Annotated in this window: 45 protein-coding genes, 1 tRNA gene and 2 pseudogenes; 19 read left to right on the forward strand and 29 right to left on the reverse strand. The window is 67.6% G+C overall.

Annotation, left to right across the window (positions count from 1 at the left end):
• The first annotated feature begins 105 nt into the window (after window positions 1–105).
• The gene (gene rnr / locus AX690_RS05595; protein ID WP_066681925.1) at window positions 106–2,403 is read left to right on the forward strand and encodes a ribonuclease R; all 2,298 of its coding nucleotides are present in this window, start codon (window positions 106–108) and stop codon (window positions 2,401–2,403) included.
• 166 nt (window positions 2,404–2,569) lie between these two features.
• Here the strand turns inward: rnr and AX690_RS05600 are convergent, their stop codons facing one another.
• Window positions 2,570–3,565 (reverse strand): SGNH/GDSL hydrolase family protein, encoded by a 996-nt coding sequence (locus AX690_RS05600; RefSeq protein WP_066681927.1) that lies wholly within the window; start codon window positions 3,563–3,565, stop codon window positions 2,570–2,572.
• Window positions 3,566–3,719: 154 nt separating this feature from the next.
• Between AX690_RS05600 and AX690_RS05605 the strand changes: the two genes are divergently transcribed.
• On the forward strand, window positions 3,720–4,859 hold the full coding sequence (locus tag AX690_RS05605; RefSeq protein ID WP_066682026.1) for a pyridoxal phosphate-dependent aminotransferase: 1,140 nt from the start codon (window positions 3,720–3,722) through the stop codon (window positions 4,857–4,859).
• 168 nt (window positions 4,860–5,027) lie between these two features.
• On the opposite strand, the gene AX690_RS05610 is transcribed toward AX690_RS05605, so the two are convergent.
• Window positions 5,028–6,326, reverse strand: coding sequence for an amidohydrolase (locus AX690_RS05610; RefSeq protein WP_066681929.1), 1,299 nt, complete (start codon window positions 6,324–6,326; stop codon window positions 5,028–5,030).
• 295 nt (window positions 6,327–6,621) lie between these two features.
• Between AX690_RS05610 and AX690_RS05615 the strand changes: the two genes are divergently transcribed.
• The 3 genes from AX690_RS05615 to rpmG all read left to right on the forward strand — a co-directional run bounded on the left by AX690_RS05615 (window position 6,622) and on the right by rpmG (window position 8,102).
• Window positions 6,622–7,350: an NUDIX hydrolase gene (locus tag AX690_RS05615; protein ID WP_066681932.1), complete on the forward strand. Its 729-nt coding sequence runs from the start codon at window positions 6,622–6,624 to the stop codon at window positions 7,348–7,350.
• A gap of 20 nt (window positions 7,351–7,370) precedes the next feature.
• Window positions 7,371–7,853, forward strand: a complete 483-nt coding sequence (locus AX690_RS05620; RefSeq protein WP_231732126.1) for a DUF6265 family protein — start codon at window positions 7,371–7,373, stop codon at window positions 7,851–7,853.
• Window positions 7,854–7,934: 81 nt separating this feature from the next.
• Window positions 7,935–8,102, forward strand: a complete 168-nt coding sequence (rpmG, locus tag AX690_RS05625; RefSeq protein ID WP_004620056.1) for a 50S ribosomal protein L33 — start codon at window positions 7,935–7,937, stop codon at window positions 8,100–8,102.
• 88 nt (window positions 8,103–8,190) lie between these two features.
• Here the strand turns inward: rpmG and AX690_RS05630 are convergent, their stop codons facing one another.
• The 4 genes from AX690_RS05630 to divK form a co-directional block, all read right to left on the reverse strand.
• Window positions 8,191–8,433 carry a hypothetical protein gene (locus AX690_RS05630; protein ID WP_066681935.1) on the reverse strand — a complete coding sequence of 81 codons (243 nt, stop codon included), beginning with the start codon at window positions 8,431–8,433 and terminating at the stop codon, window positions 8,191–8,193.
• 80 nt (window positions 8,434–8,513) lie between these two features.
• Complete coding sequence (locus AX690_RS05635) at window positions 8,514–10,178, reverse strand: alkaline phosphatase family protein (protein WP_197426792.1); 1,665 nt, start codon at window positions 10,176–10,178, stop codon at window positions 8,514–8,516.
• Window positions 10,179–10,282: 104 nt separating this feature from the next.
• The gene (locus tag AX690_RS05640) at window positions 10,283–11,647 is read right to left on the reverse strand and encodes a PleD family two-component system response regulator (protein WP_066681939.1); all 1,365 of its coding nucleotides are present in this window, start codon (window positions 11,645–11,647) and stop codon (window positions 10,283–10,285) included.
• Window positions 11,644–12,021 carry a cell-cycle response regulator DivK gene (gene divK / locus AX690_RS05645; RefSeq protein ID WP_013079896.1) on the reverse strand — a complete coding sequence of 126 codons (378 nt, stop codon included), beginning with the start codon at window positions 12,019–12,021 and terminating at the stop codon, window positions 11,644–11,646. Before divK ends, AX690_RS05640 begins: the two co-directional genes overlap by 4 nt.
• Before the next feature lie 121 nt (window positions 12,022–12,142).
• Between divK and AX690_RS05650 the strand changes: the two genes are divergently transcribed.
• The 6 genes and pseudogenes from AX690_RS05650 (at window position 12,143) to clpA (ending at window position 17,843) form a co-directional block, all read left to right on the forward strand.
• Window positions 12,143–12,790: a hypothetical protein gene (locus AX690_RS05650; protein ID WP_066681940.1), complete on the forward strand. Its 648-nt coding sequence runs from the start codon at window positions 12,143–12,145 to the stop codon at window positions 12,788–12,790.
• Window positions 12,787–13,677: an ROK family protein gene (locus tag AX690_RS05655; RefSeq protein ID WP_066681942.1), complete on the forward strand. Its 891-nt coding sequence runs from the start codon at window positions 12,787–12,789 to the stop codon at window positions 13,675–13,677. Before AX690_RS05650 ends, AX690_RS05655 begins: the two co-directional genes overlap by 4 nt.
• A 10-nt stretch (window positions 13,678–13,687) precedes the next feature.
• Window positions 13,688–14,944 carry a DNA polymerase IV gene (locus AX690_RS05660; protein WP_066681943.1) on the forward strand — a complete coding sequence of 419 codons (1,257 nt, stop codon included), beginning with the start codon at window positions 13,688–13,690 and terminating at the stop codon, window positions 14,942–14,944.
• A 22-nt stretch (window positions 14,945–14,966) separates the two neighbouring features.
• Window positions 14,967–15,128, forward strand: a pseudogene (locus AX690_RS23585) (hypothetical protein); the annotation flags it as partial.
• A 42-nt stretch (window positions 15,129–15,170) separates the two neighbouring features.
• A complete protein-coding gene (gene clpS, locus AX690_RS05665; protein ID WP_013079900.1) occupies window positions 15,171–15,500 on the forward strand; it encodes an ATP-dependent Clp protease adapter ClpS in 330 nt (109 codons plus the stop codon).
• A 12-nt stretch (window positions 15,501–15,512) separates the two neighbouring features.
• Window positions 15,513–17,843, forward strand: coding sequence for an ATP-dependent Clp protease ATP-binding subunit ClpA (gene clpA / locus AX690_RS05670; protein WP_066681944.1), 2,331 nt, complete (start codon window positions 15,513–15,515; stop codon window positions 17,841–17,843).
• Between the two features lie 59 nt (window positions 17,844–17,902).
• On the opposite strand, the gene AX690_RS05675 is transcribed toward clpA, so the two are convergent.
• Window positions 17,903–18,337: an HIT family protein gene (locus tag AX690_RS05675; RefSeq protein ID WP_066681952.1), complete on the reverse strand. Its 435-nt coding sequence runs from the start codon at window positions 18,335–18,337 to the stop codon at window positions 17,903–17,905.
• 53 nt (window positions 18,338–18,390) lie between these two features.
• Here AX690_RS05675 and AX690_RS05680 point away from each other — a divergent pair, with 53 nt between their 5' ends.
• The gene (locus AX690_RS05680) at window positions 18,391–18,972 is read left to right on the forward strand and encodes a DUF4287 domain-containing protein (protein ID WP_066681954.1); all 582 of its coding nucleotides are present in this window, start codon (window positions 18,391–18,393) and stop codon (window positions 18,970–18,972) included.
• 70 nt (window positions 18,973–19,042) lie between these two features.
• On the forward strand, window positions 19,043–19,531 hold the full coding sequence (locus AX690_RS05685) for a pyridoxamine 5'-phosphate oxidase family protein (protein ID WP_066681956.1): 489 nt from the start codon (window positions 19,043–19,045) through the stop codon (window positions 19,529–19,531).
• Between the two features lie 22 nt (window positions 19,532–19,553).
• Here AX690_RS05685 and AX690_RS05690 read toward each other — a convergent pair whose 3' ends face one another.
• The 4 genes from AX690_RS05690 to AX690_RS05705 all read right to left on the reverse strand — a co-directional run bounded on the left by AX690_RS05690 (window position 19,554) and on the right by AX690_RS05705 (window position 22,519).
• A complete protein-coding gene (locus AX690_RS05690; RefSeq protein ID WP_066681959.1) occupies window positions 19,554–20,726 on the reverse strand; it encodes a GNAT family N-acetyltransferase in 1,173 nt (390 codons plus the stop codon).
• Window positions 20,723–21,496, reverse strand: coding sequence for a glycerophosphodiester phosphodiesterase (locus AX690_RS05695; RefSeq protein ID WP_066681962.1), 774 nt, complete (start codon window positions 21,494–21,496; stop codon window positions 20,723–20,725). The genes AX690_RS05690 and AX690_RS05695 overlap by 4 nt, the downstream gene beginning before the upstream one ends.
• A complete protein-coding gene (locus AX690_RS05700; protein ID WP_197426793.1) occupies window positions 21,496–21,963 on the reverse strand; it encodes a RidA family protein in 468 nt (155 codons plus the stop codon). The genes AX690_RS05695 and AX690_RS05700 overlap by 1 nt, the downstream gene beginning before the upstream one ends.
• Before the next feature lie 121 nt (window positions 21,964–22,084).
• Window positions 22,085–22,519: a phasin family protein gene (locus AX690_RS05705; protein WP_066681968.1), complete on the reverse strand. Its 435-nt coding sequence runs from the start codon at window positions 22,517–22,519 to the stop codon at window positions 22,085–22,087.
• A 312-nt stretch (window positions 22,520–22,831) separates the two neighbouring features.
• On the opposite strand from AX690_RS05705, the gene AX690_RS05710 reads away from it, so the two are divergent.
• Window positions 22,832–24,139 (forward strand): D-alanyl-D-alanine carboxypeptidase, encoded by a 1,308-nt coding sequence (locus tag AX690_RS05710; RefSeq protein WP_066681973.1) that lies wholly within the window; start codon window positions 22,832–22,834, stop codon window positions 24,137–24,139.
• A 173-nt stretch (window positions 24,140–24,312) separates the two neighbouring features.
• Here the strand turns inward: AX690_RS05710 and AX690_RS05715 are convergent, their stop codons facing one another.
• From AX690_RS05715 to AX690_RS05725, 4 genes are all read right to left on the reverse strand, one after another.
• A complete protein-coding gene (locus AX690_RS05715; protein ID WP_066681976.1) occupies window positions 24,313–25,533 on the reverse strand; it encodes a PLP-dependent aminotransferase family protein in 1,221 nt (406 codons plus the stop codon).
• A gap of 78 nt (window positions 25,534–25,611) precedes the next feature.
• A complete protein-coding gene (locus tag AX690_RS22730) occupies window positions 25,612–25,671 on the reverse strand; it encodes a hypothetical protein (protein ID WP_106907314.1) in 60 nt (19 codons plus the stop codon).
• A gap of 14 nt (window positions 25,672–25,685) precedes the next feature.
• Window positions 25,686–26,120, reverse strand: a complete 435-nt coding sequence (locus AX690_RS05720) for a DnaJ domain-containing protein (protein ID WP_066682032.1) — start codon at window positions 26,118–26,120, stop codon at window positions 25,686–25,688.
• 73 nt (window positions 26,121–26,193) lie between these two features.
• Complete coding sequence (locus AX690_RS05725) at window positions 26,194–27,030, reverse strand: division plane positioning ATPase MipZ (protein ID WP_066681978.1); 837 nt, start codon at window positions 27,028–27,030, stop codon at window positions 26,194–26,196.
• Between the two features lie 202 nt (window positions 27,031–27,232).
• Between AX690_RS05725 and panC the strand changes: the two genes are divergently transcribed.
• Window positions 27,233–28,096 (forward strand): pantoate--beta-alanine ligase, encoded by an 864-nt coding sequence (gene panC, locus AX690_RS05730; protein ID WP_066681987.1) that lies wholly within the window; start codon window positions 27,233–27,235, stop codon window positions 28,094–28,096.
• Between the two features lie 174 nt (window positions 28,097–28,270).
• Here the strand turns inward: panC and AX690_RS05735 are convergent, their stop codons facing one another.
• From AX690_RS05735 to AX690_RS05755, 5 genes are all read right to left on the reverse strand, one after another.
• Window positions 28,271–28,672: a DUF1489 family protein gene (locus AX690_RS05735; RefSeq protein ID WP_066681997.1), complete on the reverse strand. Its 402-nt coding sequence runs from the start codon at window positions 28,670–28,672 to the stop codon at window positions 28,271–28,273.
• 217 nt (window positions 28,673–28,889) lie between these two features.
• Window positions 28,890–30,851: an acetyl/propionyl/methylcrotonyl-CoA carboxylase subunit alpha gene (locus AX690_RS05740; protein ID WP_066681999.1), complete on the reverse strand. Its 1,962-nt coding sequence runs from the start codon at window positions 30,849–30,851 to the stop codon at window positions 28,890–28,892.
• Between the two features lie 7 nt (window positions 30,852–30,858).
• The gene (locus AX690_RS05745) at window positions 30,859–32,172 is read right to left on the reverse strand and encodes a DUF3667 domain-containing protein (protein ID WP_082769524.1); all 1,314 of its coding nucleotides are present in this window, start codon (window positions 32,170–32,172) and stop codon (window positions 30,859–30,861) included.
• A gap of 25 nt (window positions 32,173–32,197) precedes the next feature.
• Entirely contained in the window at window positions 32,198–33,037 is an 840-nt protein-coding gene (locus AX690_RS05750) for an enoyl-CoA hydratase-related protein (RefSeq protein WP_066682003.1), read from the reverse strand.
• A 20-nt stretch (window positions 33,038–33,057) separates the two neighbouring features.
• Complete coding sequence (locus tag AX690_RS05755) at window positions 33,058–34,650, reverse strand: carboxyl transferase domain-containing protein (protein WP_066682005.1); 1,593 nt, start codon at window positions 34,648–34,650, stop codon at window positions 33,058–33,060.
• A 200-nt stretch (window positions 34,651–34,850) separates the two neighbouring features.
• Between AX690_RS05755 and AX690_RS05760 the strand changes: the two genes are divergently transcribed.
• Window positions 34,851–36,614, forward strand: coding sequence for a patatin-like phospholipase family protein (locus AX690_RS05760; protein ID WP_082769525.1), 1,764 nt, complete (start codon window positions 34,851–34,853; stop codon window positions 36,612–36,614).
• Here the strand turns inward: AX690_RS05760 and AX690_RS05765 are convergent.
• The gene (locus AX690_RS05765; protein ID WP_066682013.1) at window positions 36,576–37,382 is read right to left on the reverse strand and encodes a methyltransferase domain-containing protein; all 807 of its coding nucleotides are present in this window, start codon (window positions 37,380–37,382) and stop codon (window positions 36,576–36,578) included. The two genes, AX690_RS05760 and AX690_RS05765, sit on opposite strands and share 39 nt — an antisense overlap.
• A 138-nt stretch (window positions 37,383–37,520) precedes the next feature.
• Here AX690_RS05765 and AX690_RS22735 point away from each other — a divergent pair, with 138 nt between their 5' ends.
• Window positions 37,521–37,670 (forward strand): hypothetical protein, encoded by a 150-nt coding sequence (locus AX690_RS22735; protein WP_156449579.1) that lies wholly within the window; start codon window positions 37,521–37,523, stop codon window positions 37,668–37,670.
• Between the two features lie 77 nt (window positions 37,671–37,747).
• A complete protein-coding gene (locus AX690_RS22740) occupies window positions 37,748–37,834 on the forward strand; it encodes a hypothetical protein (RefSeq protein ID WP_143324168.1) in 87 nt (28 codons plus the stop codon).
• A gap of 95 nt (window positions 37,835–37,929) precedes the next feature.
• Here the strand turns inward: AX690_RS22740 and AX690_RS05770 are convergent, their stop codons facing one another.
• From AX690_RS05770 to AX690_RS05790, 5 genes and pseudogenes are all read right to left on the reverse strand, one after another.
• Window positions 37,930–39,090: an isovaleryl-CoA dehydrogenase gene (locus AX690_RS05770; RefSeq protein WP_197426794.1), complete on the reverse strand. Its 1,161-nt coding sequence runs from the start codon at window positions 39,088–39,090 to the stop codon at window positions 37,930–37,932.
• An 82-nt stretch (window positions 39,091–39,172) separates the two neighbouring features.
• Window positions 39,173–40,414: a lysozyme-family localization factor SpmX gene (spmX, locus tag AX690_RS05775; protein ID WP_066682016.1), complete on the reverse strand. Its 1,242-nt coding sequence runs from the start codon at window positions 40,412–40,414 to the stop codon at window positions 39,173–39,175.
• Window positions 40,415–40,497: 83 nt separating this feature from the next.
• On the reverse strand, window positions 40,498–41,952 hold the full coding sequence (gene mgtE, locus AX690_RS05780) for a magnesium transporter (protein ID WP_066682018.1): 1,455 nt from the start codon (window positions 41,950–41,952) through the stop codon (window positions 40,498–40,500).
• 147 nt (window positions 41,953–42,099) lie between these two features.
• Window positions 42,100–42,184: transfer RNA gene (locus AX690_RS05785), tRNA-Leu, on the reverse strand.
• Between the two features lie 86 nt (window positions 42,185–42,270).
• Window positions 42,271–42,581: pseudogene (locus AX690_RS05790) on the reverse strand (FliM/FliN family flagellar motor switch protein).
• Window positions 42,582–42,593: 12 nt separating this feature from the next.
• Here AX690_RS05790 and lipB point away from each other — a divergent pair.
• Entirely contained in the window at window positions 42,594–43,319 is a 726-nt protein-coding gene (gene lipB / locus AX690_RS05795; RefSeq protein WP_066682020.1) for a lipoyl(octanoyl) transferase LipB, read from the forward strand.
• Here lipB and AX690_RS05800 read toward each other — a convergent pair.
• The 3 genes from AX690_RS05800 to AX690_RS24205 form a co-directional block, all read right to left on the reverse strand.
• Window positions 43,316–43,717 carry a DUF805 domain-containing protein gene (locus AX690_RS05800; protein WP_197426791.1) on the reverse strand — a complete coding sequence of 134 codons (402 nt, stop codon included), beginning with the start codon at window positions 43,715–43,717 and terminating at the stop codon, window positions 43,316–43,318. The genes lipB and AX690_RS05800 overlap by 4 nt on opposite strands.
• 40 nt (window positions 43,718–43,757) lie before the next feature.
• Window positions 43,758–44,162 (reverse strand): DUF805 domain-containing protein, encoded by a 405-nt coding sequence (locus AX690_RS05805; protein WP_066682025.1) that lies wholly within the window; start codon window positions 44,160–44,162, stop codon window positions 43,758–43,760.
• 53 nt (window positions 44,163–44,215) lie between these two features.
• Window positions 44,216–44,310 (reverse strand): hypothetical protein (locus AX690_RS24205; protein WP_369798175.1); only part of this gene is annotated, 95 nt, incomplete at its 5' end.

Genomic DNA, 44,310 nt, shown 5'->3' on the forward strand with positions numbered 1-44,310 from the left:
GCAAGCCCCCTCCACCGCCGTTCGGCGGTCCCCCTCCCCCGGCGGGGGAGGAAGGTTATCCAACCCCGCGTTTCCCTAAGTCCGCCGAACGCGTTAAGGCAGGGCATGGCAAAACTTCGCCCGCCCCAATCTTCCAAGGCAAAGACCTTCAAGCCCAAGCCCGCCGCCGGCCTGCCGGATCGCGAGACGCTGCTGGCGTTCCTGCGCGACGCCGGCGAGACGGGGAAAGCCGACATCGCTCGGCACTTCGGCCTGAAGGGCGCCGACCGCCGGGCCCTGCGCGAGATGATCCGTGAGCTGGAGGCGCAAGGCGCCCTGGCCAAGCGCGGCCGTAAGGGCTTCGCCGAGGCCGGCTCCCTCCCCCCCGTCGGCGTGGCCGACGTGGTCGAGCGCGACGGCGACGGCGAGCTCTATGTGAAGCTGACCAAGTCCGACGACGACGTGCCCAATGTCCGCCTCGCGCCCGGCAAAGGCGAGGCCGCGGCTGGCGCGCCGGGCCTGGGCGACCGCCTGCTGGTCCGCTTCGAACGCCTGGAGACCGGCGAGTTCGAGGCCAAGCTGATCAAGAAGCTGGGCCAGAGCGCCCACAAGATCCTGGGCGTGATCCGCAAGCATCGCCGCGAGGTCCGCGTCGAGCCGGTCGACCGCAAGTCCAAGGAGAGCCTGGTCCTCGATCCCAGCGTCGCCCAGGACTACAAGGACGGCGATCTGGTCGTCGCCCAGGTCGGCACGCATGGCGGTCGCTACGGCCCCAAGCCCGGCAAGGTGCTGGAGGTGGTCGGGACCGAGAACGACCCGCGCGCCGCCTCGCTGATCGCCATCCACAGCCACGGCATCCCGACCGGCTTCTCCGAAGAGGCCGAACGCGAGGCCAAGGCCGCCGTCGAGCCCACCCTGTCGGGCCGCGATGACCTGCGCGACCTGCCGTTCGTGACCATCGACCCCATGGACGCCCGCGACCACGACGACGCCGTCTACGCCCATCCCGATCCGGACGCGACCAACGTGGGCGGCTGGATCGTCTGGGTCGCCATCGCCGACGTCGCGGCCTATGTCCGCCCCGGCTCGGCCCTGGACCGCGACGCCCGCGAGAAGGGCAACAGCGTCTACTTCCCCGACCGCGTCGAGCCGATGCTGCCCGAGACCCTGTCGAACGGCCTGTGCTCGCTGCGCGAGGGCGAGAACCGCGCCACGCTGGCCGTGCGGATGGTGTTCGACAAGTCGGGCCGCAAGAAGGGCCACAAGTTCGTGCGCGGCCTGATGCGCTCGGCCGCCAAGCTCTCCTACGAGCAGGCCCAGGCGGCCATCGACGGCCAGCCCGACGACAAGACCGGACCGCTGCTGGACCCGATCCTGAGGCCCCTGTGGGCCGCCTATCACACGATGAAGATCGGCCGCGAGGCCCGTTCGCCGCTGGCCATCGAGAGCGACGAGCGCCGGATCATCATCCGCGAGGGCGAGATCGCCTCGATCACCAAGCGCGCCAGCCTCGAGGCCCACAAGCTGATCGAGGAGATGATGGTGCAGGCCAATGTCTGCGCCGCCGAGAGCCTGGAGGCCAAGCGCTCGCCCCTGATCTACCGGGTGCACGACACGCCGAGCCTGGAGAAGGTGCAGAACCTCGCCGACTTCCTGCAGACCCTGGAGATCCGCTGGAGCAAGGGTGAGGCCCCTCAGACCTCGCGGTTCAACAAGCTGCTGGACGAGACGCGCGAGAGCCCCAACGCGGCGATCATCAACGAGGTGGTCCTGCGCACCCAGATGCAGGCCCACTACAGCGCCGACAACATCGGCCACTTCGGCCTGAACCTGGCCAAGTACGCGCACTTCACCAGCCCGATCCGGCGCTACGCCGACCTGATCGTCCACCGGGGCCTAATCCGGGCCCTGGGCCTGGGGACCGACGGCCTGACCGACCAGGACATCGCCCAGATCAAGGACACGGCCGAGGTCATCACCCACGCCGAGCGCCGGGCCATGGCCGCCGAGCGCGACGCCACCGACCGCTACATCGCCGCCTTCCTGGCCGACCGCGTGGGCGCGACCTTCGAGGGCCGGATCACCGGCGTCACCCGCTTTGGCCTGTTCATCAAGCTGGCCGACACCGGCGCCGATGGCCTCGTGCCGGTCTCCAGCCTGGGCGCGGAGTTCTTCATTCACGACGACAAGATGCACGCCCTGGTCGGCGAGCGGACCGGCAAGCGCTGGCCGCTGGGCCTGGCCGTCGAGGTCAAGCTTGTCGAGGCCACGCCCGTCACCGGCGGCCTGCTGTTCGAGATGCTCAGCGACCCGCTGCCGCCGGATCCCAAGGCGCCCCGCCCCAGGCTCGGCGCGCGGCGGCAAGCGGCGGTGAAGCCGCGCGGCGGGTTGCCGAAGGGCGTTCGGCGCGGGAAGCGGCGTTAGGGCGGCGGATAGATGCTCCCCCGCGATGCGGGGGAGCTGTCGCCCCCGGGACCGACCAAAGGTCGGCCCGAGGATAAACTCCGCGACTGAGGGAGCAAACTGGGCAAACACCGCGTGAGCCCCCTCCGGCCCTCTGGGCCACCTCCCCCGCATCGCGGGGGAGGATCTAGTTCCCCCGGATCGCCGCCTCCAGCCGATCGGCCCTCATCCGCTGATCCGCCACGGACGGGTGCCCATGGCACGCCGTGCGCTCCATGCCCGTGATCCGCACCGCCGTCGCGCCCGCGCGGCCGGCGACCTCGGCGACGTCGTCGACGAAGGTGTCGCCCTGGATCAGGAAGAAACGCGCGCCGGGGCGGCTGGCCTTCAGCCCCTCGACGAAGGCGACGTAGCTGTCGCGGTAGTCCTTGCGCAGCGCCGCCTCGTCCGCCCAGGCCTCGCCGGCGTGCAGGGCGGTCGAGAAGTCGTTGGCGCCGAGGCCGATGACGACGATCTCTGGCTTCCACGGATCGTTCGCGGCGATGCGCGGCTCGGCCTGGCCCGGGATCAGGCGCGGGAACAGCGCCGGCAGCGGCTCGCCGGGCGCGAGGCCGTTGTAGTTGCGCACGACGCCGCGTCCCGAGAAGGCCTCGATGCGGTAGTCGGCGTCCAGGCGCGCGGCCAGGATCGGGGCGAAGGACAGACTGGTGTCGGTCAGGTCGTGAACCTGTTGCTCGGTGCAGTCCTGGGTCGTCGAGCGGACGCCGTAGGCGACGGTGTAGGAGTCGCCGATGAACTCGATGCGGCGCGAGCGGACGGGCGCCGGCAGCGCCCTGCCCGCCTTGCCGACGAAGAAGCCCTCGAACCGCGCCGAGCCGGTCTGGCTCTCGGTGAGCTTGTCCAGGCGCACGACGTGCTCGCCAGGGCCCAGGCGATCCAGCTTCAAGCGCGTTTCGCCGGACTTGATCAGCTCGGCCTTGCGCACGCCATCGACGCTGACGGCCAGGTGCTCGACGCCCGTATCGACCGCGATCTCGACGGAGGGCCCCGTGAAGCGCCCCTCGAAATAGACCCCGGGCCAGCCGAAGTCGTAGGCGCTGTTAGACGCGGGAGCGACGCGGCCGCCGATGTTCAGCGGCAGGGGCGTCTGGACGAGGACGGCGGCGAGGAGCAGGGACAGCATGAGCTCTGCTTCCCACGAAAGCCCCCTCCGCGCTACGCGCTCCTCCCCCAGAGGGGGAAGAAGGTGTTCCTTCCGCCCGCGTTTGGGGGCGGACGATCGCGAAGCGATCAGGTGGGGGCTGCGCGGCGGTTCAAAGCTGGCTATGCAGACCCTCATGCGCGCCGAGATCGAACCCTTCCACGCCATCGCCATCAGCCGCCTGGCCCATCAGCTGAAGATGGAGGGCCGCTCCATCATCCACATGGAGTTCGGCCAGCCCTCGACCGGCGCGCCCAGCAAGGCGATCGCCAAGGCCCACGAAATCCTCGACGCCGAGGCGATGGGCTATTGGGAGAGCCCGCACCTGCGCGAGCGGATCGCCCAGCGCTACCAGGACCTCTATGGCGTCACGGTCGAGCCCGAACGGATCGTCCTGACCTGCGGGGCCTCGCCGGCCCTGGTGCTGGCGCTGTCCAGCGTCTTCCAGCCCGGCGACCGCATCGCCATCGCCCGTCCCGGCTATGTCGCCTACCGCAACACCATCAAGGCGCTGCACCTTGAGCCCGTCGAGATCGCCTGCGGGCCGGAAGACCGCTTCCAGCTGACGGCCCAGCATCTGGCCGAACTGGACCCCGCGCCCGCCGGCGTCATCGTCGCCAGCCCCGCCAACCCGACCGGCACGATCATCGCGCCCGAGGAGCTGGAAGCGATCGCCAAGGTCTGCCGCGAGCGGAACATCCGCATCATCAGCGACGAGATCTATCACGGCCTCAGCTACACGGGCCGCACGCTCTCGATGCTGGAGTTCGCGCCCGACGCCCTGATCGTCAACAGCTTCAGCAAGTACTTCAGCATGGCCGGCTGGCGGCTGGGCTGGCTGCTAACGCCGGCAGGCGAGGACCTGGAGCGCGCCCGCGCCTATGTCGGCAACCTGTTCCTGACCGCCCCGTCCCTGGCCCAGCACGCGGGCCTGGCGGCCATGGACTGCCTCGATGAGCTGGAAGGCCACATCGACGTCTATCGCCGCAATCGCGAGCTGATGCTCGAGGCGCTCCCGGCGCTGGGCCTGCGCAAGATCGCCCCGCCCGACGGCGCCTTCTACATCTGGGCCGACATCGGCCACCTGACCGACGACTCGCTGAGCTTCTGCAAGGACCTGCTGCGCGACACCGGCGTCTGCACCGCGCCCGGCGTCGATTTCGATCCCGTCGAAGGCCACCGCTTCATCCGCTTCAGCTTCGCGGTCTCGACGCCCGAGGTCGAGGAGGCCCTGCGGCGGATCACGCCGTGGTTCGCGGAGCGGAGCGCTCGATAGATGCTCCCCCGCGATGCGGGGGAGCTGTCGCCCCCGGGCCCGACCAAAGGTCGGCCCGAGGATAAACTCCGCGACTGAGGGGGCGAACTGGATATTAGCCGCGTTAGCCCCCTCCGGCCCTCTGGGCCACCTCCCCCGCATCGCGGGGGAGGAACTTGGACAGCCCCCCTACTTCTTCGCCAGATAATCCAGCGCCATGAAGACCTCGGCCTTCACGCCGGTTTCGAACACCGCTTCGTCGACGTCGAAATAGGGCGAGTGGTTGGCCGGCGCCGTGGCGGCTGGCACGTCGGCCTTGCGGCCGCCCAGTTGGACGAACACGGCCGGGACCTTTTCGGCGTACATCGAGAAGTCCTCGGCGCCGGTCACCAGGGCGGCGTTGTCGTCGACCTTGCCCGGCGAGGCCTTTTCCAGGCTGGCCTTGACCCACTTCGACAGCGCCGGGTCGTTGTAGGTGACCGGATAGGGCTGGGTGAACACGGCCTCGGCCTTGGCGCCGTAGCGATCGCCGATCGCCGCCACCGTCTTCTGCATGCGGGCGATCAGGTCCTCGCGGCGGGCCTTGGAGAAGGTGCGCATGGTCCCCTCCATCTTCAGATCCTCGGGGATGATGTTCTGGCGCATCCCCATGTTGATCACCGCGATGGTCAACACCGAGGGCGAAGCACCCACGTCCACCTGACGGGCGGCGATCTGGTTGGTGGCCTGGACGATGTCGGCGGCCACGCTGGCCATGTCGACGCCGGCCCAGGGCCGCGCCCCGTGGGTCTGCTTGCCCTTCACCGTGATCGTGATGCGGTCGGACGAGGCGTAGAAGCCCTCGGGGCGATAGTTCAGCTGGTGCGGATCGCCCGGGCCGATATGGACGCCGAAGATCGCGTCGACCTTGGGATTGTCCAGCGCCCCGTCGCGGATCATCAGCTTGGCGCCGCCTTCCTCGCCGGCCTGGGGCCCTTCCTCGGCGGGCTGGAAGACGAAGACCACCACGCCCTGGATGTCCTTCTTCATGCCGGCCAGCACCGTGGCGGCCCCCAGCAGCATGGCGACGTGAGTGTCGTGGCCGCAGGCGTGCATGACCGGCACGGTCCTGCCTTCCCAGGTCGCGGTGGCCTTGGAGGCGAACGGCAGGCCGGTCTTTTCGGCGACCGGCAGGGCGTCCATGTCGGCGCGCAAAGCGACGACCTTGCCCGGCTTGCCGCCGCGCAGGACGCCGACCACGCCGGTCTTGCCGACGTTCTCGCGGACCTCCAGGCCCAGCGCCTTCAGCTCCTTGGCGATCAGGGCCGAGGTGCGGACCTCCTGATTGCCCAGCTCCGGATGCTCGTGGATGTCTCGGCGCCAAGCCACGACCTTGGGCTGGACCGCCTTGGCCGCCGCGGCGACCTGCGCCGCCGTCGGAGCGGCCATAGCGGGCGCGACAAAGGCCAGTCCGGCGGCCAGCGCCAGGGTCGAAATCCGTCCAATCATCGTAGAGCCCCTCACAAAAGCGTCGCGAGCTTGGGACGGGTCGCGACGACGGGTCAAGCTGAACACCTTCAACACGTCCAAAACTCCGCCTTCCCCGCCCTTGTGGCGAGGACCATGCATCAACCGGCTGGGCTTGAACGGAGTGCTTCGCTCGTGTCGGCGCGCACCAGCCAGCGCTTAGGCGACTGAACGCTGGGTCCTAGGCACAAGGCCTAGGAAGGCGAACTAAACGATAAGGTTGTGATTGACCCAACGTCCGCCTTTCCCACCGAGGCAAACCGTCTAACCTTCACCCATGAGCCTGCCGCCGATCGACGCGAAATTCGACACGATTAACGACGGCGCCGTGCGCGAGACCGGCGCGGCGCTGAAGCCCAAGCACGCGGCCACCCTGATCATCGTCCGCACCGATGGCCCCCGGCCGCGCTTGCTGATGGGGCGGCGCAACCACGGCCACGCCTTCATGCCGGACAAGTGGGTGTTCCCCGGCGGCCGGGTCGATCGGACCGACTACGACGCGCCCAGCGCCAGCGAGCTGGCGCCCGAAGTGGCCGTTAGGCTCGAGCAGGATCCACGCCATCCCAAACCCGCCCGGCTCGCGCGCGCCCTGGCCTTGGCGGCGGTGCGGGAGACGTTCGAGGAGACAGGCTTGCTGCTGGCCAAGGACGCCCCCGAGCGCCCCGGCGCGGGCCCTTGGCGACCTTTCCTGGCTCAAGGCGCCCTGCCCGACCTGGCGTCGCTGACCTTCGTGGCGCGGGCGATCACCCCGCCCTATCGCCCGCGCCGGTTCGACGCCCGATTCTTCATGGCCCCCGGCGAGGCGCTACTGTCGCTGGATCGCCGTCCGGATTGCGGCGAACTGGACGAGATCGCCTGGGTGGACTTCGGGGAGGCCATGGCGCTGGACCTGCCAAACATCACGCGCTTCGTCGTGCATGAGGTCGGGCAAAGGCTGGCCGAGGCTGGACGGCCAGCGCCGTTCATGCGTTTCCTGAACGGCAAGCGCCATCTGACGCACCTGTAGCGCTTGCCTGGAGGTCTTCGATGCGCGTCATGTCTCTGAGCGTCTGGGTTCTCGCCGCCCTGCCCGCCTGGCCGGCCGCCGCCGCCATCCCGCCCGCCGAGACGGTGATCGGTAGTCGACTGGCTGGCTGCTGGGAACAGGTCGTCCCCAACGGCCGCACCATCGAGCAATGGATGCCGGAGGAAGGCGGCCTGCTGCTGGGCATGAGTCGTTCGGTCCGAGACGGCAAGGTGCGTGAGTACGAGTTTCTTCGCATTGACCGCGACTCCACCGGAAAGCTGCGCTACGTGGCGCAGCCCTCCGGTCAGGCGGAGGCGACGTTCATGCTCAAGAGCCTGACCGAAGACACCGTGGTGTTCGAAAACCCGCGGCACGACTTTCCGCAGCGGATTCTCTACAAGCGTGTCGACAAGGATACCCTGGTGGCCCGGATAGAGGGCTCGGTCGAAGGCAGAGCGCGATCGGCGGACTTTCCTTATCGGCGTTGCGCCCCGGGCAATTGACTTTGAGTCTCCGATGAGTATGTTCCGCGCCTCTTATTTCCAGCGCGCGGGAACCTGCGCGACCACCGCAGGGATTCGACCATGGCCAAACCGGCTTCCATCAAGATCCGCCTGAACTCGACGGCGGACACCGGCTTCTTCTACGTGACCAAGAAGAACGCCCGCACCAAGACCGAGAAGATGGTGCTGAAGAAGTACGATCCGGTCGTCCGCAAGCACGTCGAATTCCGCGAAGGCAAGATCAAGTAAGATCGCCCTTCAGCGCTGAGACACGAAAACGCCCGGCTATCGCTAGCCGGGCGTTTTTATTGGTCGCTTGTCCGGAGCGGAGGGCCCCTCAGCCCGTCCACACCCAGCGCAGTAGCGTGAAGCTGCCCCACAGCAGCGTCAAAGCCAGCAAGATCGGGCCGACGCAGACGGCGACGAACGCGCCGATCATCGCCAGGTTGGACAGCCCGCTAGCGGGCTGGTCGAAGGTCGCCCCACCGACCAAAAAGAGAACCGAGCAAATCGCCAGACCAAGAAGCAACCAGCGACCGGTCGGCGCGCGCTTTCTGAAACTGATCTTCGACTTCATCATCCCCGCACTCCCATAGGATGTATCGGGGAGAATGCGCGACGAAGGTGTGCGAAAAGCTAAGAAAGCGCCCTAATCAATGCTTAGCAGGACTTTCCATAGACCAGCGGGCGGCAAACGCCGTCGATATCGGCCGGCGGCTTAACGCCTGTCGCCGCCGCCACGGTGGGGGCGATATCGACCGTGTCCAGCGGCAAGACGCGCTCGTGCGGGACCGCGCCCTTCCACCAGAACAGGATCGGCACGCGGCGATCATAGTCCCACGGGCTGCCGTGCGTCGAGACATAGGTGGCGCCGGCGGTCGCCGGAACACGATCTGGCTTGAAGGCGATCAGAATGTCGCCCACGCGTCCCGGATAGGCGCTGCGGCGCACGCGCTCGGCCACCGAAAGCTCCTCGGGCGAGGCGTCGGCGGGCGCGGCCTCCATCGTGAAGATGGCATTGGAGTCAAAGGCTTGCGCCACGGAAGGGTCGCGGTTGATCAGCGCCAGCGCCGCGGCGGTGATCCGGGCGCGATCGGCCAGCGACGGCGTCTTGCGATCGGGACCCACGACATAGATCTGGTCGATGCCGCCGTCGGCGACCAGCGGATCCCAGGCAAGACCCAGGTCCGATCGCAGCTGGGCGTTCAGCTTGGCGACCCACGGCTTGCCGATCACCCGCTCGAAGCCATAGCCCTCGTCGTGCAGCCGCTCGGCGAAGTCGGCGCCGCCGTGGTCGGCGGTCAGAACCACCAGAACGCCGCCCTTGACCTTGTCCAGGCTCTTCAGGAAAGCCCCCAACCGCTCGTCCAGGCGCGCGACTTGGTCGCACATTTCCGGGCCGCGCGTGCCAAAGCGATGACCGATGAAATCGGTCGCTGACAGACTGACCGTCAGCAGATCGACCTGGGGGCCGTCGCCCAGCCCGTAGGTCTCCCGTAGACGTTGAGCCAGCTCCAGGGTCGCCTGGTCGGTATAGGGGCTGGCGTAGAGGTCGCGCAGCTTGTCGGCGTCGCTGGCCGCCGCCGGGATCGGCAGGGCCGCGCGCCACTTGCGGCCGCCGGTCTCGTAGTCGGCCTCCAAGGGCTTGCAACGCTTGGCCGAGGCCTTGGCGTAGTCCCAGGTGAACGGATGAGCCTTCAGGTCCGCCGCCAGCTTGGCGTTGAAGGCGGCGACCGGCTTGAGGCGCTCCTGGGCGCTCTGGCCCGGCGCGACCCAGGTCGTGAAGCCAAAGCCGGGCTGGTACCAGAACTGGCCGTCGGCCTTGTGGCCCGACATCGTGATCGCGCCGCGATCCTTGCCGGAGACGCCGAACACCCGGCTGGTCGGCGACACCGCCTTCAGCCAGTCGCCATAGGTCGTGGCGACCATGTTGGCGGGCGAGACCGCCCTGCCCTTCGGGTCGTCGGCCAGGGTGACGGTTGGGTCGGCCAGGCAGTAGACCGTCTTGCCCGTGACGCGGTCGTACCAGTCATTGGCGCTGATGCCGGTCTTGTTGGGATGCTTGCCCGTCAGCAGGGTCGAGTGGCCGGGACAGGTCTCGGTGAAGGCGTGCGACTGGTAGCCGTTCGGATAGACGATCCCTTGGCTCAGCGTCTTGAGGCCGCCGACGAACTCGGGCCGGTGCTGGGCGTAGAGGTTGGCGCTGAACTGGTCGACCGAGATCACGACCACCAGCTTGGGATCGGGCTTGGTCTCGGCGGCCAAGGTCGCGGTCGCGGCGAACCCGGTCGCCAGGGCGGCGGCGAGCGCGCCGCGAACAAGCATCGTCTTCATGCGAGCGATTTCGCCCGAATGGTTGCTCCATGCAAGGACGTAAGGGTTTCAGGGTTGAAATGTGGCCGGCCGCCCCTATCGCGGGCGCCGCACCCTCAGGCCGCCTTGCCGACGACCGTGTTGCGGCCGCTGGCCTTGGCCTCGTAGACGCCCTCGTCGGCGCGCTTGAGCAGGGCCTCGGGCGTATCCTCCGGACCGCCAGTGGCCGAGACGCCGACCGAGACGGTCACGTTCAGCATCTCTTCGCCATTGGCGACCTTGAACGGCGAGGCCGAGACGTGCTTGCGGATCCGCTCGGCGATGCGCAGGGCGTCGGCCATGCGCGTCTCGGGCATGATCACCGTGAACTCCTCGCCGCCGTAGCGGCACGGCAGGTCGATGGCCCGCACGTTCGAGGCCAGGCGCAGGGCGAACTCGCGCAGCACCTCGTCGCCGATGTCGTGGCCGAAGGTGTCGTTGATCTTCTTGAAGTGGTCGATGTCGATCAGCAGGGCCGAGACCTCGTCCCCGCCCATCACCGCGCGGCGGACCAAGGTCTCCAGCTGGCCGACCATGTAGCGTCGGTTGTGCAGGCCCGTGAGCTGGTCGGTGACCGCCAGCTCCAGCGAATGGTCGAGGTTGTTGCGCAGATAGTCGGTGTAGCGCTTGCGCTGGATCTGGGTCTTGGCGCGGGCGGACAGCTCCTGCGGGTCTACCGGACGCGTCAGGATGTCGTTCACCCCGATCTCCAGCGCCTTGACCATGCGGGCGCGATCGTCGGGATCGACCAGGGCCAGCACGGGCAGATGGCGCGTACGCTCGTCCGAGCGCAGGGCGGCGGTGAAGCGCAGGCCGTCGAAGCCCTTGGCCGCGGCGTTGACGATCACCAGGTCGACGGGGCCGCTGGCGCTGACCCGCGCCGTCTCGGGATCGGTCTCGACCACCGGACGGTGATCGGCGGCCAGTTCGCCCGCCAGACGCTCGGCCTGGCGTTCGTTGTCGTCGACGACCAGCACCCGGCCGCCCAGGCCGTCCAGGCGAGCGGCGGCGCCGGCGATCACGCCGATGCGACGCCCGGAGGCCTCGCGCTGGCGCAGTTCGTCGATCACCAGCTTGAAGCGGGTCAGGCTGCGCACGCGGGCGAACAGCATGACGTCGTCGATCGGCTTGGTGAGAAAGTCGGAGGCGCCGGCCTCCAGCCCCTGGATCCGGTCGGCCCGGCCGTCCAGGGCGGTGATCATCACCACCGGGATATGGCGGGTGGCGGGGTCTTCCTTGAGCTTGCGGCAGACGGTGAAGCCGTCGAGGCCGGGCATCATCACGTCCAGCAGGATGATGTCGGGCGGATCGCGCCGGGCCATGTCGAGGGCCGTCTGGCCGTCCATGGCGGTGGAAACTTCATAGTACTCGGCCGCCAGCTTGGCTTCCAGCAGGCGGACATTGGCCTCGATGTCATCGACGACGAGGATCCGAGCGCTCATGCAGGCTGCCTCTCCAGAAGGCGCTTGATCGTTTCGAGGAAGTGAACCACCGAAATCGGCTTAGAGATATAGGCCTCGCAGCCGCCCTCGCGGATGCGCTCCTCGTCGCCCTTCATGGCGAAGGCGGTCACGGCGACCACCGGAATATGGGCCAGTTCCTCGTCTTCCTTCAGCCACTTGGTGACCTCCAGGCCCGAGATCTCGGGTAGCTGGATGTCCATCAGGATGAGGTCTGGCTTGTTGTCGCGGGCGATGGACAGCGCCGACAGACCCTCGCGGGTCTGCAGGGTCTCGTAACCCTGGGCCTCGAGCAGATCATGAAAGAGCTTCATGTTCAGCTCGTTATCCTCCACGATGAGGACCTTCTTCGTCATCCTTACCCCGACCGTACGGTCATGTGGCGACGCCTGCGGATTCGCGCCACCTTCCAGAAGTTGTTCGCACAAATATCCTTAAGCGCCCGCTAATCGCTTTCAGAACGACCGCCAAGAGCCCATGGAACCTCGCCTTACCGATCTCCAGACCTGCGCCGTGAGCCCCAACGCCCCCTTGGTGATCGTCGACGTCGACGAGGTTCTGGCCCAGTTCATGCTCGGCTTTGGCGCCTTCATCGCTCGATACGGCTTCGAGCTGCGGGTGGATCGGTTCGCCCTGTTCCAGAACATCTATCGCCCCGGAGAGAGCGAACACCTCGATTTGATCGCGGGCAAGGCCCTGTTCGACGATTTCTTCCGCGACGGGGCCGAGGATCTGCCGCCGGCGACCGGCGCGGCCGACGCCCTGGCCGACCTCTCGACCCGGGCCGAGGTCGTGATCCTGACCAACGCGCCCGAGCACGGCCGCCTGGCCCGCGCCCAGTGGCTGAAGACCCACGGCTTCGACTATCCGCTGATCATCAACACTGGGCCCAAAGGTCCGGCGGCGGCCGAGCTGGCGGCGCGCACCTCGGGCTCCGCCGTCTTCATCGACGATCTTTTGCCGCAGCTGGAATCGGTGGCGGAAAGGGCGCCCACGGTTGGACGCTTCCAGATGGTCAGCGACGAGCGCCTGCGCCCCCTCGCCCCGTCCGCGCCCGACCGCCATGTCCGTATCGACGAATGGCCGCTGCTGAAAAGGGCCATCGAGGAGCGTCTGTTCGCATGATCCGTTTTGGCATCGATTTCGGCGGCACAAAGATCGAGGCCGCCGCCATCGACGAGGCGGGGGCCTTTGTCGCGCGCGTGCGCAAGCCCAATCCCGGCGACTATAAAGACGCCCTGGAGGTTGTCGCCGAACTGGTGACTGACGCCGAAGCCATGGCCGGCGCGTCCTGCGCCCGCCTGGGCTTGGGGATTCCAGGCTCGATCTCGCCCCGCACCGGCCTGATCCGCAACGCCAATAGCGTCTTTCTGAACGGCCAACGCTTCGGCGAGGACCTGGAGCAGCGCCTGGCTCGTCCCGTCCGGCTGACCAACGACGCCAACTGCCTGGCCCTGTCCGAAGCCGCCGACGGCGCAGGCGCCGGCGAAGGCGTGGTCTTCGCCGCCATCCTGGGCACCGGCTGCGGCGGCGGCGTGGTGGTCGACGGCAAGATCATCGACGGCCGCAACGGGGTGGCGGGCGAATGGGGTCACTCCCCCCTGCCCTGGCCCAAGCCGGAAGAATATCCTGGGCGCGAGTGCTGGTGCGGCCGCAAGGGGTGCCTGGAAACCTGGATCGCCGGCCCCAGCTTCGCCCGCGACGCCGGCTTCCCGAGCGGCCAGGCCACGATGGACGCGATCGCCGCCGGCGACGCCTCGGCCGCCGCCGCGCTCGACCGCTATGTCGACCGGCTGGGCCGCGCCCTGGCCGTGGTCTGCGACCTGATCGACCCCGACGTCATCGTGCTGGGCGGCGGCATGTCCAACGTCGACGTCCTCTATGAGCGCCTGCAGGCGGCGATCGCCCCGCACGTCTTCTCCGACGTTTTCGAGACGCCGGTCCGGAAGGCGATCCACGGCGACAGCTCGGGCGTCCGCGGCGCGGCCTGGCTGTGGCCGCGGGAGCTTTAAGGACCGCCCCATGAAAGCCCTGTGCCGCGACTGCGGGTGGACGGGCCAGGCCAAGGCCGCGCGCTGTCCGTCCTGCGGCTCGCCGCGCACGGTGTTTCATGAGGAACTGGGGACGCTGTCGATCGCGCACCTGGACTGCGACGCCTTCTACGCCTCGGTCGAGAAGCGGGACGATCCGTCCCTTCGCGACAAGCCGGTGATCGTCGGCGGCGGCAAGCGCGGGGTGGTGACCACCGCCTGCTACATCGCCCGCATGAGCGGCGCCAAGTCGGCCATGCCGATGTTCAAGGCGCTGAAGCTGTGCCCCGACGCCGTGGTCATCAAGCCGAACTTCGCCAAGTACAAGGAAGAGAGCCGGCGCATCCACGAGAAGCTCGACCGGCTGACACCGCTGATCCAGCCGCTGAGCCTGGACGAGGCCTGGATCGACCTGACGGGCACCGAGCGCCTGCACGGGGCGTCGCCGGCGGCGATGCTGGCCCGGCTGCAGGCCGAGATCGAGCGCGACATTGGCCTGACCGTCTCGATCGGTCTCGCGCCCAACAAGTTCCTGGCCAAGATCGCCTCGGAGCTGGACAAGCCGCGCGGCTTCTCGGCCATCGGCGCGGCCGAGGCCCAGACCTTTCTCGCGGACAAGCCGGTCGGCATCCTGCCCGGCGTCGGCCCCGCCACGGTCTCGGCCCTGGCGGAGATCGGCCTGCGCACCGTGGGCGACATCGCCGCCGCGGACCTGAAGCTGCTCGCCAACCGCCTGGGCTCTGGCGGCCTACGCCTGCATCGCCTGGCCCACGGCCAGGACAGCCGCATCGTCGATCCCGACCAGGCCCGCAAGACGATCAGCGCCGAGACCACCTTCAACGACGACCTGCATAAGCGCGACGATCTGGAGGACGAGCTTTGGCCCCTCTGCGAGAAGGTCGCCAAGCAAGCGCGCAAGGAAGGCGTCGCCGGCCGCGTCGCGACACTGAAGCTGCGCACCCCCGACTTCAAGATCCACACCCGCCGCCGCACCCTGGCCGTGCCGACCCAAACCGCCCGGACCCTGTTCCAGGTGGCCCGCGAGCTGCTCGCCGCCGAGCCCAAGGGCCTTTCCTATCGTTTGATCGGCGCGGGCCTGACCGAGTTCGTCGACGCCGAGACCGCAGGCTCGGACATGTTCGCCGACGAAGAGCGCCGCTCTCTAAAAAGTGAGACCGCCATCGACGCGCTCCGCGGAAAGTTCGGCGCCGCCGCTGTCGTCACGGGGCGCGCCCTGAAGAGCCGCTGAGTCGCCGCTCGCCCCTCTTGCGATGCGACATTTCGTTCACCATCTGGGCCTCTCAACCACGGAACCGTTCGCGCGCGGTCTTCGCTCTCCCAAACGTGAAGCCGATTTCCGAGGCGCCCCTGTGCTAAAGCGGCGCAGCGGCGCTTCGGCCTCTTCCAAAGCCGTCGCGTTTAAATATCTAATCGATCATAGGCGGCTGATTTGCCCGCCAGGAGAGAACAAGTCGATGGCCGAGCGGAAGCAAGGCGGACAAAGCAACGGCGCTGGGTCGTCGGTCGTCACGGAAGTGAAGCCGAAGACGCAGAAGCCTTCGCTGTATAGAGTTCTGATTCTCAATGACGACTACACTCCGATGGAGTTCGTCGTTTATGTGCTCGAACGGTTCTTTAACAAGTCGCGCGAAGATGCGACGCGCATCATGTTGCATGTCCACCAAAACGGCGTGGGCGTGTGTGGCGTCTATACATACGAAGTCGCAGAAACCAAGGTCGCCCAAGTCATCGACTCGGCGCGACGCCATCAGCACCCCCTTCAGTGCACGATGGAAAAGGACTGAGGAGCTTACCCGTTGCCCTCTTTTTCGCGCCCCCTGGAAGAATCCCTGCACCGCGCCGTGGCCTACGCCAACCAGCGTAAGCACGAGTACGCGACGCTGGAGCACCTTCTGCTTTCCCTGACCGACGACGATGACGCCGCCGGAGTGATGCGCGCGTGCGACGTCGATCTCGCCGCGCTGAAGAAGAGTCTTTCCAACTATCTCGATGTCGAACTGGCCTCGCTGGTCGTCGACGACGAGGAGGACGCCAAGCCGACCGCCGGCTTCCAGCGCGTGATCCAGCGCGCGGTGATCCACGTCCAGTCGTCCGGTCGTGAGGAAGTGACCGGCGCCAACGTGCTGGTCGCGATCTTCTCCGAGCGCGAGAGCCACGCCGCCTACTTCCTGCAGGAGCAGGACATGACGCGGTACGACGCGGTGAACTTCATCGCCCACGGCATCGCCAAGAAGGCCGGCGCCTCGGAAGCCAAGAGCGTCAAGGGCGCCAGCGCCGGCTCGAACCAGACCGAGGACGACGGCGAGAAGCCCAACGCCAAGACGGGCGGCGAGGCTCTGGAAGCCTATTGCGTCGACCTCAATGAAAAGGCCCGCCAGGGCAAGGTCGACCCGCTGATCGGCCGCGCGAACGAAGTGGAACGCGCGATCCAGATCCTGTGCCGTCGCACCAAGAACAACCCGCTGCTCGTGGGTGATCCGGGCGTCGGCAAGACCGCCATCGCCGAGGGCCTGGCCCGCAAGATCGTCACCCACCAGGTCCCCGAGGTCCTGGAAGGCGCCACCATCTACTCGCTCGACATGGGCGCGTTGCTGGCCGGCACCCGCTATCGCGGCGACTTCGAGGAACGCGTCAAGCAGGTCGTCAAGGAGCTGGAAAGCCACCCGAACGCGGTGCTGTTCATCGACGAGATCCACACCGTGATCGGCGCCGGCGCGACCAGCGGCGGGGCGATGGACGCCTCGAACCTGCTGAAGCCGGCCCTGGCCTCGGGCAGCCTGCGCTGCATGGGCTCGACCACCTACAAGGAGTTCCGCCAGCACTTCGAGAAGGATCGGGCCCTGGTCCGTCGCTTCCAGAAGATCGACGTGAACGAGCCGACGGTGGAAGACACCATCAAGATCCTCAAGGGTCTGAAGACCTACTACGAGGACTTCCACAAGCTGAAGTACACGGCCGAGGCCCTGAAGGTCGCGGTCGAGCTGTCGGCCAAGTACATCACCGACCGCAAGCTGCCGGACAAGGCGATCGACGTGATCGACGAGGCCGGCGCGTCGCAGATGCTGCTACCGGAAAGCCGCCGCAAGAAGACCATCGGCGTCAAGGAGATCGAAAGCGTCGTCGCCAAGATCGCCCGCATCCCGCCGAAGTCGGTCAGCAAGTCGGACACCGAGGCCCTCAAGGAGCTTGAGACCGACCTGAAGCGCGCCGTGTTCGGCCAGGAAGAAGCCCTGACCCAGCTGTCGGCCGCCATGAAGCTGGCCCGCGCCGGCCTGCGCGAACCGAACAAGCCGATCGGCTCGTATCTGTTCAGCGGCCCGACCGGCGTCGGCAAGACCGAAGCCGCCAAGCAACTGGCCCAAACCCTGGGCATCGAGATGCTGCGCTTCGACATGTCGGAGTACATGGAACGGCACACCGTGAGCCGCCTGATCGGCGCCCCTCCCGGCTATGTCGGCTTCGACCAGGGCGGTCAGCTGACCGACGCGGTCGACCAGCACCCGCACGCCGTCGTCCTGCTCGACGAAATCGAGAAGGCGCACGGGGATGTCTACAACATCCTGCTGCAGGTGATGGACAACGGCACACTGACCGACAGCAACGGCAAGAAGGTCGACTTCCGCAACGTGGTCCTGATCATGACCACCAACGCGGGGGCCTCGGACGCCCAGCGCAACTCGATCGGCTTCGGCCGCTCGAAGGTCGAGGGCGAAGAGGAAGCCGCGCTGAAGCGCCTGTTCACCCCGGAGTTCCGCAATCGCCTGGACGCCGTCGTGGCCTTCAAGCCGCTGACGCCGGAGATCATCCGCCAGGTCGTGCAGAAGTTCGTGATGCAGCTGGAGGCGCAACTGGCCGACCGCAACATCACCATCGAGCTGAGCGACGACGCGGCCGACTGGCTGGCCAAGAACGGCTTCGACGAGCTCTACGGCGCCCGTCCGCTGGCCCGGGTCATCCAGGAGCACATCAAGAAGCCGCTGGCCGACGACATCCTGTTCGGACGCCTGGTCCGCGGCGGCCACGTCAAGGTCGTGCTCAAGGACAGCAAGATCGACTTCGAGATCGACAGCCATGGCGATCCCAAGGCCGGCAAGACCGACGAGACCGAACCGGCCATGGCCGAATAGGCCTCAGCTTAAGACCAAAACGGAAAGGCCCGGAGCGATCCGGGCCTTTTTCTTTGGGCTTAGAGCGCGCTGGCGATCTTGGCCGCCAGGGCCTTCAGTTCCTCGACATCCGCCATGCCGCCCTCCCCGTGCCGGCCCAGGGCCTGGCCCTCGTAGCGGGGGATCACATGGAAGTGCAGGTGGAAGATCGTCTGGCCGGCGGGCGCGCCGTTGAACTGGGTGACGACCACGCCGTCGGGCTTCAGGGCCGCAACCACCGCCTTGGTCAGCTTCTGGGTCGCGGCGATGAGCTCGGCCAGCACCTCGGGCTCGACCTCAAGCAGGTTACGCGCCTGGCTGACCTTGGAGATCACCAGGGCGTGGCCGCGCGACTGCGGGAAGACGTCCATGAAGGCCAGGACCCGGTCGTCCTCGAACACCTTCACGCTCGGGATCTCGCCCCGGATGATCTTGGCGAAGATGTTGTCCGCATCGTAGCGTCCGTCGAGGCTCATGATCGTCTCCCTGTTCGGGACAGGTCGTAGCAAACCGGTCGAGAGGCGCAACCATGGACAACAAGCCTCACGGCCTGACCGAGCAGCAACAAAAGTGGTTCGCCTCGCTGGGCGCCAATCTTGAGCGCGAGACCGGCAAGACGCTGGAGCAATGGGTCGAGATCGTCCGCCGCGAATGCCCGGAAACAAAGCCCAGGGCACGCGCCGACTGGCTGAAGGCGACATACGGCCTGGGGCAGAACCGCGCGGCCAGCATCTTCGCCGTCGCCTATCCGAACGCCGGTGGCTGGGACGACGCGGCCGGTCTGCGCGCCGCGCTGTGGACCGATCCGGCGTCGACCGCGATCCTGGCCGCCGTGGAGGCCGCGATCGCCGACCTCCCCGACCTCGTGACCGGCCAGCGCAAGGGCTACACGGCCTGGTCCCGCAAGGCCCAGTTCGCGGCGCTAAAGCCGACAAAGGGCGGCCAGGCGGTGCTGGGTCTGGCGGTGACGCCCGACGCCTCCCCGCGCCTAGCCGAGCCGAAGAACGAAGGCTGGTCCGAACGCTTGAAGTCGAAGATCGCCCTAGCCTCCTCCGCCGACATCGACGCTGAGCTCAAGGCGCTGCTGACGGCGGCGTGGGACCGATCCTGAGGCCGCCAAGCTTCACCTTAGGAACGCGCCCGCCCCGGCGCCGTTCGTCTCCACAGCAAAGGAGACGACGATGTCCAAGGAAGCCGAACTGGCCGAAAAGTTCTGGAAGGCCCTGAAGTCCGACCGCACCGTGATGCTGGGCCTGGTCGAGCGCGAGAACGGCCGCGCCCAGCCGATGACCGCCGTGTTCGAGGGCGACCACTCCGGTCCGATCTGGATCTTTAGCGCCGTGGACGTGGACCTGGTCCAGGCGGTCGAGGGCGGCGAGCACGACGCCATTCTGCACTTCGCCTCCAAGGGTCACGACGTCTTCGCCACGGTCGAGGGCCGGATGCGCGTCGACAATGATCGCGAGACGATCGAGCGCCTGTGGAACCCCTTCATCGCCGCCTGGTACGACGGCAAGAACGATCCCAAGCTGCGCCTGCTGCGCTTCGAGCCCGGCGACGCCCAGATCTGGCTGAACGAGAATAGCCTGTTCGCCGGGCTGAAGATGATGCTCTGGGCCGATCCGAAGAAGGACTACAAGGACAAGGCCGCCGAAGTCCGCCTGCAGTAGCCGCCCCCAATCGGGAGGGGCCCTACCGCTCCTCCCGGAACGGGGAGTATTCCTCGGTCAGCATCTCGATGTCCGCGGCCACCGCCTCGCGCTCGCGCTCAAGATAGCGCGCCACCGGCTCGCGCAGCGCCGGGTCGGCGATCCAGTGCGCCGAATAGACCGGACTGGGCAGGTAGCCGCGCGCGATCTTGTGCTGCCCCTGCGCCCCCGCCTCGACACGCGGCAGGCCCAGCCGGATCGCGTGCTCGATGGCCTGATAGTAGCAGAGCTCGAAGTGGAGGAACGGCACGTCTTCCACGCAGCCCCAATGGCGGCCGTAGAGGCAGTCGCGGCCGATCAGGTTCAGGGCGCCGGCGATGAACGGCCCGCCCGGCCGGCGCGCCAGGATCAGCAGCACCTTGTCGGCCATCCGCTCGTTCAGCAGCGAGAAGAAGCGGCGGTTCAGGTAAGGCCGCCCCCACTTGCGGCTGCCGGTGTCCATGTAGAAGGCGAAGAAGGCGTCCCAGTGATCCTCGGTCAGGTCGCCGCCGGTCAGGGCGACGATCTCCAGCCCTTCCTGGGCGTCGCGCCGCTCGCGGCGAATGGTCTTGCGGCGATTGGCTGACAGCGCCGCCAGGAAGTCGTCGAAGGTCCCGTAGCCCCCGTTCTCCCAGTGATACTGCTGGTCCTGACGCAAGAGCATTCCGCGCTCGCCCATCCACCGCCACTGTTCCGCAACCGGAAAGGTCACGTGCAGCGACGAGGCGCCCATCCGCTCGCACAGCGTCAACGCCCCGCCGAGCAGCGCCGAGCGCCCCTCGTCCGCATCGACGTCCGGCCGCACGATCAGCCGCGAGCCGGTCACCGGCGAGAACGGCGAGGAGCATTGGAGCTTGGGATAATAGCGCCCGCCGGCGCGCTCATAGGCGTCAGCCCAGGCGTGGTCGAAGACGTATTCGCCCTGGCTGTGGGACTTCAGATAGAGGGGCATCACGCCCGCCACGGCGCCCGCCTCGTCCTCGACCGACAGGTGCTGCGGCGCCCAGCCGGTGCGCGCGGAAACGCAACCGCTCTCTTCCAGAATGGACAGGAAGTCGTAGGAGACGAACGGATCGCCCGTCGCCTCGGCGCAAGCGTCCCAGGCGTCCTTGCCGATCTCGGCGATCGCGCGATGGACGCGAACCGCCGGCCGGACGCCCCTGGGACTGCCCGTCACGCGTGGAAGCCCTCGAAGATCAGGTTGTCGCAATGGTCCTGCACGCCTTCCCACTGGTCGGGGCCGCGGACCGTCCAGGCGATCACCGGCATGCCCTTGGCGCGATATAGGTCGGCGCGCGGGCTGGGCAACATGTCGAGGCCCAGCGACAGGAAATCCGGTCGCGCCAGCTCCACCTGCTCCAGCGCCGCCAACGACTTACGCATCTCGGGCGCCAGCTTGCGGGCGTTATCGTCGTTCCAGCTATAAGAGTTGAGGCCGCGCAGGATCTGCGGATGATGATCGGCGAACCAGGCGTGGGAATACGGATTGAAGCCGATCACGGCGGTCGGGCCGTTGTGGTCGAGCAGCACTTCACTGACCCGCTTCTCCAGCGGGCCCACCTCTCCGAAGGGGGTCTTCAGCTCGATGAACACCATCGCGCGGTGGCCGATCATCGTCAGGGCGTCGGCCAGGGTCGGGATAGTCTCGTCCGCGCCCTTCAACGCCATGGCCCCGAGGTCGGCGGCGGTGTGGTCGCGCAAGCGCCCTTCCCGGCCCGTCATCCGCTCCAGCCGGTCGTCGTGGAAGACCACCGCCTCGCCATCGGCGGTCAGTTGCACGTCCAGCTCGATGGCGTAGCCGTGGGCGCAGGCGGCTTGGAAGGCGGCCAGGGAGTTCTCCGGCGCGCCGTCCGGGCTCCAGAGGCCACGATGGGCCGCCGGCGGGTCGAACAGGCGCTCCCACGCCTCGCCGAAGGTTTCGGTCGAGGGGCGTTCGCGCGAGCGCATCAGGCGATCTCCACCACCGCATCCACCTCGACGGCGAAGCCGAGGGGCAGCTTGTAGACGCCCACCGCCGAGCGCGCGTGGCGGCCGGCGTCGCCGAAGACCTCGACCATCAGGTCCGAACAGCCGTTGACGACCTTGGGGATGTCAATGAAGTCCGGGCCAGCCTGGACAAAGCCGCCCAGCTTCACCACGCGCACGACGCGATCGAGGTCGCCGTCGCAGGCGGCCTTCATCTGGGCCAGCAGGTTGATCCCACAGAGACGCGCGGCCTTCTGGGCGGTTTCCAGGTCAACGTCGACGCCGACCGTGCCCTTGATGCCGCCCGAAGCGTCCAACGAGATCTGGCCGGAGATGTGGACGAGATTACCCGAGCGGACGAAGGGCACGTAGTTGGCGACCGGCGCCACGGGCTGCGGCAGCTCAACGCCAATCGCCTTCAGACGCTCTTCGACCTTCGACATACGCAACGCTCCCACGAGTTTCACGGCATCCTTAACGCGCGCGGCCCAGCCGCAAAAGAAAAAAGCCCGGACCTTCCGGCCCGGGCTTCTATCGTTTGGATCGCGTCCGCAGACGCGCGAGCGGCTCTTAGCGAGCGGCTTGGAACTTCTCGACCGCGGCGCTCATGCGCTCGTTCAGCGGCTTGACCGAGTCCTTGATCGAGGCCGAGACGATCTCCGAGGCCTTGCTGACCTGGGCGATGTAGGCTTCGAGGGCCGACTTGGCCCAGGCGGTCTGCAGCTCGACGGCTTCCTGCACGCTCTTGGCGGCGGCCAGCGACTTGGCGGCGGCGACTTGGTCTTCGGCCAGCTTCTTGCCGTAGGCGAAGGTCTCGGCGCCCAGGGCTTCGGCGCCCTTGGTGGCGGCCGTCACCGAGGCGACGACGGCTTCGAGGTTCTTCTTCGAATGGGTGTTGGCTTCGGCCAGGGCGGCCAGCGACTTCTCGACGCCGTCCTTGAACGCTTGGTTCGAGGCGGTGGTGAACTGTTCGACGGTGTTCTTGACGGTTTCGGCGGCGGCCATGGGGTCTCTCCTGGGGAGGAAGGCGGCGGGGCGGAAGGGGCGAGCTGCAACTCGCCCATCAGCGCTTGGGACAACGGCGGTTTGCCATGTTGCAGTGCAGCAGTCAAGTATTTTGTGCAGCGCACCATAACCTAGGGTTACGCGCCGGACCGCCCATCCAAGCTGCAGCATTGGAACCACGCGCCCATTTTTTTCGCCCCTGCGGCATGTTCGCTCACCACTTGTTTACTTTAGCGAAAGGGGCCAGCCATCATGCTAAGGACACGCGTGTGGCGGTGCGGAACCGCTCAGTTCAGATGACGGACGTCCATCATGTTCGCCAAGCTTACCTCCGCTCGTTCCGTTCTGGCCGCCGCCGGCCTGGCGCTGGCGACGCTGTTTAGCGCCGTCGCGCCGACGACAGCGTCGGCCGCCATACCCTATCTCCAACTGAACGCTTCCGAGCCGAAGTACGCGGCGATCGTGATCGACGCCAATTCGGGCGAAGTCCTTTACGATAAAAGGGCTGACAGCCCTCGCTACCCGGCTTCCGTGACCAAGGTCATGACGCTGTACCTTACCTTTGAGGCGCTCAGCGAAGGCCGGCTTAAGCTGACCGACCGGGTCGTGATGTCCCCCCGCGCCGCCGCCCAGGCCCCGACCAAGATCGGCCTGCGCCCTGGCGAAAGCATGAGCGTCGACGAGGCCATCAAGGCCATGACCGTGAAGTCGGCCAACGACGTCGCCGTGGCCATGGCCGAGCGCCTAGCCGGCAGCGAGTCGCGATTCGCCGCCCTGATGACCCTGCGCGGCCAGGAGCTTGGCATGCGCAACAGCCGCTTCGTGAACGCCTCGGGCCTGCCCGACAGCCGCCAGATTTCCACGGCTCGCGACCTGGCCATCCTGTCGCGCGCCATCATGCGGGACTTCCCGCAGTACTACAGCTACTTCTCGGTGCGCGGCTTCACGTTCCGCGGCAACTACATCAAGGGCCACAACCGCCTGCTGGACAGCATGGAAGGGTTCGACGGCCTGAAGACGGGCTACACCAACGCGTCGGGCTTCAACCTGGCCGGCTCGGCCGTGCGCGACGGCCGCCGCCTGATCGGCGTGGTCCTGGGCGGCCCCTCGACCGCCTGGCGCGACAACAACATGGAAGATTTGCTGCTGACGGGCTTCGACGTGATGAAGCGCCGCGCCAAGGGCGAGCGGACCACGATCGCCGCCAACATCTATGAGGACGATCCCTCGGGCCCGATCCAGCGTCCTTCGGTCGAACAGGGCGACGGCGATCAGGCCGGCCTGAAGATCGTGCTGACCGAGAACCCGCACAACCCCGGCCCGATGAAGGTCTCCCCCACCCTGCGCGCCGCGCAAGCTACGGCCAAGCCGGCCAAGAAGGCTCAGGGCGAATGGAGCGTCCAGGTCGGCGCCTTCAAGTCCAAGTCGCTGGCCAACGAACAGCTGAAGCTGGTGCGTGGCCGCTTCGCCAAGGTCGTCGCCGACGCCGAGGCGGCCGTCGAAGGCGCTGGCGGCACCTTCCGCGCCCAGTTCCAAGGCCTGACCGCCGACGCCGCCCGCAACGCCTGCTCGGCTCTGAAGGCCAAGCGCGTGCCCTGCATGGTGCTGTCGCCGCGCTGATTTACACCGACCTCCCCGGCGAATGCCGGGGCCCAGATCGAACAAAAGAGCGCCGCGCGGCTTCGCGCGGCGCTCTTCGCATTTACGGCTGACGCCCAGGATGAATCTGGGCCCCGGCAGGAGTTTACGCTCGGGCGCGCTAAGCGCGACCCGTGGCGCCGGGCAGGTCGGAGTTAGGCCTCGGCCATCACCCGCCCGATCAGCCGGGCCAGGCGCTGGACGCCCTCCTCGATCTGCGCGTCGGTCGGCAGCGAATAGCTGAGGCGGATCGCGTTCGCGCGCTGGACCTCGGCGAAGAACGGCGCGCCCGGCACGAACGCCACCCGCTCCTCCTTGATCGCCCGCGCCAGCAGTTCGGCCCCGTCGATCCCCTCCGGCAGGTCGATCCACACGAACATGCCGCCCTCCGGATGCGACCAGGTCACGCCCTGGGGCATGGTCTTGTCGAGGGCCGCCAGCATGACCCGCGCCTTGTGGCCGTAAGCGCCGCGCAGGCGGTGCAGGTGCTGGTCGTAGCCTTCCGACACGGCGCGATGGGCGACCATCTGGTTGATCGTCGAGACGTGCAGGTCGGCGCCCTGCTTGAGCAGAACAAGCTTTTCGATCACCGCCTTCGGTCCGCAGACCCAGCCGATGCGCAGCGCCGGCGACAAGGTCTTGGACAGAGTGCCGAGGAACATCGTCCGCGCGTTGTCGATACCGCCCGAGCGGGCGATGTCCAGCGACAGCAGCGTGGGCGTGGACTCGCCGACGAAGCGCAGCTCGCGATAGGCCGCGTCCTCGACCAGGCTCCAGTCCAGGCGGTCAGCGAGCGCCAGCAGCGCCTCGCGCTCGGCCAGGGTCAGGCTGACGCCCGTCGGATTGGCGAAGTCGGGGACGAAATAGCCCAGCGCGCCCTTGGGCAGATCGACGTCCGCCGGCGCGGCCAGGGCGCCCTCCGGAAGGTCGCGATAGGCCGGCTCGTAGCCGTTGAAGGCCTGCAAGGCGCCCAGATAGGTGGGGCGGGCCACGACCACGGGGTCGCCGGGGCTGACGAACAGCTTGCCGATCAGGTCCAGCGCCTGCTGCGAGCCGGCAGTCAGCATGATGTTATGCGGCTCGCAGGGCATGCCGTCGCGCGTCATCCGCTCGGCGATCCACTGGCGCAGCGGCAGATAGCCTTCGCTGACCGAATATTGCAGCGCCTGGGCGGCCTGGGCCGGATCGCTCAGAACCGCGCGATAAGCCTTCTGAATCTCCTCGGCCGGGAACAGGCCCGGGTCGGGAATGCCGCCAGCGAAGGACAGGATGTCGGGCTGGTCCAGCAGCTTGAGAAGTTCACGAATCTCGCTGGCGCGGACGCGGGACATGCGCTCGCTGAAGCGCGAGGCCCAATCTTGGGTTTGGATGGTCATGGTGATCAGAAGTCCGGACTGGAAGACACTTTCAAGAGACGCGCGACGGCGGCTCGCCTGAACGGAGGGTTCAGGGCGTCATACCGAGCAGGTCGGACCCGAGGAACGGCGTCGCCAAAAGCGTTCGCGGTTGATCATGCCCTTGTCCTAGCTCAGCCGCGCCGCTTGATCAAACGATCCCGCGCGGCGTTCAGCTGGGCGGCGAGGCCTTCGGTGCCGCCGGCGTCGGGATGGGCCATGCGGATCAGGCGGGCATAGGCGGCCTTGACCTCCTCCAGCGTCGCCTCAGGCGCCACGCCCAGGATCGCGCGGGCCTCGGACAGGCTGAGCTCTTCACGCGGCGGGTGGACGACCTTGTGGCGAATGACCGGACGCCGCCGCGCCTCGGTGACGGTCCAGAGGCCGAGGACGCCCAGCACGATCCCCGCGCCCCACGACCCGCGGATGGCGGCATAGCCGGCGAAGGCGAAGGCGACGATCGCCGCCACGCCCGCCCCGACCCGCCAACCATCGCCCTTGAGCAGGTTGCGTCGGCGCGGCCAGAGCAGGAAGGCCAGGATAGCCACGCCCAGCAGCAGATAGATCATCATGACTCCAGACACGAAAACGGGCGGCGAGGTCTCCCCGGCCGCCCGCCCGTGGAAACATGTAGCTCTTGGACTACTGCGCCGCCAGCAGCGTCTCGCCGGAATAGGCCGACAGGCCCAGGCTGTGCATCAGGGCGCGAAGCTCCTGGCGCGCGGCCAGATGCTGCAGCGACACCGGCACCGGACGCACCTGCGGCGACAGGTCGGCGATGGTCAGGCCGAACGGGAACAGCTCGCGATAGATGACGCGGTCGCGCAGGCCGGGGCCGATGCGGAAGCCGACCCGCTTGGCCAGGGCCGTCAGACGGTCCTCGAGACGCTTGCGGTTCCGGGCTTCCGTCGTCGCCAAACGATTGCGCAGCACGACCCAATCAAGCGCCTGGCGTTGGCCGGAAAGAGCTCTCTGCTTACGGGCTTCCCAGACGGTCAACGAGTAAAGGCTGGGCTTGGTCAGGTCCATGCTGACCGGATCGACGTGGCCCAGCATGTCGAAGTCGACGAAGCTGTCGTTCATGGGCGTGACGATCAGGTCGGCGCGGCCGTGGGCCAGGCGCGAGACGGCGGTGTCGCCGCCGGGGGTGTCGATCAGCACGAAGTCGCACTCGGCCAGCCCCCTGGCGAAGGCGGCCTCGAAGCCGGCGATCTGCTCTTCTTCCGGTTTCTCGGCCAGGGCGATGTCGTTGTCCGACAGGCGCAGAGACAGCGGCTCGGGCAGCTCCAGCTTCTTGCTTTCCAGCCAGGTGCGGCGGTTCTCGAAGAACCGCGCCGAGGTGCTCTGGCGCAGGTCCAGGTCGATGACCGCGACCTTGGCGCCGCCGTACAGCAGCGCGGTGACGAGATGGACGGCGATGGTCGACTTGCCCGCCCCGCCCTTCTCGTTGCCGACGACGATGACCCGCGTTTCGGCCATGAGTTCGATCCTTGATGCGTCGCGACTCGCGCGACCTTGGACTGAAGGTTAACACGATGTTACCGCAGCCCCATGGGGTCAACGGCCTCCATCCACAGACCTAATTGTCGCAGCGCTCGTGGAAGGCGGTTTCCCACGCGTCGCAGTGGACCTTCGGTCGCGCGGAGGCCATAAGCCCTCGCCTGTTCGCGTGGAGGCTCCCATGACCCAACCGATCATCGTACGCACCGTCGCCGAAATGCGCGAGCACGTCCGCGCCTGGAAGGCGGCCGGCCAGCGCGTGGCCCTGGTGCCGACCATGGGCGCCCTGCATGAGGGCCACCTGTCGCTGATCCGTCTGGCGCAGCAGCACGCCGATCGCGTGATCGCCAGCGTCTTCGTCAATCCCAAGCAGTTCGCCCCGCACGAGGACTTCGACGCCTATCCGCGCGGCGAGGCCGCCGACGCCGAGAGGCTGGCCTCGGTCGGCTGTGACCTGCTGTTCGCCCCGAACGCCGCGGAAATGTACGCGCCGGGCTTCTCGACGCTGGTCACCGTGTCGGGGGTGTCCGAGCCTTTGGAAGGCGCGGCCCGGCCGCAGTTCTTCGGCGGCGTGGCGACGGTCGTGGCCAAGCTGTTCATCCAGTCGCAAGCGGACACCGCCGTGTTCGGCGAGAAGGACTATCAGCAGCTGCAGGTGGTCAAGCGCATGGCGCGAGACCTCGACATTCCCATCGAGATCATCGGCGCGCCCACCGCTCGGGCCGAGGATGGCTTGGCCCTCTCCTCGCGCAACGCCTACCTCTCCCCGGACGAACGCGCCGCCGCCGTGGCCCTGCCGAACGCCATGAAGGCGGTCGCCCAAGCCGTGGCGTCAGGCGGCCGGATCGACGATGCCGAGGCCGTCGCCGTCCAGGCGCTGAAGGCGGCGGGATTCCGCCAGGTCGATTATGTGGAAGTGCGCGAGGCCAGCGATCTGTCGAGATTGGGGCCTGGCCCGATCGGCGACGCCGAGGGCCGCATCCTGGTAGCGGCCTGGCTGGGCGGTACGCGCCTGATCGACAACATGGCCGTGGAACGGGTCTGACGCCGGAAGATCAGATCGGGGGTTGCAGCGCGATGAACACGCCGACGGCAAAGCCCACGAACAACATGCCCGCCCCCAAGACGGCGTAACCGGCCTTCATCGTCATTCCTCCGCTTCCCTGCGCAGAGGAAACACCCGCCCCGGTTGCTATTAAGCTAATAACGATCGTCGAAGTTACCAGGCGCCGAGTTCGCGCAGCTGCCGGGCCAGCTCCGGCGGCAGGTCGGCCGCCTCGCCTTCGCTAAGATCTGGCGGCGCGTCTTCGGCCGTCAGATAGCGCCAGCCCTGGAACGCTCGACGCGGCTGCGGCGCGACACGGACGATCGTCGGATCGACCGTGACCTCGCAACGCGACGCCGGTCCCGAACCGACCGTGTCGATGGCCAGGATCTTCTGGCGGCACAGGATCTGGCCCTTGAACACGCGGTACAGCGAGCCGCCATCCAGCACCTCGTCGATCCGCTTGGGCGTCATGCGCGTGTGCATGACCCAGGGTCGATCGCTCTCCTTGTGCCAGGCCACAAGGTCGTCGATCGAGTCACAGCCGACGACCAGCTTGATGATGTGCAGCGCCATGTTGGCTAGATAGCGCGCCAGGGCCGCATGGCAATCGCCTAAGCCGCGTCTGGCGTTCGCCCCCAGGGCGAAAGCCGTCGCCTCTTCGCCGCACGCCGTTATGCTGAAGTCATCGCGTCACACCAGAGCGCGATGACTCGGCGGATTCGTCCGCCAAGCGCCGCCGCTGTGGACGTTGTCGCATGCGTCCGAGCGGCGGTTTTCTTTTGGGCCCACGCTAGGCGGCGCCCTCCAGCTTCACCAGCACCACGCCCTCGCTGACCTGACCGCCCGCCGAGGCCGAGAGTTCGGCGACGACGCCGTCGAACGGCGCGACCAAGGCGTGCTCCATCTTCATGGCCTCCAAGGTCAGCAGGGTCTGGCCCTTGCTGACCGTCTGGCCGGCCGAGACCGCGACCGAGACGATCTTGCCCGGCATCGGCGACAGGATCGCGCCGTCCGAGGACGCGCCCTCGCCAGGCCCGCCGACGTGCGCCTCGAAGTCGAAGGCCTGGACGTCGCCGCCCTCGAACACGTGGATCGGTCCCTTGCCATAGGTCGTGGGCAGCCGCGCGACCTCGTCGAAGGTCCGGCCATCGGCGTGGCGGATGTCCCAGGACCAGTCCTCGGTCCCGCCGCCCAGCAAGGCCACCCGCAACGGCGTCGGCTTGCCGTCCACCGCCATCGGCAGGGTCATGGCCGCGCGGTCGGCGTTCATCCGGAAGCCCAGCAGCTTGGATGGCGCGCTCTCCCACGGGTCGGGCCGCGCCTCGGCCTCCAGGAAACTGTCCAGCCGCCAGCCGATCGCGGCCATCGCCGGCTCGTCGCTGAAGGTCCGCTCGGTCAGTTCCTCTAGCCGCGCCTCGATGAAGCCGGTGTCGACCGCGCCGTCGACGAAGTCGGGATGGCTGGCGCACTTCGCCAGGAAGGCGGCGTTGGTCTTGACCGGCCACACCTCAACCAGGGCGCAGGCCTCGGCCAGGCGCTGGGCGGCGTCCTCGCGATCGACGCCGTGCGCGATCAGCTTGGCGATCATGGGGTCGTAGAAGGCGGTGACCTCGCCGCCCTCCTCCACCGCGCTGTCGACGCGCACGTCGCCCTCGGGCAGGCGGAAGTGCTTCAGCTTGCCGGTCGAAGGCAGGAAACCCGTAGCCGGGTTTTCGGCGTAGAGGCGCGCTTCCATGGCCCAGCCGTCCAGGGTGATCTCGTCCTGCTCCAGCGGCAGGCGCTCGCCGGCGGCCACGCGCAGTTGCCACTCGACGAGGTCCTGGCCGGTGACCATCTCGGTGACCGGATGCTCGACCTGCAGACGGGTGTTCATCTCCATGAACCAGATGCGATCGGCGCGCAGGCCTTCGCTGGCGTCGGCGATGAACTCGACCGTGCCCGCGCCGACATAGCCGACGGCCTTGGCGGCCTTGACCGCAGCGGCGCAGACGGCTTCCCGGGTCTTCTCGTCCATGCCGGGGGCCGGCGCCTCCTCGATAACCTTCTGGTGGCGGCGCTGCAGCGAGCAGTCGCGCTCGAACAGGTGGACGACATTGCCGTGGCTGTCGCCGAACACCTGCACCTCGATATGGCGCGGACGGGTGACGTACTTCTCCAGCAGCACCCGATCGTCACCGAACGCGGCGGCGGCCTCGCGCCGGCACGAGCCGAGGGCGGCCTCGAAGTCCTGCGGCCGCTCGACCTTGCGCATGCCCTTGCCGCCGCCGCCGGCCACGGCCTTGATCAGCACCGGATAGCCGATCTTCCCGGCCTCGACCGCCAGGCGCTCGACCGACTGGTCCTCGCCCAGATAGCCGGGCGTGGTGGGCACGCCGGCCTCGATCATCACCGCCTTGGCGGCGTCTTTCAGCCCCATGGCGCGGATCGCCGAGGGCGGCGGACCGATCCAGGTCAGGCCGGCGTCGATCACGCTCTGGGCGAAGTCGGCGTTCTCGGACAGGAAGCCGTAGCCGGGATGGATCGCGTCCGCCCCCATCTGCTTGGCCGCCGCCAGGATCTTGCGCGGGTCGAGATAGCTGTCCTTGGCCGGCGCGGGCCCGATCAGGATCGCCGCGTCCGCCTCCATCACGAACGGCGCGTCCGCGTCGGCTTCCGAATAGACGGCGATCGTCCGCACGCCCAGTTCCCGGGCGGTGCGGATGATGCGGCGGGCGATCTCGCCACGATTGGCGATCAGGACGGAAGCGATCAAGCGGGACCTACATCTGAGAAAGGGTGAACACCATCAGACCCGTGACCAGGGTCGCGAAGGCGAAGACGCTCATGAACCAGACGATCAGCGTCTTGAAGATGGCCCCCACGACGGTCGAGCCATAGCCGCCGCGCAGGGTCTGGAAGAGGTTGATCGGCGTCCAGAAGGTCAGAATGGCGAACCACGGGCCTATGAGCGCGGCGGGCAGCACCATGCCGATGGCGTTGGTCAGGAACGCGAACGACAGCAGGTTCGTCGCCACCAGCAGGTGGTCGTAGATATAGAACTGCCGACGGTTGACATAGACCAGCGCCAGGCTGAGGCCGACAATCGGCAGCAGCAGCACCGCCAGGCGGTGCGCCCAGCCGAACATCACCAGGATATAGTAGTCGGGATTGGCCACGGCCTTGGCCAGGCCATCCTTTAGCCAGTTCTTGACGCCGTCCTTGCCCCCATGGCCGCCCAGATCGATATCGGCCTTGACCTCCTTGTGGGCCGCGCCGTCGGGCGTGACCACGTTGAAGTGCTGGCCGCCGATATTGGCCTCGCCAATTTTCCGGGTGCTTTCGTCGATGGCGCCCACATCCTGCAGGTCCAACCCGCGGATCTGTTCGGCGGCGTCCTGGCCGCGCTTCTCGATCTTGGCCTTGGCCTCGGCGGCGGCGTTGGGGTTCTTCTCCAGCGCGTCGGCCTCGGCGATCTTGGCGGCGTAGCGATCCTGGGCCTTCTTGACCCTCTCGTCATAGTCGGCGGCGATCTCGGCCTTATCCGCGCCCGCCTCCTTGAGCGCCTCGTCACGCGCTTCGGCGGCGGCGCCGAGGCGGCTATCGCGGGTCTCCACGGCGTCCTTGCGCATCTCGTCGGCCTTGGCCTTGCGGCCGGCGGGCGTGGCGAGCGCCGCGATCTCTTTCTCTTCCTTGAGCTCGATCTCGTGGCGGATGTTATGGATGGCGTGTTCGGCCGCGAAGATGAACAGCAGCAGAGCAACGAGGAAGGTGCGGAACGGCGGCGCGTGCCGCGCGATACGCCCCTCCATCAGGTCCTTGGCCAGCTTGCCCGGCTTGAAGAACAGCAGCGGCAAAGTGTTCGCCAGGCGACCATCAAGGTGGAACATCCCCTCGATGGTCTCCCAGATCAGGTGCAGGATGGATCGGTGGTGCGTGTCGGCGTTCTGGCCGCAGCTATAGCAGTACCAGCCCTCCAGGGGCGTGCCGCAGTTCTTGCAGGGCTCGCCCTTGTGGGGAAACGGCTTCTTCCTCGCGCCGACCAACCCGCCCGCCGAGTCCGCCGCCGCCGCTTCCATCTCCGCCCCTGTCACCACGCCCACGCTCCCCCTGAAGTTGACTCTATTCAACCCAGGACGGTTTACGACGCGCGAGGAAGGCGCGCACGCCTTCTTGTCCTTCCTCGGACACGCGGCGGCGCGCGATGCGGCGCGCGGTCTCTTCCACCAGGCCTTTGTCGAGTTTCTGACCAGCGAAGTCGTTGACCAGCGCCTTGGCGTCGCCGATCGCGCCGGGCGCGCAAGGGACCATCTCCTCGATCAGGGCGTCGCGCGCCGCTTCCAGCCCCGCCACATCGTCGAACACCTCGTCGACCAGGCCGTAGCTCCAGGCGGCGTCGGCGTCGAACACGCGAGCGGTGGCGAACAGCAGTTTGGCGGTGCGGGGCCCAAGCGCGGCGATGACATAGGGGCTGATCGTCGCCGGGGTCAGGCCGAGCTTCACTTCCGAGAACGAGAACTTGGCGTCCGCCGTGGCCAAGGCGTGGTCGCAAGCCGCCACGAGACCGGCTCCGCCGCCGTAGGCCGAGCCCTCCACCAGGGCCACGGTCAGGGCCGGGATGTCGTGCAAGGCCTTGAGCATATGGGCCAGCTCGAGCGCGTCCTCGCGATTGTCGTCCTCGTCCCACTCGACGGCGTCGGCCATCCAGGAGAGGTCCGCGCCGGCGCTGAACGTCCCACCGACCCCGCGCAGGAACACCACGCGCACGCCCTCGGCCCCGTGCAGGGTCTCGAAGGTCTGGCGCAGGGCCGAGATGGTCGCCGCGTCGAAGGCGTTCTTCTTCTCGGGACGATTGATCCAGACGGTGACCGCGCCCTCGGGCGTGCTCTCCATGTGGACCAGCGGGCTCATCGCGTCGGTGTCGGGGACCTCGACGATGGGATCGGCGATGGGGTTGGTCATGGGGCTACTCCTTTGGGACGCTACATCCGGAAGACGCCGAAGGTCGTCTCCGGGATAGGGGCGTTGAGACTGGCCGAGATTGCAAGCCCCAGAACGTCCCGCGTTTGAGCCGGGTCAATGATGCCATCGTCCCAGAGCCGCGCGGTGGCGTGGTACGGATTGCCCTCGTCCTCGTAGCGCTGGCGGATCGGCGCCTTGAAGGCCTCGGCCTCCTCCGGCGTCCACTTGGCCGCGTCGCGGTGGACCGTGGCCAGCACGCTGGCGGCCTGCTCGCCGCCCATCACCGAGATGCGGCTGTTGGGCCAGGTGAACAGGAAGCGCGGGCTGTAGGCGCGGCCGCACATGCCGTAGTTGCCGGCCCCGAAGCTGCCCCCGATCAACACGGTGAACTTGGGAACCTCGGCCGAGGCGACGGCGGTGACCAGCTTGGCCCCATCCTTGGCGATGCCGCCAGCCTCGTACTTGCCGCCCACCATGAAGCCCGAGATGTTCTGCAGGAAGACCAGCGGGATCTTGCGCTTGCAGGCCAGCTCGATGAAGTGCGCGCCCTTCAGCGCGCTCTCGCTGAACAGCACGCCGTTGTTGGCCAGGATCGCCACCGGCTGACCCCAAATGCGCGCGAAGCCGCAGACCAGGGTCGTGCCGTACAGCGCCTTGAACTCGTCGAACCTGGAGCCGTCGACAATGCGGGCGATGACCTCGCGCACGTCGTAGGGCGCGCGAACGTCCGTTGGGACGACGCCGTACAGTTCCTCGGGGTCGTAGAGCGGCGGCTCGGCCTCGGTCAGGACCAGCTGGTCGGGCTTGGAGGTGTTCAAGTTCGCGACAATCGAGCGGACGATCTCCAGCGCGTGCTCGTCGTTCTCGGCGACGTGGTCGACCACGCCCGAGCGACGGCCGTGCGTCTCAGCCCCGCCCAGCTCCTCGGCGCTGATGACCTCGCCGGTTGCGGCCTTCACCAGCGGCGGGCCGGCCAGGAAGATGGTGCCTTGATTGCGGACGATCACGGTCTCGTCGCTCATCGCCGGGACATAGGCGCCGCCGGCGGTGCACGAGCCCATGACACAAGCGATCTGCGGGATGCCCGCGGCGCTCATCCGCGCCTGGTTGAAGAAGATGCGGCCGAAGTGGTCGCGGTCGGGGAAGACCTCGGCCTGGTGCGGCAGGTTCGCGCCGCCGCTGTCGACCAGATAGACGCACGGCAGGCGATTCTGGGCCGCGATCTCCTGGGCGCGCAGGTGCTTCTTCACCGTCATCGGGAAGTAGGCGCCGCCCTTCACGGTGGCGTCGTTGGCGACGATCATCACCTCGCGGCCGGACACCCGGCCGACGCCGCAGATGATTCCCGCCCCTGGCGCCTCGCCGCCGTAGAGGTCGCAGGCCGCCAGCTGGCCGATCTCCAGGAAGGGCGAGCCGGCATCCAGCAGGCGTTCGACTCGCTCCCTCGGCAGCAGCTTGCCACGGGAGGCGTGGCGCTCGCGGGCGCTCTCCGGGCCGCCCAGGGCCGCCTCGGCCACCTTGGCGCGCAGTTCGGCGACCAGCGCGCGATTGTGCGCGGCGTTGCGGGCGAAGGCGTCGCTGGACGCGTCGATAACGGAGTTCAACTTCGGCATGACCGACGCTTAGCCTTTTCCACCCACCCCCGGAAGTCGGAGTTTTTTGGACCCCGAAGCCGAAGATTCAGAGCCAAAACCGTTCTTAGACATTTTATCTTCCAGAGCAATGATTGCGCCTGAACGCGTGCTCGGGGTCAAGCCTGCCGATCGTGCGAGGCCGTTTACAGCTTCGCCCTGCCGGCTCTACGGTCCGCGCCGTGGAAACGCCCCTGCCCGATGACTCGGCCCTAGCGCGCCTCTTCGCCCGCGAGCGGCGGAACGGAACGGCGGCGTGGTTCTCGCTGCCCGGCGGCGCGACCCTGTTCGAGCCTGGGGAAGCGGCCGACCAGCTCTATTTCCTGAAGACGGGCCGTCTGGGCGCTTTCCGCCGCGAGCCCGGTCAGGAGCCCCAGTTCCTGGGGCTGATCCGCCCCGGCGAGCCGGCCGGCGAGATGGCGATGATCGGCGACACCGCCCACTCCGCCAGCATGGTGGCCTTGCGCGACAGCGAGATGCTGGCCGTGCCCCGCGACGTCTTCTTCGAGGCGGCCGAGGAAGATCCCAGCGTCCTGCTGGAGTTGTCCCGGCTGATGATCCATCGGGCCCGCCAAGCGCGAAGCCAGCCGGCGGTCGGCGATCCATCGGTGTTCGGCTTCATCGCCGTCGAGCCTGGCGCGCCGATCCGGCCGATCGTCGAGCGCCTTGGCCGTTGCATCGAGAACCTGGGCTACACGGTCACGGTCGAGGGCGGTGAGGCGCTGCTGGCGCCGACCGAGTGGTTCGGCAATGTCGAGCACGCCCACGACTTCGTCCTCTATGTCGCCGAGGCCGACGAGACCGCCTGGAAGCACGTGGTCGGCCGGCAAGTGGACCGCCTGTTCCGCGTGGGGCGCGGCGACCGCCCCCCGCCGACCGTGATTCCCAGCTACGCTTCGGGTCCCCTTCAGGCCCAACGTCTTGTCGATCTGATCCTGCTGCAATCGGCCAGCCTTGTTCGCCCCAGCGGGTCGGAGGCTTGGGTCGCCGCGACCCAGCCCGCGCGCGTGTTCCATCTGCGCGAAAACGGCGTAGCCGATCTGCAGCGGCTGGCGCGGGTGATGACCGGGCAGTCCGTGGGGCTGGTTTTGTCCGGCGGCGGCGCGCGGGCCTACGCCCATATCGGCGCGATCCAGGCCATGCGCGAGCGGGCGATCCCGATCGACTTCGTCGGCGGCGCCTCGATGGGCGCGATCATCGCCGCGGGCCTAGCCATGGGCTGGGACGACGGCGAGATGGAGGCGCGTATCCACAAGGCCTTTGTCGATTCCAGTCCCTTGGACGACATCGCCTTTCCGATGATCGCCATGACGCGCGGCGAGAAGGTCAGGGCGCGCTTGGAAGAGCATTTCAGCGGCGTCGAGATCAGCGATCTCTGGCTGCCGTTCTTCTGCGTCTCGTCGAACCTGACCTCGGGCGCCTACCAACTGCATCGCACGGGCGAGCTGCAGGCGGCTTTGCGGGCCTCGATCGCTCTGCCCGGCGTGATGCCCCCGGCCACCTTCAACGGCTCGGTGCTGGTCGATGGGGCGGTGATGAAGAACTTCCCCGCCGACGTCATGCGCGCGCTCCAGCCTGGTCCGATCGTCGGCGTCGACGTCACTCGCGGCCGCAGCATCACGCCGGACGACATCGTCACCCCGCCCTCCCTCTGGAACTGGATCACCTCAGGCGAGTGGCGGCGCGGGCCGCCGATCGTGGCCCTGTTGATGCGGGCGGCCACGGTCACCTCCGGTCGCGACATCACCGCCGCGCGCGAGGCCACCGATGTTCTGATCACGCCGAAGCTGGAGGGCGTCGACATCCGCGACTGGCGCGCCTTCGAGCCCTCGGTAAAGGCCGGGCGCGTCGCCGCCGGCTTCGCACTGGACACGCTGCGCCAGCCCGTGACGACGCTGCGTCGCCGCCTAAGTCTGCGCGAACGCCAAGCCGCCTCTGGCCGCTGACCGTCGGGCCACGATGAACAGGCGCTTGAAGGGAAACAGCGTCACCCCGTCCTCCCGGCGCGGGAACCGGCGCGCCAGCCGAGCGCGCCAGGCGTCCAGGAACAGCGACCGCTCCCCATTATCCAGCGCGTCGAGATAGGGGCGCAGGGTCGCGCCCATCGTCCACTCGACGATCGGGTCCTCGCCGCGCAACGCGTGCAGATAGGTGGTGGTCCAGATGTCGATCTCGCCGCACAAGGGCGCCAGCCAGCTGTAATAGTCTTCGGGCGACGCTGTCGGGCCAGCGCCGGCGATGTTCGTCAGCTTGGCGGCCCACGTCCCCACCTGGATGACCTCGGCCAAGCTGCCGCGCCAGCCCAGGCTGTCGACCACCGGGACCTGGATCGCCAGGACGCCCGACGGCGCCAGAGCGGTCGCGAGCCGGGGAATTAGCATCTTATGATCGCCCACCCAGTGAAGAGCGGCGTTGGTGAAGATCAGGTCCGCTGGCGCGTCAGACGAGAAGTCCTCGATGCCGCCCTCGATCCATTCCACGCGATCTGAAAGCGCCCGGGCTCGCCGCAGCATCTCGGGACTGGAGTCCAGGCCGCGCACTCTAGCCTGCTGAAAACGCTCAGCTAGTGCGGCGGCTTGCTCGCCCATGCCGCAGCCCAGGTCCCAGATTTCGCGCGGCGCCATATCGGCCGGCAGCATCGCCATGAGGTCTTGAGCCGGCCGTTCGCGGTATCGGCGGTAGAGGGCGTAGATGTCCGGATCCCAACGCGCCATTCTATCCCTCTCCGGTGCGACAATCCGGCGTCGTGCAACTTCGCCGTCTGTGAAGAATTCTTCTCACGCGAGAAGATTCATCATACTGTCGGAAATAGACCTCCGACAGAGGGGCCACAGGGAAGGAAATCACGCGGAATGGTCACGCAGATTCATCTGGCTCCCGGCGGCGCGCCCGCCCCAGCCCAAAACGTCCGCAAGCTGAACCTTAGCCGCCCTCTGGCGGTCGGCGCCGCCGTGGTGATGTGGGCTCTGATCCTGATCGGACTTCGCCTGCTGACGCTTTAACCGCGACTTCGGGTCGCGTCGGGCGCCTCTTCCCATCTTAGCGGAAAGGCCCATATCCTCCTTGTGTTGTTCAACCACTGAAAGGAGGTGATCCAGTGTCTCATTGTCTCCAACCGCGGTCGCAAGTCGTGACCTGGAGCCTGAAGAACGAGGTCTCCGCCTAGGGTGTTGAGCACCCAGGTTTAAGTCACACGCTGCGAAAGCGGCTACGACGATGGAAGGGCCGTCCCGATCGGGGCGGCCCTTTTTCATATCGATGTCAGGCCCCGATCAGCTCGCGGCCGATCAGGAAGCGGCGGATCTCATTGGTGCCGGCGCCGATGTCGTAGAGCTTGGCGTCGCGCAGCAGGCGCTCGACCGGCCACTCCTTGGTGTAGCCGGCGCCGCCGAGGGCCTGGATCGCCTCCAGAGCCACCTTCACGGCGTTCTCGCTGGCCATCAGGATCGCGCCGGCCGCGTCGAAGCGCGTGGTCTTGCCCGCGTCGCAGGCCCGCGCCACCGCGTAGACATAGGCGCGGGCGGAATTCAGGGCCACGTACATGTCGGCGATCTTGCCCTGCATCAGCTGGAAGCCGCCGATCGGCTGGCCGAACTGCTTGCGGTCGCGGACATAGGGCAGGACGATGTCGAGACAGGCCTGCATGATGCCCAGCGGCCCCGCCGCCAACACGGCGCGCTCGTAGTCGAGGCCGCTCATCAGGACGCCAACGCCGCCGCCGACCGGCCCCATGACGTTTTCTTCCGGGATCTCGCAGTCCTCGAACACCAGCTCGGCGGTGTCGCTGCCGCGCATGCCCATCTTGTCCAGCGTCTTGGAGACGCTGAAGCCCTTCATGCCCTTCTCGACGAGGAAGGCGGTGATGCCGCGGCTGCCCTCGCCCGTCTTGGCGTAGACGACCAGGGCGTCGGCGTGCGGGGCGTTGGTGATCCAGAACTTCGTGCCGTTCAGGACATAGCGGTCGCCGCGCTGCTCGGCGCGCAGCTTCATCGAGACGACGTCCGAGCCCGCGCCGGCCTCGCTCATCGCTAGAGAGCCGACATGCTCGCCGCTGATCAGCTTGGGCAGGTAGCGCCGCTTCTGCTCGGGCGTGCCCCAGCGTCGGATCTGGTTGACGCAAAGGTTCGAGTGCGCGCCGTACGACAGGCCCACCGAGGCCGAGGCGCGGGAGACCTCCTCCATCGCCACCACGTGCTCGAGATAGCCAAGGCCGAGGCCGCCGAATTCTTCCTCGACGGTGATGCCGTGCAGGCCAAGGTCGCCCATCGGGACCCACAGCGAGCGCGGGAAGGTGTTGGCCTCGTCGATCTCGGCCGCCAGCGGCGCGATGCGATCGGCGGCGAAGCGGGCGGTTGTCTCGCGGATGGCGTCGGCGGTCTCGCCCAACGCGAAGTCCATCGTGGGTGCGAAATTCGTCATGATAGTCCTCCCATAGCACGAACGCCCGCGGATCAACGAGACCCGCGGGCGTTCTTGCTCGACTTCCCCAGAGTAAGGGAAGTTCTTATTCGCCCGCCTTATCCGGCCCAGCCAGTCGGCGCAACAGAAGATAAGCTGAAACCACGAAGCATATCGCGCCGATCATGCTGGCGCCGTAGCCGAACAGCTTGACCTGGTCCGCCGCCCCGACCGCCACGGTCAGGATCCAAAGGACGCCGCCGCCGAACAGCGACAGGCCCAGCAGGCCCAGCACGATCAGCAAGCTGGCGTTGCCGGACGAACGCTTCGTCTTCCGCGGGCCGCCCGCGATCCCGGCGACGGTGGAAGGCTCAGAGGCGGCGCTGGTCGAGAAGCCGTCAAGATTGAACGCCGAGCCGCTGTCGTTCGGCGCGCCAAACAGCGTCGGTTCGTTGGCGACCGGGCCGGGCGCGAACGCCTCCACGGTCGCAGGTTTTTCCGGCGCCTGCGGCGACGGCCGGAAAGGCGTCAGCTCGACGGCGGGCGCGTCCTGGAACAGGACAGGCCCAGAAGAGACGGTGGCGGCCTTCTCCGGCGCGGGCGGCTCGGGCAGGCTGAGGTCAGGCTGCGTCTTGCTGGGCGGCGCTTCCGCCTCGGCGAGGATAGCTTCCAGGCGCGCGCTGACGGCGGCCGCCGACTGCTCGGTCGCGGTGGGTCTGTCCTCTTCCGGGACAACGATGCTGAACGGCAGGTCGCCCTCGCGGTGCGCGACGATCCGGTCGCCGTCGATGCGGGTGCTGACCGTGGCCGGCGTCTGCTTAGGAATGGCGTTGCTAGCGTCGTAGTCGATCTTCGGACGCAGGATGGAGCTCGGCGCGGGCACCCACTGGCCGTTGGCCGGAGTCAGGAACAGCGTCTTCTCGGCTGAGCGGCGGCGCACCAGGGCGTCGATGACGATGCGCTCGCCCTCGAAGTCGGCCTTGCGCCACATCTCCATGGCGCAGGCGGCCTGCAGCAGCGAGCCCTCGTTGATCCGGCGCAGCACGCCCGAGCGCACGAAGTTCTCGATACCGATGTTGAAGGCGAAGCAGACCAGGGCGTCGAACTGGTTCTGGGTCAGCGGCGTGTAGGTGTGCTCGTTGACCGAGTGGGCCACCGAGATCAGGTCGTACAGCAGCAGGGCCTCGGCGTCCTTTTCCGAGACAGTCGCGCCCGGACGCGCGGTCAGCGTGTGGCCATAGCCGATCGTCCAGCGTCCATCGGGCAGCTGGGCGGACGTCTGACGGTAGCCTTCGAATCTCTTGATGAGATCGACGGCGGCGCGGGAGACCTGATGACGCGGTTTCATCGCCTAGTTTGACCCAAATTGAGACAGACGCGGGTGCGCTCGCCTGTCCCGGCGCAAGGTCCGCGCCAGTTCGGCCGGGTTCCTCAGTGCAAAAGCAGGGACGCGATCAACAATACCGCGAAGAACCCCGTGAAGTCCGTCAGGAAGGTGACGAAGATCGACGAGGACACGGCGGGGTCGCGCCCCATCTTCTCCAGCGCCAGCGGCATCAGGATGCCGCCGACGGCCGCGGTGAAGATGTTGGCCACCAGCGCCGCTCCGACGATGATCGCCAGCTTGTCGTGGTGATCCGCCGGACCGAAGAACAGATAGGTCGCCGTGCCCATGACCACAGCAAGACACAGGCCATTGACCAGGCCGACCAGCAGCTCGCGCAGGATGATCCGGCGGGCGTTGGCCGTGGTCAGCTCCTTGCTGGCGAGCGCCCGCACGGCGACGGCCAGGGTCTGAGTGCCGGCGTTGCCGCCCAGCGACGAGACGATCGGCATCAGGATGGCCAGCGCCACCAGCTGGGCGATCTCGGCCTGGAAGATGGCGACGCCACTGACCGCCAGGGTGGCGGTCGCCAGGTTCAGCATGAGCCACGGCAGGCGCGACTTGACGATCTCGACCACCGATGCGTCGCGACCGGCGTCGGACACACCGGCCAGGGCCAGGATGTCTTCCTGGGCCTCGTCACGAATGACCTCGACGATGTCGTCGACGGTGATCTGACCCACCAGACGCCCGCCTGGCTCGATGACCGGGGCGCTGATCAGGTGGTACTTGTCGAAGATGTAGGCGACTTCTTCCTGGTCCATGTCGACCGGAATTTCGGTGACCGCCTCCATCAGCTCGGTCAGCGGCGTCTCGCGCCGGCTGCGCAGCAGGATGCTGATCGGGATCGCGCCGACGGGCTTGTAGGTCGGATCGACCACATAGACGTCGAAGAACAGCTCCGGCAGCGTCTCGCCCGCCTCGCGCACGTGGTCGATCGTCTGGCCGACGGTCCAGAACTCGGGAGCCGCCAGGAACTCGCGCTGCATCAGGCGGCCGGCCGTCTCGTCCTCGTAGGACAGGGTCGTCTCGATCGCGGCGCGGTCGGTCTCGCCCATGGCGGCCAGCACCTGGAAGCGCTTGGTGTCGTCCAGGTCGTCGATAACGTCGGCGGCGTCGTCGGTGTCCAGCTCTTCCAGGGCGCGGGCCAGGGTCACGGACGGGGTGGCTTCCAGCACCTCCTCGCGGATGTTGTCCTCGAGCTCGGAGATGATCTCGCCCAGCGCCTCGGGATCGAGGAGCGGGATGATCTGCTCGCGATACTCGGCCGTCAGGAAGCCCATCAGGTCGGCGACGTCGGCCGGGTCCAAAGCGCCCACAAGCTCGCGCAAACGCTTGGCGTCGCCGCTGTCGGCGGCGTCGACCACCATCTCGACGTATTCGGGATTGAGGGCGTAGTCCTCGCCAAGCGCGAGGTCTTCCAGCTCCTCGGGAGTCTCTGATTTGGCCAGCGGGATGTCGTCCAGCACGTCGTCGGTCAGTTCGGCGGTGTCCCGGGTCATGGGGGCCTCCTGAGCTCTTAGAGCGCGTGGGTTCGTGCTGGTTGGTCCGATGAAGCGACCCTGAGGCGAAATCAGGGCCAGAAACGATTAGAGCGCCCCTTGCGAGTCGGAAACCGATTCCGCCGGAGCGCTCTATTCAGGTTCACCTGGTGCGGTCGAGAAGACTCGAACTTCCACGGGTTGCCCCACAGCGACCTCAACGCTGCGCGTCTACCAATTCCGCCACGACCGCTCGTGGTGAGGGGCGGCAGGTAGCAAACTGAATCGGCTTTGGGAAGTCGGAAGTTCGAGTATGGCGAACTTCTCCCCTGCGGCGAATTACGCCCCGCCCGCCATGTAGTCGTAGACGTCGGCCGCGCGGGTCACCTGGATGGCGATGCGGTCGTCGCTGATCTGGATTTCGCCGCGGGCGATCGGGTGGTTGTTGGCCAGGATCCAGACCTCGTCATTGGTCTTGGCGTCCAGCGGAATCACCGCGCCACGACCCATCCGCAACAATTGTTGCATGGGGAGGATCGATCGTCCCAGCAAGACGGAGATCTCGACATTGACGGCGTTGACCTGGGTCACGAAGTAAGGCCCCTGAACTGACACTGCGACCGACCGGGTCGCCGCGTCCAAGATTGCAAGATTAGGGCCGTATGCTTGCGCTCCCGTTAAACGCTGAAAACACTGGACTTCCGAGCATGAGGCGCGATGACGCGGCCCCCGTGGGGTGGGCGGTTTCGACCGACTACGTGGATTACCCGGCAGCGGTTGCCGCCATGGAGGCCCGCGCCGCCGCCATCGCCGACGGGACGGCGGGCGAGCTCGTCTGGCTGCTGGAGCACCCTCCCCTTTACACCGCCGGCGTGTCCGCCAAGGCCACCGACCTGCTGGCGCCGGACCGCTTTCCGGTGTTCGAGAGCGGGCGCGGCGGGCAGTTCACCTATCACGGCCCCGGCCAGCGCGTGGCCTATGTGATGCTGGACCTGACGAAGCGCGGCCGCGACGTGCGCGCCTTCGTCGCGGCGCTGGAGGCCTGGATCATCGACGCCCTGGCCGCCTTCAACATCACTGGGGAGCTGCGCGACGGCCGGGTCGGCGTCTGGGTCGAGCGCAAGGGCGCGGGCTGGAGCCGCGAGGACAAGATCGCCGCCATCGGCGTGAAACTGCGCCGCTGGGTCAGCTTCCACGGGATCAGCCTGAACGTGGAACCGGACCTGTCGCACTTCTCCGGCATCGTCCCCTGCGGCCAGACCGAGCACGGCGTCACCAGCTTGGTGGACCTGGGCCTGCCCGTCGCCATGGACGAGGCGGACGCGGCGCTAAGGGCGAGCTTTACGAGGGTGTTCGGGCCGGTCGAAGACGCCACGGCGCCGGTTTAAGTCCACCGCGGCCGGGGCTCGCTCCTGCTAGGCCACACGCACAGCGCAAGCCAGAACACGACCTGAATCCCGGGCACGAGCGACAGGCCCGCCAGCCAGCCCCCCTGCCCCAAGTCGTGGAGCCGTTTGGCGGATAGGGCCGCGAGCGCCCAGACCTGCGCAAGCCACAACCCAAGGGTCACAAGAGCAAAAGGCGCCCCGAAAGCTTGGCTGATCATGTCCAGCGCCTGGGCGGGATGATCGAGCAGCGCCCCAAGCCGGGCAAAGCTGTAGGTCGGGGCTCGAACCAGGAAAATGGCTATGAAACCGAGATTTCCGATCAGCCAAGTCGCCGCCGTATGGGTGACAAAGCTCTGACGCCCGATAGCGCCTCGGGGATTAAACCACTGCTGGATCAAGTCGCCCTCCTGCTCGCGTGTAGGCAAGAAGAACTAAACCCTAGATCGAAATCGTCTTCAAGGGATTGGGGCCGTAGCGGTTCGCGCCCTGCTCGCCCCCCATCACGCCCAGCTCGACCACCGCCCAGGCGATGACCAGGCAGAACATGAAGTCGAGAAAGTGCTCGGGCTGGGGCCAGACGGCGATGAAGGCCACCAGGATCAAGAGCGCCCACCAGCCCGACCGGCCGCGATCGTGCAGCCGCTTGGACAGCACGCAGGCGCCCGAGAACAGCAGGGCCGGATAGACGAGCCAGCCGGTCAGCCAGTGCAGAGTGTAGCCGGCGATGGCCTCATACAGCACCGCCACGCCCAGCAGGACGGCCGCCGCGACCAGGAACGGCGTGCGCGCCAGCCGGCCGTTCGACGACAGGAACAGCTCCGCCCACTCGCTACGTTCGCTCATCTAGGCTCGACTCCGACTCGGCGTTCGATCTCGCCGGCAATCTAAGCGCAGCTTCAGGCGAACTCCACCAGCACCTCGTCGGCGGCGACGGGATCGCCGCCCTTGGCGTTGACGGCTTTGACGACGCCGTCGCGCTCGGCGCGGATGA

It is taken from the genome of Caulobacter sp. CCH9-E1, from assembly GCF_001556515.1.
Classification (GTDB): Bacteria; Pseudomonadota; Alphaproteobacteria; order Caulobacterales; family Caulobacteraceae; genus Caulobacter.

Coding starts and splice junctions, on each gene's coding strand:
- lipB (WP_066682020.1), top strand. CDS start 42,594: ATGCTTGCGCTCCCGTTAAACGCTGAAAACACTGGACTTCCGAGCATG.
- AX690_RS05705 (WP_066681968.1), bottom strand. CDS start 22,519: ATGGCCGCCGCCGAAACCGTCAAGAACACCGTCGAACAGTTCACCACC.
- clpS (WP_013079900.1), top strand. CDS start 15,171: ATGGCCGAGCGGAAGCAAGGCGGACAAAGCAACGGCGCTGGGTCGTCG.
- AX690_RS05750 (WP_066682003.1), bottom strand. CDS start 33,037: ATGACCAACCCCATCGCCGATCCCATCGTCGAGGTCCCCGACACCGAC.
- AX690_RS05650 (WP_066681940.1), top strand. CDS start 12,143: ATGGAACCTCGCCTTACCGATCTCCAGACCTGCGCCGTGAGCCCCAAC.
- rnr (WP_066681925.1), top strand. CDS start 106: ATGGCAAAACTTCGCCCGCCCCAATCTTCCAAGGCAAAGACCTTCAAG.
- AX690_RS05640 (WP_066681939.1), bottom strand. CDS start 11,647: ATGAGCGCTCGGATCCTCGTCGTCGATGACATCGAGGCCAATGTCCGC.
- AX690_RS05615 (WP_066681932.1), top strand. CDS start 6,622: ATGAGCCTGCCGCCGATCGACGCGAAATTCGACACGATTAACGACGGC.
- AX690_RS05600 (WP_066681927.1), bottom strand. CDS start 3,565: ATGCTGTCCCTGCTCCTCGCCGCCGTCCTCGTCCAGACGCCCCTGCCG.
- AX690_RS05605 (WP_066682026.1), top strand. CDS start 3,720: ATGCGCGCCGAGATCGAACCCTTCCACGCCATCGCCATCAGCCGCCTG.
- AX690_RS05655 (WP_066681942.1), top strand. CDS start 12,787: ATGATCCGTTTTGGCATCGATTTCGGCGGCACAAAGATCGAGGCCGCC.
- AX690_RS05635 (WP_197426792.1), bottom strand. CDS start 10,178: ATGCTTGTTCGCGGCGCGCTCGCCGCCGCCCTGGCGACCGGGTTCGCC.
- AX690_RS05620 (WP_231732126.1), top strand. CDS start 7,371: ATGCGCGTCATGTCTCTGAGCGTCTGGGTTCTCGCCGCCCTGCCCGCC.
- AX690_RS05735 (WP_066681997.1), bottom strand. CDS start 28,672: ATGGCGCTGCACATCATCAAGCTGGTCGTCGGCTGTGACTCGATCGAC.
- AX690_RS05715 (WP_066681976.1), bottom strand. CDS start 25,533: ATGACCATCCAAACCCAAGATTGGGCCTCGCGCTTCAGCGAGCGCATG.
- rpmG (WP_004620056.1), top strand. CDS start 7,935: ATGGCCAAACCGGCTTCCATCAAGATCCGCCTGAACTCGACGGCGGAC.
- AX690_RS05630 (WP_066681935.1), bottom strand. CDS start 8,433: ATGATGAAGTCGAAGATCAGTTTCAGAAAGCGCGCGCCGACCGGTCGC.
- AX690_RS05610 (WP_066681929.1), bottom strand. CDS start 6,326: ATGATTGGACGGATTTCGACCCTGGCGCTGGCCGCCGGACTGGCCTTT.
- mgtE (WP_066682018.1), bottom strand. CDS start 41,952: ATGACCCGGGACACCGCCGAACTGACCGACGACGTGCTGGACGACATC.
- AX690_RS05720 (WP_066682032.1), bottom strand. CDS start 26,120: ATGATCTATCTGCTGCTGGGCGTGGCTATCCTGGCCTTCCTGCTCTGG.
- spmX (WP_066682016.1), bottom strand. CDS start 40,414: ATGAAACCGCGTCATCAGGTCTCCCGCGCCGCCGTCGATCTCATCAAG.
- AX690_RS05680 (WP_066681954.1), top strand. CDS start 18,391: ATGGACAACAAGCCTCACGGCCTGACCGAGCAGCAACAAAAGTGGTTC.
- AX690_RS05695 (WP_066681962.1), bottom strand. CDS start 21,496: ATGCGCTCGCGCGAACGCCCCTCGACCGAAACCTTCGGCGAGGCGTGG.
- AX690_RS05755 (WP_066682005.1), bottom strand. CDS start 34,650: ATGCCGAAGTTGAACTCCGTTATCGACGCGTCCAGCGACGCCTTCGCC.
- AX690_RS05675 (WP_066681952.1), bottom strand. CDS start 18,337: ATGAGCCTCGACGGACGCTACGATGCGGACAACATCTTCGCCAAGATC.
- AX690_RS22735 (WP_156449579.1), top strand. CDS start 37,521: ATGGTCACGCAGATTCATCTGGCTCCCGGCGGCGCGCCCGCCCCAGCC.
- AX690_RS05710 (WP_066681973.1), top strand. CDS start 22,832: ATGTTCGCCAAGCTTACCTCCGCTCGTTCCGTTCTGGCCGCCGCCGGC.
- AX690_RS05805 (WP_066682025.1), bottom strand. CDS start 44,162: ATGAGCGAACGTAGCGAGTGGGCGGAGCTGTTCCTGTCGTCGAACGGC.
- AX690_RS05765 (WP_066682013.1), bottom strand. CDS start 37,382: ATGGCGCGTTGGGATCCGGACATCTACGCCCTCTACCGCCGATACCGC.
- panC (WP_066681987.1), top strand. CDS start 27,233: ATGACCCAACCGATCATCGTACGCACCGTCGCCGAAATGCGCGAGCAC.
- AX690_RS05685 (WP_066681956.1), top strand. CDS start 19,043: ATGTCCAAGGAAGCCGAACTGGCCGAAAAGTTCTGGAAGGCCCTGAAG.
- AX690_RS05725 (WP_066681978.1), bottom strand. CDS start 27,030: ATGGCCGAAACGCGGGTCATCGTCGTCGGCAACGAGAAGGGCGGGGCG.
- divK (WP_013079896.1), bottom strand. CDS start 12,021: ATGACGAAGAAGGTCCTCATCGTGGAGGATAACGAGCTGAACATGAAG.
- AX690_RS05660 (WP_066681943.1), top strand. CDS start 13,688: ATGAAAGCCCTGTGCCGCGACTGCGGGTGGACGGGCCAGGCCAAGGCC.